Genomic DNA, 56,816 nt, shown 5'->3' on the forward strand with positions numbered 1-56,816 from the left:
AGGTACGTGGAATTCTGCACCGATTTTATGAGCCATTGAGTGACATACACCTAAGAAAGCATTGGCAAATGCAATCCCGGCAATGGTTGCTGCATTGTGCACTTTTTCACGAGCAATCGGATCATTCGCCCCATTGGCATAGCTTGACGGCAGATACTCTTTCAACATCTTCAGCGCTTGTAAAGCCTGACCATCTGAGTATTCGTTAGCCAGAACAGAGACATAAGCTTCCAATGCGTGAGTTACAGCATCATAGCCACCAAACGCAGTAAGAGACTTAGGCATGTTCATCACCAGATTCGCATCAACGATTGCCATATTTGGTGTCAGTTCGTAGTCAGCAAGTGGGTATTTAGCACCAGTATTATCATCTGTTACAACCGCAAACGGTGTCACTTCAGAGCCAGTACCAGATGTTGTTGTGATACATACCAATTCAGCTTTTTGACCCATTTTCGGGAATTTGTAGATACGTTTACGGATATCCATAAAGCGCATCGCCAACTCTGCAAAATGAGTTTCCGGATGCTCATACATAACCCACATGATTTTCGCAGCATCCATTGGAGAACCGCCACCCAGCGCCAAAATCACATCGGGTTGATAGCTCGCCATTTGTGCGGCACCTTTTTCTACAACAGATAGTGTCGGATCAGCTTCAACATCAAAGAACGTCTGAACTTCCATGCCTTGAGCTTTCAATAAGCTTACAACATCGTCAGCATAACCATTGTTGAATAAGAAACGGTCTGTCACCAAGAATGCACGTTTTTTACCTTCAAGGTCGCCCAGTGCGATAGGCAGGCTACCACGACGGAAGTAGATAGACTTAGGTAATTTATGCCACAACATGTTTTCAGCTCGCTTAGCAACAATTTTCTTGTTCATCAAATGTTTAGGACCGACGTTTTCTGAGATAGAGTTACCACCCCAAGAGCCACAACCCAGTGTTAAAGAAGGTGCCACATTAAAGTTGTACAGGTCACCGATACCACCATGCGTTGTTGGAATGTTTACCAGAATACGAGCAGTTTTTAACCGGTCACCGAAGTAACGGATACGATCTTTATTCACATCCTGATTGGTATACAAACCAGATGTATGACCGATACCACCGATTTCTACCATTTTCACCGCTTGGTCTACCGCATTTTCAAAAGAACTTGCACGGAACATACCTAACGTTGGCGATAATTTTTCATGAGCAAACTCATCATCGTAAGACACTTCACCGATACCTTCACCGACAAGAATCTTCGTGTCAGCCGGAACACTCACGCCAGCCATTTCGGCAATGGCAGTTGCCGGTTGACCAACGATTTTAGCATTCAGCGCACCATCAATGAGCAGCACTTTACGGACTTTATCTGCATCAGACTTGCTCAACACATGAGCTTTGTGCGTGGCAAAACGCTCTTTAACTTCGTCATAAACTTCATCCATAACAATGACGGCTTGCTCAGAAGCACACACAACACCATTATCAAACGTTTTTGACATCAGAACAGAAGCGACAGCACGTTTGATATCAGCAGTTTCATCAATAACAACAGGCACGTTACCGGCGCCGACACCGATTGCTGGTTTACCAGAAGAGTAAGCAGCCTTAACCATGCCCGGACCGCCCGTTGCAAGAATCAGTGCAATCCCTTCGTGCTTCATCAGTGCATTCGATAGCTCAACAGACGGTTGATCAATCCAGCCGATGATGTCTTTCGGTGCACCCGCAGCAACCGCTGCATCCAGTACAAGTTTTGCGGCATCATTGGTTGAGTTCTTCGCACGAGGGTGAGGAGAAAAGATAATACCGTTACGAGTTTTCAGAGAAATCAGAGATTTAAAGATCGCTGTAGAAGTCGGGTTCGTTGTTGGGACGATACCGCAGATAATGCCGACAGGCTCTGCAATCGTCATTGTTCCCATGTTTTCGTCTTCTTCTAACACACCGCAGGTTTTTTCATCTTTGTATTTGTTATAGATGTACTCGGATGCAAAGTGGTTTTTGATCACTTTGTCTTCAACAATCCCCATACCAGACTCAGCCACGGCTTGTTGTGCCAGAGGGATACGAGCTTGGTTTGCTGCCAGTGATGCTGCACGGAAAATTTTGTCGACTTTCTCCTGAGAGTAAGTTGCAAATTCTGCTTGAGCAGCTTGCACACGCGCAACAAGAGCATTTAGTTCCGCCATATTTGTTACAGGCATAGTGAATCTCCTAAAATTAAAAAAATGTTAAAAACTTTTTATTAAGACTGTCATCCGGTCTAAACGGCCAAAATCCAGATTTTTCTCAGAAACACGCTTAGTAAATAGCTTTCATCTCTGAGTATAATCTTTCAGTATTTGAAAACATTGACCCAGATCAGTTCCAAAAAACAATTCTTTTACTTGTTGAAATATTGCCCAAAAACCACATAACCTTATGAAATTAAATATAAAATAAATAAAGAGACCGGTTCCATAAAGAAATCTCATCGAAGTATAAAATAAAAAAACTACAATTTTATGTAATAAATTTTCATGGCAAAACAACACAGAAAGACCTAATCCGTTGTTTTCGTGCTACTGGTAATTATATAGGTCATGCTTGAGAACACCATTTTTAAACTCCTTTTTTTACAATATCCCTACATATGAGACACAAAACAGCCCGTAGATCCAAACACTTGTTCTGATGATATCCAATACACAAGGTTCTATTTCAATGTTCTCTCATCATACCTGTGCAATAACAATTGAATAGATGACATCTCATTCATATCACGGGATAATCATTGAGCGGATGTCAAGACGAACGATGTCACATGTTGCAGGATTTTTAACGGACGGGTGGCGGATGAATCTGCCGTCAAAGCGGCTATAACGTATTAAATACGTGACCACCATTCATGAGCCACACTTAAAACAAGACTTATAACGCAGATTTATCAACGGGAAAGCGATGACTGAACCCTCAATAAGAACAAATCTTTATGTCATTATTTTCGGGACACATACCCGGGCAGGAAAAGTGTTTGACCTCTGTCTGATTGCAATAATAGTGAGCTCCCTATTGGTTTTAATTCTGGAGTCCATTCCGGAAGTTAATGCCCAATGGCACCAACAGCTCCATTACTTTGAGTACGGTTTCACCTTCCTATTTACGGTGGAATATATTGTCCGGCTCTACTGTTCTCCTCACCCCAAAGCCTATGCGAAAAGTTTTTACGGGATTATCGATTTACTCGCAATTCTACCCACATATCTCTCGCTACTCTTTCCTACTGTTTCATTTATGGCAGTTATCCGACTGATCCGAGTAATGAGGATTTTCAGAATTCTCAAGCTGGTTCGTTATCTACAAGATTCCAATATCCTGATGCGTTCGCTCCTCATGGCTCGTCGGAAGATTTTCATCTTCTTTAGTTCTGTTTCCATCCTAGTCACGATTTTCGGGGTGCTGATTTATGTCATTGAGGGACCGGAACATGGATTCTCAAGTATTCCGAAATGTATCTACTGGGCGATCGTCACCATTACCACGGTCGGGTATGGTGATCTGGTGCCTCAAACACCGCTTGGTCAAGGGCTCGCCTCGCTCACGATGTTATTGGGTTACTCAATTATTGCAGTCCCGACAGGCATTATTACAGCGGAGCTGAGTAAAGAGATGAACATGCATCGCCAATTGGTCAAATGCCCGAACTGCTCTCAAACCGGGCATGATAATGATGCGCTGTTCTGTAAACACTGCGGCAGCCAGCTAGCCGATCCGGATAAACGCATCGTCTCCGGCAAGCCCTCATCACACGGATAAAAAAAGAGTGCACGCTGTGCACTCTTTTTACCAATATAACCACAAGTTTTACCAATACAACCACAAGGCGTCATGTTGTGATGATTGACGTCTTTATTTTTCGTTCAGAATGATTCGTAAAGTCCGACGCAATGGTTCTGCTGCGCCCCACAATAGTTGGTCACCAACAGTAAATGCATTGAGGAATTCATCCCCCATCGACATTTTACGTAAACGTCCCACAGGAACAGATAACGTCCCTGTCACTTTAGTCGGTGTCAGTTCCTGAACGGTGATATCCCGATCATTGGGAACCACTTTCACCCATTCATTGTGAGAGGCGATAATTTCCTCGATTTCATCCATTGGCACATTCTGCTTTAATTTAATCGTCAGGGCCTGAGAATGACAACGCATGGCACCGATACGCACGCAAGTGCCATCAATCGGGATCGGAGAACCTTGCAGATCGAGAATCTTGTTCGCTTCAGCACCAGCTTTCCATTCTTCTTTACTTTGTCCGTTATCACGTTTCACATCAATCCATGGAATCAATGAGCCAGCCAACGGAGCACCAAAGTTATCGCTCGGGAAAGAGCTTGAACGCATCGTTTCGACAACTTTGCGGTCAATATCAAGAATAGAACTGGCCGGATTAGCCAGCTCAGAACTGACACGATCATTAATGACACCCATCTGTGAAATCAGCTCACGCATATTCTGAGCTCCGGCACCGGATGCAGCCTGATACGTCATGGCACTCATCCACTCCACCAGACCTTTCTCAAACAGTCCGCCTAAGCCCATCAGCATGAGACTCACAGTGCAGTTTCCGCCGACGTAGGTTTTGGTTCCTGCATGAATGGCTTGTTGAATATGCTTCAGGTTGACCGGATCAAGTGTAATCACAGAGTCATCAGCCATCCGTAATGTTGATGCAGCATCAATCCAGTAACCCTTCCAACCGGCATTTCTGAGCTGCGGATAAACTTTCTCGGTGTATCCTCCGCCTTGACATGTAATGACGGCATCCAACTGTTTTAAGCTTTCAACATCATAAGCATCTTGCAGTAACCCAGCATCTTTCCCATAATCAGGGGCCGCGATACCCACTTGTGAAGTGCTGTAAAATACAGGTTCGATATGATTAAAATCACCTTCTTCAACCATCCGCTGCATCAGTACAGAACCGACCATACCACGCCACCCGACTAAACCTACTCTCATTGCACAAACTCTCCATGTGTTTTTGATTCAAATCTAATCCACCATCTATAAGCGGTTCAGAATAAAATCTCAAGCTCAATTTAGTATTTCCCATAAGTTTTTCGACTTGATAATCGAAATTCACCCCATTAAATTCGCATATAAAAATCAATGATATCCTTCAGATAAAAACAAAAGGCTCCCAGATGAAAGAGCCTTGATCTTTCTTTTTGCAAGCTCTTCTCTTTACAAGAGAGTCCGTTGCGCAAGAAAGTCGATTAACGCCTTGTCAGTTGGTCACGCAAATTAGGCGGAGTCCCCTTGATGGTCAGAGTATCTGACTCCGGATCATAGAAAACGCGCTCACCAAGTAACAAACTATCGAAGCTCAGATTTAACCCACCACCGGAGCCAACATATTTTGTCAGTTTGCGAACTGTAGAGCGATCTGCTGGAAAACTCTCTTCCAACTCATAGCCGTGACTGTGGGTGTAATCCCATAAAGTCGTCCCGTTGGTATCATCCGGCAACTCTTGCGATAAATCCTTCAACTGAACTTCATCGCCCGATTTAATCTGTTCATTACAGTAGTCATAGACCTGCTTTTTGTAAGTAATTGTTTCATCTTTTTCAAACTGAGCATCACTACAAAAATCTTCCACGGCCTGCATCAATACTAAATTTTGCTGTTTTGAATCCAGCCCGACATCGGCCTGAAGAAAATCGAGAAAAAAGTCGGCAACTTTGCGGCCAACCCGCCCTTTAATATAAGTCAGATAACGATTGGAATCCGGGTCTGACTGGTAAAGCGAGAGATCGATACGGGCAGCGATATCCATTTGTCGGATATCCAGATAATCCGTCGCACTGATATCCAACCCTTCGGTGATCTTCAGGCTCTGGTTCATTGGTAAGAGGCCAATAAAGAGGTATTGTGTCGCCAGTGACTGATACTCAGCCATCACCAAAATCCCTTCGTCAGCAAAAGGATACTTGATCAGTTCGTCTTTGAGTTTTCTGGCACTGGACTGTGAGAAATCATAAAAACTTAAGTCCCCACTTTTGAGCCCACGCAACCAGTTTTGAAACTCACTGTCTGATTGGAAACAACCAAATCCTTTCGAAGGCTTGGCACTAAAAACTCGGTGCAATTCAGCGACCAGATTTCCCGTTGAGGCATTGTTTTCTAAAGCCTGGGAGCGATAGTTGACAACCAGTTCATCCGATTCATTTTTCAGTAACTGGTGTAGTATTACATTGGAGAGATCAAGACTCATAGCGAATTTATCATCGTTGTGGTTTCAGTTGACAGGTATAGTAGGTTATCATAAGCCGTTTTTACTATCATCGTTAGAGTCTATATGCCCATTACATCAAAATATAGTGATCAACAAATTGAAACGATCCTGACTGAAATTGCTGCCGTTTTTGATAAGCATGATGCGTCTCCGGATCTGGTTCTGATGATCGCCGGAAATATCGCAACGAACGTCTTGAATCAAAATGTTGCAGAGAGCCAGAGAAAAGCCATTGCAGAGAAATTCGCTCAAGCGTTGATATCTTCAATCGACAGTACGATTCATTAACAAAACGGATAAAACGAAAAGAACATGGTAGAGAGTGAAAACACCTACGGAGAGCGTGTATCTCGTTTAGTTGGCTGGGGACACTGGTTTGCGTTTTTTAATATCATCGCAGCCATGCTGATCGGTACACGTTATATATCCCAGTCCCCGTGGCCAGAGACATTGTTGGGACAATTTTATCTGGCTGTTTCATGGGTCGGGCATTTTGGCTTTCTCGTTTTTGCCCTTTACCTGTTAGTGTTGTTTCCGCTGACTTTTCTTGTTCCTTCACGCAAGTTATTCAGGTTTCTTGCTGTTTGTTTTGCAACTATCGGACTCACCGTCCTGCTCATCGACACGCAGTTGTATTTCAAACTCAATCTCCATTTAACGCCCGTCGTTTGGGAGGTGCTGTTTAGCGATAACTCCAAAACGACAACCAACGATCTTCAGCATCTGTTTGTCTTGTTACCGCTGATTTTTGCCATGGAGATCGGTTTATCCGAATGGGTATGGCGAAAACAGAGACGCTTATCGCATAAACACATTGGCCGACCACTGGCGACCATTTTCTTTATTAGCTTTATTACGAGCCACCTGCTCTATGTTTGGTCTGATGCCTCTTTGTATACGCCAGTCACCAGCCAAAAATCGAATTTCCCACTGTCTTATCCGATGACAGCAAAATCGTTTATGGAAAGACATGGTCTGTTTAATCGGGACGACTATCTCAAGCGTCTGCACGAAAAACAGACCCACAAATCGGTACTGGTTAACTATCCGTTAGAGCCAATCAAATTTGATCGCCGGATTAACCCACTCAATATTCTGGTCGTGAGTGTCAACAACTTACGTGCCGATATGCTCAGCAAAAAATATATGCCGATGGCGACAACTTTCGCCGAAGACAATCTAAACTTCAGTAATCATTACAGTTCCAGTAATGACATGTTTGGTATTTTCGGACTATTTTATGGCCTGCCCAGCAGCTATGCATCGAGCATAAAAGTCCAAGGCACATTGCCGGTTCTGCTCGATACTCTGGAAAATCAGAAATACAACTTTGGGCTTTTCAGTGGCAATAACTTCAGCGATCCACTCTATGCTGAGACCATATTCAGAGGATTGCCGTTAAACCACACCCCATTTACGAAAGACGCCAGCAGAGATGAACAAACGATTGATAACTGGTCAAAATGGGTTGCGAATCAATCAGGACGCTGGTTCAGCTATTTAGAACTGACGACGGTTCAGGAGTTTGATGCCCCGAAGAACTCATTCGGAAAATCCACACAAGACAAACTCAAAAATAACTATGAGTTATCGGTTGAAGCTGCGGACCATGAGATTGGACAACTGATTAAGAAAGCGTATGAGATGGGATTAATGGACTCAACCATTGTTGTCATTACATCCAACCATGGCACTGAGTTTAATGAAACCAACACCAACAGTTGGGGCTCCAATACCAACTACAGTCAGTATCAGCTGAAAGTACCGATGATTATCCACTGGCCGGGCAAAGTCGCCGCCGATTATACCCAGCGCACCAGCCACCTCGATTTTTCAGTGACACTGTTGCAAGATTTACTCGGTGTTTCTTCAAATCCGCATGACTACAGTAGCGGTCAGAACTTGTTTGACGAAAATAAAAGACGTTGGATTTTAGCAGGAGATGCCCGGGAATTAGCTCTAGTGACCAAGAATCAAACAACTGTCATTGATAAGTTTGGTAATTTCAAAGTCTTTGACAACAATTATCATCGATTGCCTGATACCAATCCAACGCTACCGGTGCTCATGCAAGGGTTAACCGAACTGAAACGTTTCTATAGCAAAGACAATTAAATCAACCTATTGCTCTTGACTCGTTTCGTTAAAGGCGTTAGATTACAAGCCATCGGACTGTAGCGCAGCTTGGTAGCGCACCGTCATGGGGTGTCGGGGGTCGGAGGTTCAAATCCTCTCAGTCCGACCATACACCTTTAGCCCGTAATTCATAGAGTTACGGGCTTTTTAATACCCTCAAAACACTCTAGAAAATCCCCTCGGTTCCAAAATGGTTCCAATACGGTTCCAAAACTCTCCTTTCTTTACCGACGAATTCCTATCTCTGCGGCTGGTACTTGAACCCAGTGAATATGTCCCGCTTTATAGATAGCGGTACTCTTAGAATCAGTGTGAGCAGCCCTAGCCTGAGGATCATAACCAGCTTGATCATAAAGGTGGATACTCAATCCCCGAATTTCATGAAATGTCGGTCGCTGATTTGCCGGCAGATGTTTTTTGACTCCGGCAGCATCACGATAATATGAAAACTGACGGCTCAGATACTTCTTATTGATCTGTGTAATGTGATCACAATAGTGACTCATCTCATTACTCTGCCGCTCCGGAATACGGTGAACAAGATATGGCGACGGTAAACCATCACTCTTGCTCTCTTCAATAATTTTTAAGAGAGACCCTGTAACTGGAATGATCACTCGGCTAGCTTCTTTCTCCTTTACTTTTTGGCGGTGAATCTTCAGATAACCATAAACGACCAACTCACCTTCTTTTTCCGGCTGATCAAATGCCTCATAATCCCGATATTTCAACCGACAAATCTCATTCACAGCGTGGGTCGTTTCCAGTGACAGATCCATCGCAACACGCAACCAGGCCGGTGCCAGATTCCAAATCGCTTGATATTCCTGCAATGTTAATCGAGTCCGTTGCTTATTTTCCTTAGGCTTTCGTTTCTTCCTTCTTGCAGGATTATCCAGCATCACCGATTCATCTACGGCATAATCGAAAACCTTTTCCATAAAGGAGATCCAACGGTTATAAACATTGTTGGATTTACTGACCGCAAATTCATCTAAAACCAGATTGACTTCATCAATCCCGATAGAAATACCTCTGTGATTCCCTAAAAGCGATTTGAGTTTTTTCACCTTGTTTTCAAAATCAGCAAATGTTCCTGGTGTGGGTTTCTCTTCTTGCTGATAGCGAGTCATGATCTGATTTAAAAACTGAGAAAAAGGTAATACAGCCTTACGATTCTGAGCCGATATGTTCGAGGTATTAATCGGGTGAGAAAGTTCCGGATCAACCCGGTAGGTCGCATTGTACCGACGGGCCAGAGCAATTGCTTTGGATTTATCCCGCCCTAAAGACTTCCATGAATCATCTACGCGTCGGAATACATATCCTTTATTACCTTTAAAATAGAGACCTTCCGGAAGGTCTCTGTATTTCTTACTTCTTGGTCTCGGCACGGTCACCTCTTCACAACTTAGTGCTGTAGCAAGTCATCCAGCATAGAATCACCAGTAGCCTGCTTTTCTCTTTCAACATCTACATAATAAGTGCGACCTATTCGTTTACCTGGCAACGTACCTAAATCAATTTCTCTACGGCATGTACGTACATCAGGAGCCTGGCCTTCAGAAAACCGAGTCTCGCGCCATTTACTCAGCTTTATCAACATAATAATACCCCGTACTGCTCATAAAATCAGCAGCATTAAAAATGAAGATGGTTGCTGCCCGTGAGTTGCCGCTCACGAACAGCCTTTCGTTGGAGCCGAAAGCATAGTTTTACCGTCTTACCGACGACCTATGCAGCATTACCCTGAGATAAAAACGAATGTCCGACACGCTGAGCCCACTGAGCATCGGCGGTCAGTCTGGCAATCTGCCGTTCAATCACGAAAATTTGTATCGGGTCTTCGCATTTATCTTTCTTCATTTCCAGCTCTGTCACAGCTCTTGTCAAAGATGAGATCATGCGAGAAAAATAAGAACCGTTTTCTAGCGCTAAATGAACAATAGCTTCATCTCGTACCTGAGGAATATTCGGTGCTGAATCGGCTACCGCCTGAAGCTCGGACTCTCCGGATGGCGTTAATTGGTACACTTTCTTATCCGGTTTCCCTGACTGAGGAACAACTTCACATGTTACATAACCAGAGGAATCCAGTTTTCCTAACTCTCGGTATACTTGTTGATGACTTGCCGGCCAATACTTTTCTTTTACCAATTTGCATAAATCATAGCCAGACATTCGCTGTTCCTTTAGTTGGCTCATTAACAAAATGGGTAAATTTGATAGTTTCATCATGGTTCCTTAGTTCATTCGTTTAGATTTACTTGCTTCGAACATTGCGACTTCAAGTTCAGCAATCATCCGGCCAGTTTCTTTCAACTCATCCGGAAGATTATTGACGTCACGTTTATTCATCCTCAGATTGACCGATTTAGAGACACATACCAGATTGTCGATGTCACAATTGCGGTTATCACCGTCTTTAAAACGGATGATGTGGCCACGAGGAATCACACCATTGTGTTGTTCCCAGACAACATGATGCTTAGGCCGATATCTCGTACTTGCCCCTGTATATGGGTTGGGCTCATTGACTTTGATCAGGATGTGTCCATCTTTAGCACAAAATCGTTCATGTCCGATCGGCTTCAGGTTCTTAGGTACTTGTCCTTTCTGAAACGATCCTGAGTTTGATGTTGTGGCTCCTTTTATTCCCGTATTCCACGGTTTTGAACCTTTTTCAAAATGACCGGTTCGACCGGAGAAAAAACCATATCGTTTACAGGTGCCCGCAATTGCTTTCTCACCAATATCGGTACCAAAACGGTGATTAAACAATACTGTCAACTCCCGGCGTGCTCTCTGACAGTTTTCACTTAGAAACAGCTTTTCCTCCTCTGTATAAATGTGAGTCTTTCCTTTAGGCATCTCTTTTATCCTCCATCATAGGAACATCATATTTACCAGCATATTCAGCTTTAAACTTCGCACCATCCAAAACCAATGAAGCATTGCTAACAATCTGATTTGAAACTGACGAGATAGCCTTACTTCTTTCGATCTCCCTCTTTAATTCTTCATTGCTTAATGATTCATCACTTAAACGTTCCAATTGAGCGAAAAGGTGATTATTCAGATCAACTAACTGGTTTTTCATTACATAATCCTTATTGGTTAGTTTCTTTTTCTCTCACATCCTCCGGAACCGTTGGAAACAGGCCAAACTCGCGCAGGTTCTCAACTCCCAGAGCAACAAAATTAGCAACTCGCTTACCATTGATCGTCTTCTCATACCCATCTTTCATGACGACATTGGCCCCCTTCAGTTGTTTTTTCAGAACACGATCAGACTTCACCGGCAAACTATCGAATTTCGCTTTCAACGCTGGGCTTTGACTAATGTGTTGCATGATGTGACTTGTACGTATCAGCAAACACAGCTCGCCATCAATCCATTCAAAAGCGTACGGGTGGCGAAAATGTCCGGCATCCATCTCGCCCAGAATCAATTCAAGGATCCACACCCACGGCTCACGTTCGGCACTGGTTTCACTGATATGAAGATTCATCTCAGCAACCAGATCATTAATAAAATGCCCGTAGTTCGTTGCGACACCGGTAAACTCGCACAACAGTTTCCATGCCAGTAACAGACAGGCGTAGTTATCCCGCATCCGGTTGGCTCCGTTATCATCAGGCTTGGCCATACAATGCTTATTGAGGTATTGAATACATTCCCGGTATGCCCGCTTGATCTGCGGACGAGAAAAATTAGTCAGATAATGAATCCAGTTTTTGACCGGGAAACGAGGTAACTCATCAGGGATCAACTCACCTTTACGACCGGTTAAATCTGAGCGAACCAATTTACCGAGTAACGACTGAACCGGCACATCCTCACCGGCCAACAGCACCGGAGCAACACTGAGAAATTCCGTCATATCCGTGCCACGCCGTGTAATTGTATACTGGTAGCTTTCCTGAAGCTGGGCGACTGCTTTATCAATGATTCCTTGCCCTTGAGCACTCAGCTCTTCCCAACCGACCGGGTGAGAAGTATGAGAAATCGATGTCAGTAAGCGAAACTCTGTTTTCAGGCTCTGTCCGGAGAACATGGTAAAAGCGATCGTTCTTTCCAATGCTTTAATCAGTGTGGATTTACCGGAGCCTTTATCAGACTGGAGCGTATAGTGTGGCCACAATCCGAGAAATGTCTTCAGATGTGTACCAAGCCCCCAGACCAAAAGCATCAATGCCGCATTCTGTTTAAAAGTGGCATGATATGCCTCAATCACCCGAGTCCCTTGTTCCGGAGTCCCGGAAGGGAACTGTAAATTATGATACGGACACTGCTGTACCGGGTCGGTGAAATAACAATCCGGCCCTTCATTCAGAATCGCCTGACCGTTATGCCAGGCTAACCCGACGAAGTTCACCGCATTGCGTTCACCGATATGTGTCGCCCGCTCCAGAATCGAAATCATTCTGGAAAATCTGCCCGGGTTAAAAATGCCGCCGCCAACCCGACGCCAGACATCAATGTTATAAAGCTGCTCTCGTTTGAGAACAAAACGGGTCAGTTCATAAGGGGAATCCGGAGTCTGAAGTGTTGCTGAATAGACCTTAGTTGGTTGAAGATCTGCTTCTCCGGTCATTGCCGACTGAGCTGAAGAAATCGTCACTTTGGATAAACCGGCAATCCGGAAGCTACACACATCCTGCGGGATCTTCTGCTCTCCTTCTTCCTCATTCGTGACAATCTTCAGATAACTGGTGAAGTCCGGTTTGACCCGGTAGAGCCAATACAAATACTGATCATGTTCCGGTAAAGGAAGACGTTTGAACTGACTGTTTTCAAATTCACCTTCCTGGCCGAATACCAACCAGGGTTCGTGATGCAACAACATATATTTAGTCAAGTCCGGGCCATGTTTCTTCAGATAGTCATTCACATCGTTGAGGTCATCCCATTTACCATTGGCCTGATTAACCAGAAAACAGGGAATATTCAAGGCGGTACACCGCTCATGAACAATCCAGGATGCTTCCGGCCCCGGGCGATGGCCTTTTCTCGGCCCTTTTTCAATCGGAGCGTCGTTATCAAAACAACAAATCACTTTTTTCCCACGGAGAAAGCGCCAGTCGATATCCTCAACAGCCAGCCCACGGGTTGCAATCGCGGTTGTCGTTCCTTTTCCCGTACCATTCGGATCAAAAGCAGTGATCGCAGAAAAGGTATTGATAGCGGACTCGACGACAATCACCGTTTTGGCTCGCCTCAGAGCCAGAGGGTCCGGTACATACGGATAGCCTCGCTTCTCTCCCTGAGCCTTAGTTTTCAAATCCCCATTCAAAGCCGGATCAAAGAAACGGTAATCAATGCCGACAACTTCTCCGGAGAATAAACACCGGGTCGGGAAACTGACAGCCGGACCACCATAGCCCAGATCACCCGGGGACTTTTCCGGATTGGTCCAGTCACTGAAACCAAATGCTCCACGCTTTTGCAGATAATCGATCACCGCTTCAGGAATACCACGCTGATCAATCAGATAGGCCCGAGCATCGTTGGCAACTGCAAACTGCTTATCGGCCAACCATTCCAACTGTGTTTTGTGCTGAATCGGCAACGGGGCCACTTCATCACGAGGTAAATCATATTCATCATGTAAGAACTTCATCGCTTCGCTGGCATCATCGGCACGGCCACAGTAAAGCACCAAGTCAATGCAGCTTCCCCGTTCTCCGGTCGCGTGGTCTTTCCACATCATGTAACCGGCTTGCTCAGCATGAAAGACGCTAACACTCGGATGCGTGTCTTTGCGATTCGGCGCTCTATAATTACCATCCGGATCCGGTCGCTCCATTCCCAGGCGGTGAGCCAAGTCATGTAAATCAATTATCTCTTTGAGTTTTTCTGCGGACGCCATACAGCGAGCCTCCAATATCTTTGAGATCAACCCCGATACCTACCGGGCCAAATAACGCTTCTAATCGAGATTTAAACTGCCGGAGTTCATCTGATTTCAGCAAATCAGCGATTTCCGGGTAATTGGTCCGGATATGAGCCCAGACCAACTTTTTCTTTTCTGCCGGCAGTTCGCTTAAAATGACAAACGGCTCTTGTTTTCGAGTGATGCACAGCTCGGAATACCAGGGCGGATTGCCTTTATCCGATTCTGGCTTCATCGCGTACTCCCCAGATGAATCAGTGCGACCCGCTTGTTAGGCCGGATTTGATAGCAGGTCCATACGGAATGCTCATTCAGTATGTTCAGGAACGGCTGCACATACTCTGTCGGTACACCACCGTTAACCTTCCACAACAGAATGATGCCCGGCGTCACTTCCAGACGCAGCGCAACAAATTCGATCACCTGTTGCTCACTCGCCTTGTTATTGAACAAGTGAAGATTGATATTTCTGAGTGCGGCTTTCAGTGCCTTACGCCGCAACATACTCAATGTTTGTGCCATCAAATCAGCCATAACGTCCTCCGGTTGAAAACACCGCAACCCGACGGTCTTTATCCATGATCAGCGATCCTGCACCGAGCATGCGGATAATCACTTTCGCCCCTTGCGATTCACTGCCTAAAACTAATGTCATTTCATCTAATGCCCCGGGAATGCTGATACATTCCCCACGCTGCAACTGCTCGGCAGGTTTATGCCCGATTAACGAAAACATGTGCTGGCCTCCCGCATGGATGCAATCAAGGCTTCCCGATCCGGTCGGGTATAGACAGACGTCGTGCTGATATTGGTATGACCGAGTACCGCCTGTACCCGGCGCAATGCCTCCGCGGGGGTCGTTGTCCGTTCCAGATAACGTTTCGCCCAGGTATGACGCAACCAGTGCGGTGTCCCTTCCGGCACTTCGGCCAGCCGGCACCATTTCGTAAAGCGATCCTGAAAACTGCGCCGGCTCATTCCCTGACGGTTACGGCTGAGAAATAAAGGCCGCTCCATTCTGGGAAGATCCCACTCCCAGCCCTGACTCATTTTCTGGTGTAACTTCAACAGTTGCCTCAAAGCCGATTCCGCTGATTTGTTTAACGCGATCGGATGACGTTTCTGATTTTTCGCATTGGCACAGTCATAAACCAAATAGCCCTCGGCCAGACTTTGCTCAGCATCTCCGACCGTCAGCCCCGTCATCGGCAGATCCAATCTTTTCGCCTTCACTGCATCCGGCCCGGCCAGAATACCGAGACGAATCGCAGTTTCTCGCATCAGCAGCATCCAGTAATAATCCCGCTTGGCGTAATCGCCGTATGTTTCTCTGACGGTTTTGAACAGGCGTTTTTCTTCCTGCTCTGAAAAGTAATGAAGGAATAATTCTGACATGGCATACCTCCCCGGCTTCGCCTGAATCTAATCGGTGACCAGTGCCCGAAGGCGTTGCAATAACTCAAGCGCCGCCGCAAACGACTCCTGAAATTCGCGTTCGATACGCTCCAGCTCGTTGCGTTCAATATCACCATCGGCAAGCGCTTCAGATATCGCACGGCACACATCACCGATCTCGGAATGCCAGTTGCTGTAGCAATTGAGTAGTTCAACATCCGAGATCGTGTGATAATTACCGAGGAAATAGATGGAGTAGTTCAGCTCGCTGGCCATCGAGCGGAGGATCTGCACATCACCGGTGAGTTGCATCACCTTCAGCGCATCAATCAGGCCAAATTTGTGACCGGTTTGGTGGGGGTTGATTTCGTTGTTCAGTACACCGGGCCGTTTATCGAGGTATTGCTCCAGACCGGCGGTACCGAAGGATTTTATGGTTTGAGAACAGGCGTGTATGACTTGCGCAAAGCAAGACGCCTGATCAATAGTCGTGATCATGTGACCTCCTGAAAATGGATACGTTTTCTTTTTTCAGAGGTCTGAGCTACAATCTACCGCAAGGATGAAATGGTGTTGGAGCCGTGAGCATAGAGGTTACCGCCTCGCTCATCATCTCAGTGGCAGACTGTTTCTCAGCCTCCGCCCGCTTACATGGATTGCCGTCCGGTAAGCGGTTTTTCTTTAAGCCGCCTCATCATCAATCGGCGGCAAACCAAGCTCCTCCTCTTTTTCCTGAACCGCTTTCTGTAAAAGAATTCGGGTCATTTGTGCCAGTTTGCGTTGATCTAACGTTGCTAAACGCTCGATTCTGATCCTTAAATCTAAATCGCGTACAGTAACTTGTTCATAAATTTTACTCTTCATACTTACGTCTCGGTTTTATAAGCGGTAACATACACACTCATGATGTATTTTATGTAAAATCTCAGAATTACTATCATTAACATCATAATACCGAATAGTAAAGTAGGTTTACTGAATTTGCAATGGCAATAGAGTAGGTTTTATAAGATGAATTTTGACGAGCGTCTCATTTTTCTGATCAAAGAGCGAAAAAAAACACCTTGGGGGAAATCTCTTGGCTTTACATCTCCAAGTATCACAGCCATGTTTAACGGCCATATACCCGGCCCAGAATTCCTTAGTGCAATTCATCGAGCAGAAAACGTCAATCTAAACTGGTTACTGACCGGACAAGGCCAGCCGTATGTAGTGAGCTATTATCAAAGCGCCGAAGCACTTAACGATATAGTGCAGACCATGCTCGACGATGAAGACTGGATGGTTTATGTCTGCGCTTATCAAAAGCAGGCAACACTGGTGCTTTGCCAGCCCGGAGCATACGAATTTAAAGGGAAGATGGTTGACTATACCATCACCGAGGTTCTGGTTGGCCCGGGTAGTGAGCAATTGGCCGATATCCTGCGTAAACATAACGAGCGTGTACCGGTGTTTGTACCACTACTCACTGAACTGGAAAGAGAACAAATTACTTGTGGGCAAGTTGGCACCTATAAAATGTTCCATTCAATCGAACCACTACTTACCCCACTTGCTGATCCGGATATCTCTGAACTGGAGTTCGGCAGCACCACACCAGATGAAACCCCGGTCAGTCTACCGTTAATGCGTGCTGTTGTTCGTCTGGTTGAATCCAGCGAACAGGAAGCTGGACTCAGCAATCCACTCACAACAGACCAAAAATCCCGGATTATTACTGCCGTGTATCGTCAGGCGGTTCGCTTAAACGTTTCCCCTGATGAACTGACTTCGGATGATGTCGAAACTGCGTTTGATGTTCTGAGAGATTAACCGATCCGATAGCAATTTCTGCCAAGTGTTTCAATGCCAGAGCCAGCACATGCTGCTCTGGTGTTCTGACGTCATTATTTCCAGCCACTATTATATCCATATGTTTAATCACTACTTTCTTATTTTTTCTCCATCATAAGTTTTTTTTATCTGAAAAATAGCTCATCTGGTTACATATAGCGGATCTGTATACGACTTCTCATTTCTTGAATACATATCGTATATTTTTCAGTTTCTATTAATAAAAATATTAATATTAAAAGATGAAGAATGTTCGACTGAAACAGGCAAGGATGGCCGTGGGAATGTCTCGTGAAGATGTGGCTGCAACAATGCATAAGTCACCCCATACAATTACATCCTGGGAAACATCTGATCGTCAGCCCCGGACGATGCGGGAAATTGAGCGCTTATGTCAGTTACTGAATATTACGGTTATCTGGTATCTCGCGGGGAAAGGCCCAAAGCATCCTATCTCATCAACGACCGAACAAGAACTGCTCAGTCTCTTTTCCGGGCTGAACGCGGAACAACAACATGCGGTTTTACAGATGATGCGGGTGATGGGATGAGAATAAAAACAATAAAGTCTGATCATTGTGAATGTCTATTCAACCGCTAGAGAGTTGTTGTCCATCTTCGTTTCAGTCTGTCTTAGTTGAAACGATTCTGCCCCAAAATCATCAATCTTTAGATTACTCACCACTTGCTCTTGTTAGTTCTTGACCTACTATTGTTAATAGCACTCTATGAATTGAGTTGTGTAATCAAGATGATACAGACCTGATCTGTAATTTGCTGGGCTCAGAATGAAAGAAGTCTGTGAGAACAGTGTGTTACGCCCCTGATGTCTGTATTTTCTTTAAAAATTATAAAGATAGGGTCTGCTGAAGAGATACTGTTAAGAGCAAGGAGTACATTACAAATAATGGAAAATCTCTCCAATCGATGGGCTGGCCGAATATATGGTACCAATACGGGCAATGTGTTTCTTGACCTAAACCAAGAAGCTGAGAATATTTCTGGCCGCTTGAGAATAATGGATTCTGTCTTCGGGGTTTCCATTTATGCATACTCCGGAACAGTTGATGATCAGATTATTCTGCATTGCAAACCAGAAAGTGCAGATGACGGGACTCAACACGGGGATGTGACCGTTAAAGGAAAACTGACGCCACAAGGCAGCATTAAAGGAGAATGGGAATCAACGATAGGCACGGCTGGGACCTTCGAAATTTATCCTCATGATATAAATGCTACTGACCCCGCTGAAGACGCAAGGGGGGGTAACCCAGAGCAAATACACAATAAAACTATTCAATTAGGCTCAGTCAGGCTATTCAAAGATGACATTTTGCAGCTTGTCAGCTTCATAAAAAAAGATTTCTCAACAGGTCGAGTTATAGTCACATACACTCAGCGTGGAAGTGAATTAACGAAATATGCAGATGATTTTTTCAATCAGCTTGATGGTATTGATCAGCTAAATTACATTAAGTTTGTCATCCAAGAGCCGGAAGCATATGGAATAAACAGGGTTATCGTTATTGAATTGGTCGCAAACGGAACCAGTGAAATCAGGGTTTCAGGCATTAATGAATCTTGGGTGTTAGGTAAAGCAGAATCCATTTACCAAACGATAAAGCCAAAACAGAACTCCCTTGTCACCACATACCGAAAGTACGGTCTTAACTTAAACAGTGTAATATTCGTAGCCATGCTCATCGTTCTTCCAGAAATAGTAGACTGGAAGAACCGTGGAATATTTGTCATTGTGGTCTTCGCACTACTTAACTTTCTTTTATTTATCCATAACATGTTTATTCCTAATACGGCTATCTACCTTGAGCAAGCTAAGCCAAGTTTCTTGAAGCGAGCATGGCCAAGTATTTTATCTTGGTTTATCGCTGCTAGCAGCTCAGTCGCGGCTGCATACCTATTCTCTATTCTCAAGAATGGAGGCTCTTAACAAGTTGCAGCACTTCAGCCGCTTTGCGGCTCGGATCTCCAAAAACTTCGCTTTTTCCGGCCGGTGTGCAAAGCGTTAAGCCTTGAACACCGTGAACCCTTTTAATGCATAGGAGCATATCATGTTTAAACCGACAATTGATGACGTACGTCAGGTATTAAAGGAAATAGAGGGGATTGAGCGCCCTGATGCTGATAACGAAGGAGACCCTTTGAACTCACCTTCAGTCTACAACTACTTGTCTGATGAAAACCAAGGGAAGGTGGATCGTGCAGAGGAAGTTCTTAAGGATTATGTCAGGAATCCTGAAGGTGGACCCAATAACAGAGCGATTACAGAGTTAAACAAAAGCGGATTTACCGCGCACTTTAACCAAGATCAAGATGATCCATATCGGTATGTCGGTAGCGTGAGTACCAGAGACTGGAAGGTAGATGTTAGCGATCCGTCTTCTGGAGAAGATGACTAGTCACAATAGAGCGTCAGGAAATTGCGGCTTAACAAGCGCGGTCAAGCAGACAAATTTCCGCTTACTGCGAACGTCAACTAAGCTAACTACTGTTGTTTATATCAGGTTTACATAAACTTCAGATTGAAAATATTGTTCTACAAGCTGGCCATAGACTCTTCAGTCTCCGCTCCTTCCCAAATGGGGGATGATCTCCCCCTTCGGTACCACAAATCCACCGCTTAACGTGTGGCCGCCGTCACCGATAGTTTCAGTCACGCTGTCACACATCCATTCCGTATTGAATTCCTCCCGGTAATGACCGCTGAGTGTGATATTACGTTCAGCCTGAATCCCGGCGATAAACGGCATATTCTCTAATGAGAGTTTGTAATCTTTGCGCTGTTCATTATAAAGCTTGGCTTTTGCGGCGGCAGTAGCAGAGTTCGCATCCGGAAAGATCTGACTCATCTTCCGTGTTTTCCCGCCTTTCTCCCCGACTCTGACCACCTGTTTTTGTCCCTGCTCCACCTGCTGCCAGAACGCTTCGACTGCATGAAAGTTCCCAGCCCCTTCCAGAGTAATGGTCGCTGTAACTTCATCAGTCAATGCAACAGGAATCGCCGGGAGAGTTGTTCCGGAGACGGTTTGATTGTCTCCCCGCGGGAAAAACACCAGACGTTTTCGGATCACCTTCATCGTTGCACCCTGTTCTTTTGCCAGTTCCGTCACTAAGTCGGCATCGCTCTGGCCGGCCTGAATATAGTGCTCAATCGCAACAGTGCCGTATTGTTCGGAAATTGCGGGGGTCAGTCCGTTCCGCTCGGCAACCGTTTCAAGCAATGTCTTCAGATTGGTCTGGCTCCAGGTGAAATCCCGTTGGCTTTTAAAACTTCCACCTAAGTTTCCGGCGTCTCCGGAGAGGGTGATTGTCTTCTCCGGACAAGACAGCGCCACCGAATTTACCGTGTATAGCCCCCGGAATGACAGGAATTGTTCATCTGTGCCGGTATAGATCTCTATCGTCGCTTGCTGTCGTGGAAAGTTAAGCTTTCCGTCATCGGCCAGCACCAGTTCAAAGTGATCACTCTCAATGCCGGCTTTATCGGTAATCGTCAGATTTTGAAAAAATGGCCGAATCGTCGCGGTCATATCTTTCCCGTTAACCAGAATCTGAAAACAGCCTAATCCCATAAGCTGATCTCCGGTGCTTTGGCAACAGGTTCCAACGGCGGCAGATAGATTTCGATACCGGCTTTCAGCGGGTGCGGCAGTGCAGAAAGTCCCCGGTTGGCTTTCAATACTGCCTCATATGCTCCGGGTATACCGTCATAATACTGATACGTAATTGCGTCAATTTGATCGCCGTCTTTGGTTACATAAATTGTCATCGCTATGCCTTATCGGGGTATTCAGTGATCTCAAGCGTGAATTCAATTTTTCTGGCGACCCCTTTGGTAAACAGCTTACTTTTGTCTACATCGAGCCGCCGAACGGTCCATAGCCCCCAGTCTTTCCCCAGTCCATCAATTAAACGAAGCGGCTTACCTTTGTCACCTTCCGCTTTCATGGTTTCGGTCTGTTCCAGTCCGCCCCGGTAATGGGGAAAGATCACCCCCTGAAACCGTAAAGTGGAAAGCTCGGCTCCGATATACTCCGACCGTGGCTTTCTCCCGGCCAGATGATGATCAACCCAACGCCAGGCATGGCTTTCACTAATGGTTTGCAGTGCTGCGGTGCTGATGCTGAAACGGTAATCACCAAGCGCCATCATCACATCCTTCATCGTTCGGTCTCCTAACTATCAGCAAAGCCGACATTGCGGGGGCTTCTGCTGAATTTCTCCATCTGCTTAGCCACACGCATCACCATTTTTTCCAGCTTATTGATTTGCTCATCGTTGACATTGCCCTGAACATGAAAAACAGGCGCAAAGGTGATCTGTGAACGGTTCTGCTGACTGCTCTGGTGATTCTGAACCCGGTTAGTCAGGTTGGTCATCTCATACTGCTGGCTTTGTGTCACCGTACTGAATGACTGATTCACGGTCCGTTGCTGATTCTGCACCTGATGGTTGATTGTGTCGCCCGGTTGTGAGCGTCGTCGCGACTGATCAGGCTTCGGGTCGGTTTGATAGACAGCCGAGTGATCCGACTGATCGACAGTATGCTGATTCACCGTCTGAGTCCGATAGTGATTGCTTGTCTGTTGAATTTTATCTCCCGGAGTTGACTTCAGCATTCCTCCGACCCATCGGCCAATCGACTCGCCACCAAGACCACCGATCAAACCACCGATCGCAGTACCGATTCCCGGTAGAATCCAAGATCCAATAGCTGCTCCAGCCAGTGCGCCGCCCAATCCGCCAGCGGTACCGCCGACCGCTTTGGATTTCTGCTCACGGCTTAATGAATCGTCCATCAGCGTCGAACCTATATCGACGGCTCCCATCAATGCACCGACATAGGGAATCCGGCGGGTCAGTCCTTTCAGTAAACCGGGACGCTGGCCAAGCTGAAGTAAACGCTTCAACCGACCTGACTCACCCCTCAAAGAACCGCCACGGCGAGTACGGAAACGACGGCGCTTCCGGCCTCGCTTCCGACCATTCTCCGAAGATGAATCACCACCACCGAATCCACTGCCCGGCATGTTTGTGACATACACTTTGGCCACATCATTTGAAGCAAGCCGTGATTCCGGTGTGGTTCTCTTGTCTTTTCCCCTGAAGAACCCGGCAATACTCTTGCCGGTTTTCCAGACTTTACGTCCTGCCCATGCAACACCCAATGCACCGGCAACAGCCGTCGCCCCCGTCAGTGCTTTGCTGAGCGTGTCCGGATCAATATCATTAATCAAATCTGCCAGCGCTGCGATCGGTTCTGCCAGTTTTTTGTCAGCGAAACTCATCCAGGCTGTTTTCAGACTGGTCATCGCAGCATTCGCCGTCTTCGCGGCCCGGGCAGAATCCTGCAACACTGCCGTTCCGTCTCCGGAGATAGACAAAAACTGATCTAACTTTTTGCCATCTTCACCGGCAAGCACTTTCAGGGTTCTCATGGCTTCATCACCGAAAAGCTGACTGTATTGGGTAATGTCACCGTTCGTCGCTGCCATAATCTCCTTCAGGATGACAGGAATAGAGCGAAATTTCTTTTCTCCACGTTCTAAAGCTTCTTCATCAAAAACCTGAATACCCAATTTTTCAATCTTTGAGTAATTGGCGGTGATATCTTCAAGAACCGATTCCATGGAGCTGGCCGCTTCCGCCGCGGAGCCGGATCCCATCCGGGACATTTGCAACAGAGCCCCCATTTCCTGAACGGCCTTCGGCCCGGTCCTTCCCATCGCGGCATATGCGGCAGCAACCGAGGCACCTTCCGATGCCAGATTCTGCAAGGTGAATGCACCGGCTTTACCCTGCACAACCAGTGTATCGATCGCAGACAGGACATCTTTGCTATTCTTCAATCCGAATTTCTGCGACATATCGGCAAACATTTCTCCGACGTCGGCCCCTTCCGCACCGGTGGCCTGCATCACCCGGCCGATATTGGTCATGTTTTCCTGAGCGAATTTCAGATCCCCGGTTTTTTCAACGATTTTCTCGACTGCGGCAAGCATCTCTCCCTGATCAACTCGAATATCCGATTGCTGGGCAGTGGCAAACATTTCAGCACGAAGTGCAGCCATCTCTTCTTTGGATTTTCCTGCCTGTATACCTAATCGTTCATAACGTTCTTCCAGCCCCATGACGGCATGAGCGGAGCCGACACCGGCGGCACCACTGGCTAAAGCCGTCCACTTGTTGCCGACCTGATCCAGACCGTCCGCCATTTTGTTGATACTTTTCCGCATCAGATGACTCTTGCGTGCCGCGTCACCAATCTTCTGCGTAAAGGACTGAACGTTCTTTCCTGCGGCCATGATACGCCGACCCAGCGTCGTCACAGAACGACCGGTCCCTCGGCTTTCTCGCCCCAAGGAACGGGTTTCACGGCCTAGTCGCCGGGTACCACGGCCCAGCCGTTTGTTTTGCTGTTCCAACTGGTGAAAAGCCCGGGGAACCGTTCGATCCACCCGGGCTGAAACACCAATTCCGACAGATGCGTTTTTATCTGCCATCTCAATCCTCTTCCGGCTCTTTCCGGCTCAATACTTCACACTCGCTCAGCCAGTCGCATAGCTCAGCAATGGTTAACTCTCTGAGTTCTCCGAGAGGGATTCCCCCACAGAAACGGGAAATAGCAAGGCAGATTTGACGGCAAACTGAGGGATCGGCAGCAAAAAACAGTCATACGCCTTTTGCAATTGCACATAATCATAAAATGCCAACCGACCGATAAACTCTCGGGTTGTATTGGTCAGAGCAGCAAAGAGATGAGCTTCGTGCTCACTTTCATCGGTCACCAACTCCCCACCGATTGCTGTACGTCCCATTTTCTGCGCGTGAATCACATCATTCGTCGTCGGGGGGCGCATCTCAACCGTGGTTATGGGTGAACTATCCAGTTCGGTGGCAACCTGTAATGAAATCTTCAGGGGTTTATACATGGTGGTCACTCCTATTATGCGATCCCTAACGCTTTGTTAATCTCCGCCCGAAGGTCGGTCCCTCCGACACGTTCAATCCCGGAGATCAGGTCGATCTTCAGAATTTCCTCGCCATTGTTTTCAATGGTGTATTCTGTCCAGGTAATCTTGCAGGTCGTTTCCGCCAGCTTTTTCCGCTCAATCTCGCCCAGTTCAAGCCCGATGACCCGCCCCAGAACTTTGACGACAAACTTATCGACACTGGATGTCCCCTTCATTGCTGAACGAAAGACAAACTGCTTTTCCTGTCCGTTAGCCAGACCAAACATTTTGATGGTCTCGATATTCGGTTCAGCCAGCGTCACTTCCAGATCTTCGGCCTGAACCGCTGCCATATCGATTTTGATGGTTCCGGCCATCCCGCCGGCAATGTATTCCTCAACCTCCCGGGTTAACGGAGGCAATTTGATTTTCGGCGTCAGGCCAATCATGCCGACACCATCCTGATACCAGGCAAAGTCGGCCAATACTTTAGGAGGTCTGCGAATCATAACGGTCCCTTACTCAAAAATGACATCTGCGTAATCGTTGACAAAATGACTGGTGACATGGATCGCTTGGGCGATTCCGGGCGGGGTAAAGTCGTAATCCAGATAGAAATTCCCGGCAATAATCGAATCAGACGGGTTAAGATCCTCATCGGCCCAAACGCTTGCACCGTACAAATGGCCTTTACGGATTTCCCCATTCAGGCCGTTCTGCACCGAATCCACCACATCTTCAACAAAGGTTGCCAGAATCTTCCGGTCTCTGGCCCATTTCAGGCCGGAGGTGATCATGTCCAGAATCATGTCGTTGACCCGGACATGAGCGTTGAACTGCCACTTTGGATCATCCGAACAACTCAGGTTTCCCCATGAGCGATAACCCTCATCCAGAATGACGGTCGTGATTTGATTTTCGTTGAGCAGCGAAGCCATGCAGTTGGTATCACCATCGGCATAGTCGATCGGGAATTCAGTCCCGATGGTTCCATTGATTTTCAGGTTAGAAAGTGAGGCGCTGTAACCGTAATTGGCATCCTGATCCTTCTGAATCTCCAATCCAAGCATGAATGCAGACATCGGCACCAATCGGCCTTCGGCATTTTTCATTCTTGGCCAGAACAATTCTAAACGCTTGTCACCCCAAAGCTGACGGTATGCGACGGCTTCTTCATAGGTTGTCCCCGGGCATTCGCCAAACACTTTACAACGCAAACGGGTTGCAATAGGCAGTAGCTTCGTCAGAACGGATTGATGACTCAGAAATCCGGGAACACCAAGCAAGCGAGGGCGTTTACCAGTCATCGAACGTACATCAAGGATCGCTTCAATCCCTGATTTCAATCCGGTTTGAGGATCGACGCCACCGATAATATTGGCGGCAGTCTCGGCATCGGTAGCCCCTTCCTCAACCCGAATCACACAAATAGAGCAGCGCTGTTGATCAAAAATCGCTTCCATTGCATCGGGGAGCGTTCCCCGATGATTTCCGGCCATATCAAGTTTCGCGATTTTATAAGGGTTCCCCGCGACTAAGACCGGTTTGTTGAGCGGGAAAACAGTAGAATCAGCATCCGGAGCCGTACCGACAACCACAGCAAAGGAAGTGTCGGCCATTGTCATCGGCCGGGTACCGCTGTTGTCCGTAGAACCGAAGATACCGTGTTCAAATGCCATGGTGGTTCCTCTCTTGTCAGAAACTCACCTTCAGCGGCTTTGAGTCGTTCAGTTATAAAGTTGGTTTGTCCGGCCAGATAACACTGCCCGGATCATCATAGGTTTGTGGAATATCGCGTAAAGTCTGTCGATAGGTTGTAAACGCTGTTTTTTGAGCTTCAGTCAAAGGAGTGTCTGACATTTGTGTCCAGTCCGTCTCCGCAATTAATTTATCCCGCATACCCCGTACCTCTTCCCACTTCATTTTTAAAAGTGAAGCCGAATAGATCTCTTCCCCAAATCCTGCAAGTGAAAAAGCTTCTCTGCTTAATGGAAGGTTAAAAGCTTCACGGCCATCCGCTTCAACTTTATAGACAATAGGATACATAAATCACCTTATGAAATATTAAGTTCAATCATACTTGTTTGTATTGGGATATATTGAACGAGATCAGCATCGTGGCAATAACCAGCGACGACAAAAGGAGCAAAGCAATAGACTTCAGACCCTCTGGCGGCATCATAGACAAGATCTATATGCCAGGAACCAACGTCACGATCTACATGTTCAAGTCTGGGGCCACTTTCACCCGGCCCGTATCCTGACATAGCCCCCGAAACAACATAGACGTGACCAAATCCACCGGAGAACCGTCCGGCGACAGGATTACCCGGCAACCAGAATGACGGGTCTTCATCCGATTTAAAAATAAGGTGAATCGCATTAGGAGCCATTCCGATATTCTTTTTTAGTTTATTTGGAACCGTTGCTTTAACAATTTCCGGAGTATCAGCCCATGCAACAACCTCGGCAGTTACCGTTTTACCGTATGTACTAATCGGGAAGAGCAAGGCCCCATGTTCATCCGTCTCATGGGCAAAAGAATTACGGAATAAATTCACATAAAAACATTCGCTTCTCGCATCGGCCAGATAGTCTGAAACCTGCTGATCAACTTGTTGAATTTGATGCGCTAGTTCCTGATCAATTTCTCCCATTTTTCCAGCGACTTCCTGCGCCAAATCCTGAGCTGCTTTGGTGGATTCACTCACAGCACTAGTCAGTTCCTGAACGCTTGATTCTAAGCTCATGAATTATTCTCCATCAGTCGTAATTTTTCACTTAGCTGCATGTTCCAGTGAGCATTTTTGATCGCCGCCGTTCCTGCGGTTATCGCAGCAATCACGCTCGAAATATACTGTTCTCCCCACGCTGCCAGACTCAGATTTGCACCCGTTCCGACAACAGTGACTGACTGAGCCGGCAACGCGGCCAATACCAAATCAAAAGCAAGGAGAAGCGGGACATTTAACGAGTGATAGGCCAGCGGAACCGTATCAGACCAGATAGCCAGCGTGGTTCCGTCTTCAAGGATAAAAGCAATTTCTTTGACCCAAAATGCGATACCACCGGACAAAAGCGCTGTGAGATGGATCTGAAAATCATCAATACGCTGCCCGTCAGCTATCGCAATTCGCATTTTTTCACTGACTAAACCAAGCTCAGTTTTGCTTGGGTTCCGACCATGATCACCCAATGCTATCTGGGTGATTCTCGCGGCCATCCCATCGTTATTCTGATTGAATACAGCCGCTAAACCTTTATTGGTAATAACAGGAACCAATGCAACCGTATCACTCACGCTGCCGCCTCCATTCTTATTTTCAACAATGCCCAGACCTGTGTAAGACCGGCAACGTGCAATGATGTCGCTGAAGGCTGAGCATCAACAGTAACCGTCGCACGCTGACGCGCCAGACTGACACAATCTCCCACCATCGTGGTACCGATTGACAAATCAGTCTTCAACGGTTCCTGAATAACTGAGGCGTCACAACAGGCCAGTGCCGTCGGGTTGGTCATGACACATCCCATCGTTAATGTATTCGGTCCCAGCTTCGCTCCGACTTTCATGTCGTAGTGGCTCCGAACATTTTTAGCATTGTCGATCGCTGATCGAATCTGTTGATACATAGCGTCGGATAAGAAAGATGCCTGACCGGACGCCAAATTCTTATTTGCCCATGCAGTCACCTCAAAACGACCCGGCTTCAATGGTGGAGATGCTTCAAACCATTCGGTTAATTCGGTACTGACACCCAAAGCAGCCAGTGCAGATTCAACACCACCCCGGGTTCCTTTATACATGTGTATCGTTAACGCCTTGGCGCAAGCGCTTCGCTTAATGGATTCATCCCAATCATCATTCCAGTCATCGACACTTAATTCCCAGGCCAGATATGGCAACAAATCCAAACGACATTCCCGGGGATTGAGGAAATCTTGAATATCCCGTTCGATCAGTTGTATTTCTTCCCAGAAAATTTGTTCAAGAACGCGTTCAAGCCGACTGGCTGAAGGGGGCAACTGGCTGACAAATGATGACATACTATTCACCTTTCCTGCGAACGACGATCCCGGTGCAGAACGGTGCCTGAGATTTATTACATACAATTTTGCTCTGAGGTTCGATCAGATTGACATCAATGACCGGCTGAAAAACAGCATCACCGTCCACATCCTTGATATGTATTGCTCCGGAGAGAGCAGATAAAGACACGGTCCCGCCAAGAATATGAGTCTGACTGACAAGTTCCGTCAGACGTTTTTCAGCTTCGGCAATCGTCTGTTCTTCTCCGGGACCGGACAACATTTCTAATTCAGCTTCAATTCGATATGGGATGATCGTGGCAGGGAAAACCGTATATTTATCACTGAGCGGGCGTTTCATGGCCTGACTGACATATTCATAAACCGTACGACACAGTTCATCGGATGCAGCACCGTTGCCATTCCTGCTTAGGATATATTGATTGACAATGACCTCTTCCGGGCTATCAACACTGGTATCCAATACGTTTTCATCAGCATTCAGCGCATGGAATAGATAAGCGCCTTCAGCGCCTGCGGTGGAAAATCCTTCCGGAGCCATCTGTACCCGGCGTCGGAACTGTTCATCAGTTTCCGAATCATATTTTTCAACCGGTCTCAGAGCCCCCAACTGTTGCAAATTATTCCCCGTTGAAAATGCCACCATGTTACCTAAAGAGATATCCTGGAATTCTTGACGTGCCCGGGTGACTTCTTCGGCCATTGATGAAAACGCAAAATAAAGCGGGTCTCCGGGTTTCGGCGAATCAACTTGCTGAAGCTCAGCGTACCGATTCAACATCCGGGTTCTGACTGATACCGCATCCAACTGCTGAACGATTTCCGGAGCCGGCAACTGAGATAAATCAATCTGACTCACAGACTCAGCCCCGAGATTTCTTCAATATGACCATCAAACAGTAATTTGACTTCAATCGATAATGTCACGGCATTATCTCCCCTTATCAGCCAGGTTTTGACCAGTTGTATCTCGTCAGTAAAACCGTTAGGAGGGTGAGCAATCATATCGGCAACATCGGCGTAGATATCAATTTCCTGTGCCCGGGTTATTTTTTTATCGATGCGATAGGGAAGATTGGAGCCATAATCACGACCCAGCGGCAACGAAACACGGCGGGTCTGCATACAGCGCTTTAAACGTTGTCTCAGCTCCGTAATCCCCGTGATGATCTGACCTGTATGTTCGTCAATACCCGTTGCCATAACCTGTTACCTCATTACTGCTTCTGATTCGGAACACTGGTTTTTGGATCGCCATGGAAATGATCATGGCGATTGAATATCTCCCGGTCATCGGCCATCGAACGGACACTGTCGGAAATATTATTGGCCGCCGAAATACTAGCGCCTGAAGAGATATTCCCCGTTGTCGTTTGCTTGCCCTGATGTTCTATGTCACCAATCAGAATGATTTTGGGGGAAGCCATGCGAATTTCCGTCTCTGCGTCAAGACTAACCTTCCCTTTGACCTGACCTGAAAGCTCATGATGCTTCATGTCGTACTGAAGCCAAGTTCCATCCGGAAACTCTCGATAAAATACATCCAGTTCATCCTTCGGCTGATCAAACGACTTCTGGTTGAGACTGGCGATAATCACACCGTTTTGAGTATTAAACTGTTTTAGAACCAACACCTGTTCGCCTTTTTGTAACGGTTCCCAGTCCCTCACTTTTCCGGCATGACCGACGTTGGCCGGGATCCAGTGGGTGTATAAGTCCGGCGTAAAGCGGACTCTGTAACGTAGTGGTTTCACCTGTACATCAATGATGATGCCAATCTGAATCATGTCCGATATCAAACGAACTAACTGCATCTGAGTAAATTCATTCATCTTTCAGATCCGACACAGGGAAATAGTCATCCTGATTGGGTAAACCAATATCCGGACGCTGACTGACATGAATGGTGTCAGGAAATTCAGCGGGACCGCCAGAGAGCCAGTCAATCTCCGCCCCCAAATCAAACGGCCCGGCCACACATTCACAAATAAACCAGCCGTCAGGCACTTCTTGCTGTTGAGACGTCATCACTCTCTGAATCGAAATATTACCCACAAGAGAAGAAGTACAGAAATCACGCCACTGCTTCAGGAATGTCAGTTCCCTCTGCTCTACATCCAGCCCTTGAGCATGGTGGCCACAATACACACGACCAATCACTAACAGATTGACATGAGTCGCGTAGGCGTTTCCGATCAGAGACTCGCCGGTATAAACCAATGTCAAAACACCCGGTTCCAGTTCACTGTTCTTATACGCACTTCTATCCTGCCAGTTGCGGGTCACGCTCCGCTCCGGATACTGCTGCTGAAACATCTGGATGATATTGTTCAGAATGACATTCAAATCCTGCATTATATTCCCCGGAGCCCTGCTGTATTTAATCCATGAATGACCGATGAGTGAAGAACCTTCGCGACCTTGTCTTCCGTTTCATCTGCGGCGCGATCGTAGAAATCATTTCCGACAGTTCCCTTACGGGCAATCGAGCGCGCCATGATAAAGGCCAGATCTCGCTGACTATGTTTCGGGTTATGGGGCTGAATCCGTTTCACCCGGATCCAATCCAGAATCGACCGGACCGGAGGTACACCTTGCGGTTGTGTATCGGTAACCACCATGCCGTTATAGTTCAGATGACTGGTAACCATCTGTTGCAGTTCTCCAACGGCATGCGCACGAATGGCGTGAGTCAGAGTAGTTTCCGATTTCGGGGCTTCTTCCTTAGCTGATCGGGAAACATACGCCCCGGCAGAGCGAAGCCCCTTTTGCAGATAAGTACCCAAGACTTCAGGAGCCTTCCGCAAGACGGCATCCAAGACCGAAGTATTGAGTTCAATGGTTAACTCACGCATCTTTCACCTGCCGTTCAAACTGTGACATCAGTTGTTCATGGACGGCGGCCGGTGTACCGTTCTTCGCTTCTCCGCCGATACTGTTGCGTACCGAAACGGTTTTATTCAACTGATGCACCGCAATATATTTAACCGCTTCAGCAATACAACGTAGCAACAATAGCGCTTCATCTTCCGAAGGAACCGAAATGGCTTCATTTTCAATTACCCGGTTCGCGTAATATGTGTAGGAAACCTCCCGGCCACAACGCATCAGAACCGAATCATCGGGAAACCGAGAAATCTGAATCAACCGATTTCCGTCATCTCCTTCAACCAAAGATAGTTTCGGTAAATGACGAGGATACCCGGCAGACCAGCAAGGTTGACTTCGCTGTTGTTTGCCGTATAGAACGGTACGAATACGCATGATATGAGCGGGGGCCGGATACAGAAACTGATTGGTCATCAGAGAAAATGTCGCCACTTTCACCGCAGGACGGTAACGGCTGAAGTCAGACAGAGCTATCTGAATGATCTGCTGTTCCATATTCCGTACCAGCTCAGCACTATCCATCAGGGCTGACTTGAGTTGTTCGATCAGAGTGGTTAACTGCATATCAGCTTCCCCGAATCGCGTAACCGGCCAACGCAAAAATAAGCCCTAAAATCGCCCAGATCAGATCCCGGTTATACTGAGTCTTCACATTGGTCCCTCCCTGATTCTGTTCAATCGGAAGCACTCTTTTTTCCAAGGACTCAATCTCTTTATCATGACGAGATACCAGAGATTCAAGATTATGATGTTTGGCCTGTAACTGAACCATCTGCCGCATCAGTTCTGTCTGTTGCTGCATACATTCCCGCATTTCATTGCGAAATGCGGCAAATTCTCCCCGGGAGATACCACGATCAGAAGTGTTACTTTCCATTAACTCCCCCGGCTAACTGTTTACCTTTAATCAAGCTCCCCTGAGAACTACCCAGCCAGTAGGCGATTCCTGTACTGAACGCGCCGAGTACCGTACCGGCAATCATGATCAAAACCTGAGAATAATTTTCGGGGACATCCCCGAAAAACAACGCCGCAAACATGCCGCCAACCATGACAGCCAGAATCAGCGTTAACGCCCAGGGCATCCAGTGATCTTTATGCTGCTTACGCGCATCTTGTGTATCTGCCAGCTTCGACTGTTCATACCCCAATAAAAGAGAGGTTTCCTGAAGTTTGATTTTCCGCAATTCAACCCGTTCGTCACTTTCCATCTGCTTTATTTTCAGTAATGCCTCAGGATGAGATTTCAGCTCGGCTTCGATCGCTTCAGGGGTGTGCTCAACCCCTAATTTATCGGCTATCAATGCGCCGACGCTGCTTCCGGCCGGTCCTGCAAGTAATCCGCCGACTAACGGCGCAGCAGAGGCGATCAGTGATTTAACGTTCTCCCACATCATGACGCCTCATTATTTGCTGCTGATACCTTCAATGCAGACAATGCCTGTTCGATCACCTGAGTTTTCATCTCATTATCGCCGGCAGCCAATAATTCAATCTGAAGCTCGCTTTCGTCTTTTCCTTCCAGCGTTTTTGCATACGCTTCAGGATCAAAATTACGTTCAGCTTCACGCACCGCCAGTTCATCCTGTAGCTCTTTCATGAGTGATTTACGTTGGTCACCGACTTGTTCCAACTCAACCAATCGGGAAACTTCCGCATCATTAAACTTGGAAACATAGGGCTTAATGTCATCAATTTTTCGGTTAAGCAATTCGGCAAAGATCTCGTCCTGAATTTTTCCTGCATCATGTAGATTAGGATTTTCAAATAAAATCACCGGTAAGCGCATCGCCTGAAGCGGCTGAACGACATCTGTCCCAAAATAACGTGGGGTCGTATTGAAATTGATATAGAGCACCTGCAATAGTCGATTGGTTTCCGGTGTTGCCGGAACGAATCGAGCATCAACTTCACGGGTTTCCCCCGGCAGAATGGAACGGCCACCGATATTCACGGCCTGATCTGATTGATTGGTAAAAGCGGTTGTAATAGACATGAAAACTACCCTCAAGACTTAGCAAAAAAGCCCCGTTTCCGGGGCAAAGGGGGTCAGACTTATCGGCCTGATGCGGAATAGAACAGAACACTGGTAAAGCGGTTGCGGATAGGAACAGGACAATGAATCGCGTTGTACTCTTCCCCGTAAGCCTCTTTACCACCTTTTAGCTGCCCGTTTTCATCCCGTGCTTCCTGCATTTCACTGAGCGTGTACGGTTTGACGATGGTATAAGTCAATGCACCACGCTGTCCCATGAGGATCCGTTCATCTCCCAGATGCGTCGCCGGGGCGTTTGTCGCATAAGCCGGCAACGACTTCACCGCTTCCAGATCACCCTGAGCATTGGTTTTTGAACCATCCCGCCGCATTGAAGCAACAAACTGTTCCGCATTGGTACAGGTATCATTCAGGGTATTCGACATCAGAAGGAAATCAGGCGTAATGAAGCGATCATCTTTCATGATTGCTTTGCGACGGCCGATCGCCTGAATCAGCTTGTTGTAATGCTTCTCGGGTGTTGTTCCATTCGGTACATCACTATCTACTTTCTGAATATTCGTCGCATAGCTGTAACTCAACTTGGCGTCGGATGTCGTCACAACCTTAGGCGTACCACTCTGATCAACCAGAACAAACTTACCCAGATTGTAAGAGTTCACGACATAGTAAGTTCCCGCGGCCTGTTTACCTGAACCATCAAATGGCTTCACCTCCGTACCGCCGATCTTCAGTACAATCGGATTCTCAACCGTACCGATCGTATTGCCCTGCAAATCAAATTGCTGGTACTGAGCAACCACAGGAAACTGAGCGCTCTTGAACGTTGATGCGCCACCTTGTAACTGAGAGGCAAGATCTTCATCAACCATTTTTCCGGCAAGGAATGAATCAGCTACTCGCTGCATGGTGTTAAGCAAACGACGGGCGATCAGCTCTTTGATAATCCGGCTGGCCGTTGCAACATTTCGTCCCCATGCGTCCCAGTTAATCACAGAAGACTTGGAAAAGTGCATCAGCTCATTCGAGACTTCAAACGCAATCTTCATCGGCAACACATAGGCCAGATCCATCCGTTGGGAGTTCTTCACTTTAGGAATTGCGCCATACTCAAACACAATGCCATCCCCAAGAACGGCGGAGACATCCCGGTTTTCATACGGGATCTGTGTGGTAGCCGTCGCGCTGAAATCCGTCAGCGTCTGTACCAGTTGCAACACATTCAGATCAGACAACGCTTCCCGGATCACTTCTCGCTGAACCGATACGGGTAAATCGGTATCAGAAATAACGTTGGCACTTCCCTGCCCGGAAAGCACCATGCGTTCCGCATGGATTCTACGATGATGAAGCCGATCAAACTCGGCCAGAACTTGCTGGGCGAATACCGGTAAATCTTTCTCTTCAGAAAGACGAAGCTGCCCCAAGGCATAAGTATTCGTATGACGAAGATTCGTGTGAATTTGCTCCTGAAGCTGCAAACTCTCCCGCTGCTGATCGGGTGTCTGAGCCAAGGAACCCGCCACCGAACCGAAACCAAGTCCGGAAAGCTGGACCGATACCATTTTCTGATTACCATGAGCGATCTGATTTTCGGCCAGTTTGGTCACCTGCTCATCACTCATTTCTGTCGAAATCAGCTCGGATGTTTCTTTCAGCTCTTTCTTCACCTCATCGCTCAGCCCTTCGGCCTTGTCGATCGCATCCGTAAAAAGTTTTACTTTCTCTGCTAACTTGGTTGCCGCTTCCTGACGGGCTTTTTCCGTCGCCTCTGCCTGTTCCCCGAGAATCCGGATCACATCATCCTGACTTAAACCGCCACCATTCAGATGAATCACCGGAGTATCGGGCACACCGGATTCAGAAAGCTGTTTTGCAACACCGGAAATCTGTTCGCTCAGTGCTTTCGCCTGTGCTTCATCACTGACGCCATTCAGCGAATCGGTCAGCAGTTTGACCAAAGCTGAATGCTGTTTCTCACTCAACTTGAGCCCTTTGAGTTGTTTTTCAAACAATTCAATAATTTGTTTCCACATGGTTTGACGTTCCTCAGAGAATTTAGATGCAAGAGACTCGGAAAGATAAGTCGGACAATCGTGAAGGAATGCTTCACTGAGTTCGATTTTGTCCAGATTCTTGATACAGGGACGAGTCACCAGACCGGCTCCGAGCAAAGTCGGGCCATACTGTTGATACTGGCCGTCCGTTCCGGCCTCATTGCTGACATAGTTCGGATGAATTTCGGCGCTCAGGTACTTAAAACCATCTTTGGTGACTTTGTTGACGCCGAGTTCGTACCACGCCACCTCTGCACGTAATCGGCCCCGATCGGTAAACAGGCGTTTTACCACTGCACCCGCGCCGTCTTCCGGCTTATGTGCGATATCGATATTGATTTCCTGACCAAAAACGTTGTCATTGAAGTTCTTGATTATGGAATCGAACATCTGCTGGGTCAGTTCAAATTCGCCATACCGGGGGTCGTAGAATTTGCCGGTTCGGGTAATGGTGACAACCGAACGTTTTGTGCCGGTATCCACCCGCACTTGATCGGAAATCAGGTGAATCACACCTTCAGGATCTGTTGAGGAAAGAGCCAGCACAATGCTGGTTGAAAGGTGTGATTTACGCATATTTTTCCCTTAGCCAAAACGAAAAAAGCCCCTGAATCGTCAGGGGCTCGGTCGCCATTTATAGGCAGTCTGGAATGAGTGATTAATCGTTTGGAGGGCTACCCGATAAGTTTTAAATCTGCTTTACGGCTCTTTTTCATTGAATCGTAGTAACTTTCATGGGATCCGATATTTAGGAGATACAACTCCAGTTTGTCTTCAACCCAAGAATACCCTAATAAAACTTCCCGCTTATCCAGTTTGAATTTATGTACCCATAAGTGAGATAGATCTCCCTTTTTGCGTGTACCTATACTTGGATCATCGATAATTTTATCTATCTCATCTTCCACCACATCACATTGGGCTTCAGATAATTTACTCAACTGCTTTTCGAAACGCCTTGTTTCGTATACCTCAATCGTTTTTTCTTCTTGTGCGTCGCTCATAGCGCTTTACGCTCCCTAATTTGACTTCTTCAGAAGCCAATAGTGCGTCGCGAACAAATTCATAAGACAAATCGGGGTTATCAATCATAATCTGACCAATTTTCGCCCAATACTCGATCTGTTTCGGCACTGATCGGCTTTCTGCTTCAGCGTGGATTTTGACATGAGTGACGAACGCATCGTCCAGCCTTACGCTTGTTGCCATCTTCATTCACCTACTTTGATTGAATGTTTAATATTATTTTTAAGTGTCTGATTTTAAATGTTTAGTGTTTAATTCAGTGTTTAATTCAGTGTTTAATTCAGTGTTTAATTCAGTGTTTAATTCAGTGTTTAATTCAGTGTTTAATTCAGTGTTTAATTTAATGTTTAATTTAATGTTTAATTTAATGTTTAATTTAATATTTAATTTAATATTTAATTTAGTGTTTAATTTAGTGTTTAATTTAATCTTCGGTTTTTGGCTTTATGCATTCGTCAGGATTATATTGCGACATTTTGTTGCATTACGCAACTATTAATTACACATTATTTAAAAAAAAGCACATCATCAACATGAAGTGCTTTTAATTCAATTAGTTAAATGATACCCCAATCCACTTCTTACACCTGCACAGAGCTCTGCCCGTTCTTACATCTACACATCGTGACCTGATCATCCCCTTGTGAGTAAAAATAACATGCCCACATTCACACACGACTGCACGGTACGGTCCATTTAGTAGTGCATTGAGAGCGGCGTCAAGCGACGAGTCAGGTTGTTGATGTACTTGCGAGAGACTACTCATTAGTGAACCTCCAGACTGACTAAAGAAGCGTCAAGTTTTTCACCTAAGGTCTGAAAGAGAAAAAACAGTTGTTCAGCGGTTAAGGTTTCAACTGTACCTTCGCCAGCACCCGCCATAGCAGATAAACCACCGACCATCTGGCGCGCTTCGTAAACAAGGGTGTGAGAATCTTTTGCGAAGTGTTTTTGTTTTGCAGACATAATGATGTCTCCTCTTTAATAGCAATTACAGCTACTAATCTGAGACGCCAATCTTTCGGGTGGTAGCCACGAACGAGGTTGGCGTAACCAGCTAAAGAGGTACTGGCGCGATCAAAATCGCCCCCGCTCGGGTCACCATAGAATACTGCTTTTTGAGGTATACACGAACGCCGCCCATAAAAAAGATGCTGGACGCATCTTTATGGGCTCTCTTTACTTTGCTGAACGCCAATTCAGATGCGCATTTTCTAAAAGTCAAGAGTATGCATATAATGGATTAACCCGAACACATTGGAGTAAATATGAAAATTTTAAGTTACATACTTTCTATCATCACTTTCTTTGTTGCATCGTCATGTTTTGCTAATAGCGATAAACAGCAGATTATCCAGAAACTAAAAGCATTGCAGGAACAAGGTATAACGCAATCAGAGACCTACCAGTATTCTGATATAGAACAATTAAAGCAGTGTACTGGTGCTGCGAATCCATTCAGGAAAGAGGCCAAAGAATTACAACAAGTTATTATGAGCTCAAATGACGTAATTTTCAGGGTGCCAGCTTATCAGGCCGCTGACTTAGCTTTCAGTTGTGTTTACTGTTCAGATAATGCTGTCGAAAGCTGCAAGAAAATGACTAAGTATCTAGAACGCGCTCAGAAATCTGTGGCTATACAATAAAAAAACAGGAGAGCTAAATTATTATGGCCGAAAACGTTATATCAGTCCCTAGAGTCGTTGACTCACAGCTAATCAAAATTTTCATTGACGAGATACTTGCTAAACATACACCTTTAGAACCAAGCGAAAAAAATAAGACGCAATTATCAACATGTGTAAAGGTATGGGTAGGAAACACATCGTTTGAAATAGAGAAAAATGATAATTCCATTGACGACTTCATAGTTAAATTAAAAACATATGATAAATATACGACGAGTATAAGAAAAATATCATATGAAATAATGGAGAGACACCAGAACCCCGCTTTCAATAGAAGTGCTTCTTTCTTATATGAAAGGTCAGCCAACTCATTTATTGACTCATTCAAATGTAATTATGACCCGGATGTTAACACTGATGGACATCAGTTAGAATTCAAAATTAATCAACTTCTGCTTCAGTATTCGGAACCAGTTTTTAATAATGAAAATAATTTAGAAATTGCGTCAGCTCACCATGAAGTATTAACACGATTGGAAGGGATGAGTGCCGAACTGATCACCAAACAATATGACCAAGTACAAAAACTCGAACAAGATAAGCAGACTTTTCTAGACGAAAGAACCAAAGAACATACTGACAAAATTCAGGCTTTGGATGACGAATATTCCGAAAGATTAAAAACTCTCGAAGACTCCTACCAACAACGAAAAGCTGAGTTAGATGAACGTCAGAAACAAATCGATGATGCAGATAACACAACAGCCCGGAGAAAAACAACCATTCGGATGCTTGAAGAAGTTCAGGAAAAAGCAAAGAAATTCGACTTTTCCGAAAATGTTAGTTCCCGTTCCAAAGCTGCGATGTGGTGGGCCGTAGCATTAGTTGTTATTGCTGTCATTGTTACTATTGAATCGGCATTGAGCTTGCAAATTAAACAAGACTCATGGTTTTTATATGCCAGAATAACATTCAGTTCTACACTACTGATTTCTTCCGTAGTCTATCTTATCCGTTGGTACAACTCATGGGCGAACAGGATTGCTCAACAAGAACTCGATAATCAAAAGTTTATTAGGGATCTAAACCGTGCTCACTTAGCCGTTGAAATGGCTTTGGAATGGAATGAGAAAAAAGATGGCGCAATTCCTGCGCGATTACTGGATTCGCTAACCGATGGATTATTTAAATCAAAGGACTCTACCCCCCCAGAATTATTACATCCGGCAGAACAAATTGCTGCCGCTTTGGTAAAAAGTTCAGAGCGAATTACACTACCATTTGCAGGCGGGAGTCTGGATGTATCAGGACGTAAGCTGAGCAAAGCAAAACCGATAAAATCAGACAATGACAAAAATGGAGAATGAAAGCCCAGCACATCTGATGTTTATCGACACAAAGAAATTTTTAAGCCTGAATAACATCAGGCTTTCTTTAGCACCGGAACCTTCACCCACCGTTTACACCGGCAAAGAGCCATCCCTTCAACCAGCTTGACACAGCGCGAACGAATCACGCCTTCACTATCACAAATCCGGTGGCCACAAATACAGACGACTTCGCTCACGGCCTGAGATGAATTCGATTCTGAATGTTGGTAAGCAGTATTCATTTTCATATCACTAGTTCCTGATAAACGGCTCGATCACCATGTATTGACTGACGTAGGGATTATATCGAAATTTACGTGGAAAAAATGGGCAAGTTGATTACCACGATTCGGTATCAATCCCTCTTTTCACAAACCGGGCTTCAAGATGCTTCCAAGGGGTTGCAATCATCGACTCTTTCAGATGATCCTTGCGTAAAGCCACAACCTTTTTATGATGCCCGAGCACCGCCTTCTGTGCGTCGTAATTCTGTTTTCTCAACCAACTGATACAACTGGCGTCTCCCATCCGGTCTTCATCGGTTATCTCATCGGCAAAAACCACCTGCTCATAACTCAGGGTATTCGGGTGAGCTGGCCACGGGCTTTTTCCTTTCGGATAAACACCTTTCCCTAAACCGTATAAATTGACTCTGGCGTGCATATCGCAGATATCCGGGCGTGGATGATTAGGACTGAGTTTAAATTTCGTCCCGACAACAAATTCATCTTCAAACGCTACGTTCTGGAAAGCCATGCCATGAGCCCGGTTGATTTCCGTCCGCATCACTCTCTTGATTTGCCAGTAGGGTGCGCCTTCATCCTGCATCAGATTTTTCGCAACGGTTCGCTTCAACCTACCGGATGAACTCTGTCGAATTTGATCAGCCAGGTGTGCCGGGACTGGCTGAGTCAGTTTCTGAAAGTCCTGTGCAGCTTCAGAAGCAGATTGCCCCATGATCACGGCCCGCTCAATTGAACCGGTGATGACCTCTTTGGCATGACGGTTCACCCGCCACAACCGTTCACTGAGTTGTAAACCATCGTTCTGAGTCATGGTTCGCACAGCAAGCAATGCATCATCAATCGCTGTCGAGATCTGCTCGGCGGCAATACTGGTCGAGAAAGTATGCGCACCATTCTGAGCCGCCGTAACGAGATAATTGTCCACCGCGTGGGACTGACTTTCACTCAGTTGTTGCAAGATGGATTGCACCTGATACGTCAATTGATTCAGTTGGGTCAGACGTACTCGTCCCAGTTCATCGGCAGAATGCTCAATCAACTGCTGGATCTCCGTTAGTGCCGAAGTGTAAAGTTGCCCTAACTCAGACATCGCCTGAGCATCCAGTTCATTAGTTGCCCGTTCAGCGGCGTTCATGGCCCGTCGGATCACCGCTTTTACTTGTGTCCGTTGATTTTCTGCCATCCCATTCACCCATGACTGATTGATGTGGCACTTTCACCTTTAGGCTGATTCCCCGGAGTAATGCTGACATTCGGCTGTTTCGGGTTCGTTTCTGTATATTCAGGATACGGGTCATGTTCACTGGCCTCCTGCTCCCTCATACTTTCTGCCCGTTGAACATCGACTCCGGCAGATTCCCAAGCCAATTTTCTCGGCAACCCAAGCGCCTGATATTTCAGTGCTAAATCTGCCCGCTGGTTTTTGCTGTCGGTCATCCGTTCTGCGAACTGGATCTGAAGCTGAAACGCATCCGGATTCATCCCAACCAATAGCAATTGAAGCCGGAATCCATCCTGATAGGCATAAGCTAATGTGTCCTGAATTGCATCAATCTCTTCGTAATAATCCTGTTTCAGATCTTCCAGAACATCACGAGCCAGCCCGTCAACATATCCGAATAGTCCCTTCGGCCCCGGCGCTCCGGAGAAAAACGCATCGACTAACAAAGAAATATCTGCGATTTGATCCATGTTGGCATCACCACCAACCGCAGTCACCGTCAGCTTATTGCCGTAAAAGTCCGTAGCAATTTCCCCCGATTCCCCTTCAACTCTTTCCCGGTATTCATCCAATGCATTTTTATCTGCGCCATCCAAGGAGTGAGCCAGTTTCTGTGGGGCCCGGGTTCGGCGGCGAATGACTAGATCTTCTTCCGTCATCGTTAATTTCTGCCAGATTGAGCGCGAAGCATCCATATAAGGACGCCCCATACAACCCATATCATCGAAATTATCCGGGTCAAGTCGTGAAACAGTCAGTTGCCACAATGGGAAGGTACACAGTTCCTGCCAGGTAATCGGGTCAACCTGACGAAATGCTTTCTTCGGATTCTTAAACCGGCCACTCTGATCAACGATGGGAATAATCGTTTCCGTCGGCATCCGGATAGCACTGACGATCTGCTGTGATTCGTTAATAACCCATTGCAGCGGTAAATTCCCTTCTCTCGCGACACCTCGGGCATCACTCATCAGTTTGGCCCGGTTATCCAGTTGCAAGCGGGTCACAAATTGCTGCCATTGCTTGGTGACCCGTTTGTTTTCTTTGCCAATCCAGTGCAGTTTCAGCCCGCCTTTCGTCGCGTCTCTGGCAATCCGCCGGTGAATTTTCTTCACCCTCGGGTCAACCTTATCCATGTACCGAATCGTGACGATCGCAGCCCTGAGGTTCGGATCACACTGCATCTGGTCATACAGATACTGAACCGAGCGTTCCGGGTCAGCAATGTGGCCTTTCTCGCTGGAATATGCGCCTTCCTGATTCCCTGACGTGTTCGGCGCGGAAGTCAATGGCTTGTTTCTAATCGCCGCCCAGACGCGAGACATTATGTTCATGTGAAGTTCCTGAATAGATGAAGGTTACTCGGTACTCCGAGAAGCTGCTCACGAGTTTTGTGATGAATGGTGATAATACTCGGCACCGGTGCAGCACCTTGCGTCACCAATGCCCAGTGCGAGGCCAGATGCGCATCAAACAGATCATCACCGATAATTTTCTTGACCATCTGATAACTGCTGTAACTGCCGGATTTTACCGGGCTTGGTTTGATATTTTTTAACTGACGAGGCAAGTTTGCATAATCTTCGATTTCCGGATCATTTTCCCGATCATCTACATAGGGCAATACCATTTGCCGATTGTGATAAGCACTGCGAAGAGATTGCGCCATTTGGTGCTTGGCCATCCCTTCAAAACGTAGGGGAGAAAACGCCCATTCCGGCCATGTACTTGCGGTACTCTCACCACCGCCGATTGTACGGCGGTCGATCTGCGTCAACCCTTCAGCAAAAAGATCATCATTGACCTGCGTTAATAACCCGATACCAAACGCATCACCAATCGCGTAGTCAGGACGGAAATAACGCCAGAAACCGACTAAGTCTTTGCGGATAACAGATTCGTCTGTGCCTGGGTGCCAGGTCTTTGCAAAAATGACAATTGAGAAATTACCGACTTGCTCCTCAACAACCAATGCAGAACGGGAAGAAGCCAGATTCTCACCATGGCCGGTATGGTCATAACCGAATGAAATCATCCCGCGTTTTTTATACACGGTGAACGGCTCAGGGGATGCAGGATCAAGACCGATTCTGGCTCCGACCTGAATAGCATTGCGGATATACTTTTCCCAGATCAGGTTCTTGGCTGCGATGTTGATACATAACAGCTGTCGGATATACTCATCTTCCGGAAGCTGCTTACGCATCGACATCATAAATTCTTCATTCAGGATCCCCAGCTCAATTCCCAGATAACAATCGACCGTCGGCAAACAGGCATATTCCCCCGAATCAATCAGGCCACTGAGCGTATCTGCGCCTTTAAATACGCCGGTAATACGAATCTGTGGTTTATTGATTGCGGTTTTACTGGCTCCCAAACGTCGGTTTGAACCCATCATCAGCAGAAAGCGCCCATACAACCGATCAGCGTCGAGATCATCTACCTCTTCCAGAGACGCCCATGTCAGATCGCCCCCGTCAACATTTGCCATAATCCCGTAAGCTCTGGCTTTGGAACGGTTGGCAAACTCATAGTATGTATCGGCAATCTGCCGACGCCCGGATTTATACGCAATGTAACCACTAAGAATGTCAGACCGACGAATCGCATCCAGATGATAACCAAGATTCACCAGTGACTGAGCTTCACGAGGTGCAACAATCCCGCCTTCCTGATCACCGTGAATCGCATTCCATTCGAGAAAATACATCTCTTTGACGGCGGTTTTCCCCGTTCGCCGACAACTGAAATCTATCGTGTTCTGATGGACGTCCATCTCTTCCATCTTCAGTAGCTGCACCGGATCAAGCTCAACATTGTGAACATGTTTATGCCACATGCCATGATTTCCGGCGTAACGCTGGATCTCTTTCTCTGCAAGGCTCTGAACTTCAATCCTCTGTTTTGCGCTCAGACGTTCAGCCATTCTGATCTATCTCGATGTAGTCAGCGTCATCAGCACCATGTTCCTGATGATGCTCAAGCAAAATAGAATCACTTCTCACCCGTTGCTGAGAGCGGGAAATCATTTCTCTCAGGCCACCCATCTGCTCAGTCATCTTCCGCTGATATTCCAGCGCGGATTCCCGTTCTTCCTCTTGTTCAATCGTCCGCCCCATTTCAATTCCCTGGTCAACCTGTACTTTAGGTGTCATGTTCAGGTCGGCCATCGACATATTGTTTTTACTCAGCATTTCAAGCATCGGTTTCAACAGAGGATGTGCTTTCACTTCTTCAATCACTTGCTTCACTCCGGATGAATCTGTGTATTGGCCGATATGGAATCCGCCTTCTTTATCGAAGTCATAAACTGGATTTCTTAATGCTACACCGTCTGCAATAACGGTCTGCATCATGTCCTGAAAAATAGCGGCCATGTTTGCCTGATTAATCGCATGTAGTTCAGTGAGTTTTGCCGGGTCATTCGATTGAAAAGCAATTAAATGCTGCATCATCAGTTCAGTTCGCTTGATACAGGCTGGTTGCGTCGCACAATAGGTATGGTCAACATCACAAGTTGAACATTGCGGATATTTGCCGGGGCGAGACGGGAAAAACAGAGCGGTTTTTGCATTCGCTCCATGCTTAAGCGCATTAAAGCGGCTGACGGAACGATCACTGATTTCGATTAAATTGGCAGCAGAGCGGGCCTTACCTTCCGGAGTTCTTGGACCTGTTGACGCAAGCACGGCACAGAACTGTCCAACTTCCCAGGGTGCTTGCTGAACTTCTGAGTGGCATCCTTCACATGTAGCAAAATACCGAAACGGATGCGCTCTTTTGGGCTCATCTTCAATCCGGGTCGGAATACTCTTAAATGTATATTCGCAGGATGGACACTTGAATGTGACCAGTTCCCGAGGGCTATAGTCTTTCTTCATGGTGTAATTACAGATGAATTACTTCCTGTTGGGAGGGTGACCGAACCTTTTTAAGCCGACGCTGCATGGCGTTTAACCGACTCTGAGAACGGGTGCTATTCGTCCATAGCGTTAACTGATGTGATACTTTCTTCACTTCCATCCCTGCATTGAACAGAGAGTAAGCCAGAATCTTGCGTAAGTGATTATTGAAAATCTGATAGACCGGAACATATACCCTGAGAAATTTTCGACTCGGATAATAAGCCGCCTTATATAAACGTCTCCAGATATATCGGTATTCTTCCGCGGAAACGACAACATATATTTCAAACAATGCCATGCTCAAACGCTGTCCATCAAGCCAGTGTTCGAACTCATCAGCAGACATTTGATGATGTCGTTTTGTATAGGTAGGAATAGAGATTCGAAGACTACGTTCTAACCGGACAGATTCCAGTCGCCGCCATATATCCAAGAATTTTAACGCTCCGACATGATTTAATATATCACGCCAGTGCTCTGGCAGATGAAGACACCGAAGGGCTGATTCTATTTCAGAATCGCTTAATGAAAGTTCTAATTTACTGTAGTTATTCAGGTACCCACCTCCCCCTATAGACGTGGGTAAATTCATATGCCGAGCCCCCACCCCTGTGGCAGAGATATCATGATCATGAAGTACAAGCAGATATTTTTGAATTGAGTTGCACATTTCCTGAACCTCCGTGAAAACTAACATGAGTAAACACAAAGGCTCGGACACCTCAATCAATTGATGAACTGCACAATCTGTTAGTATGTGCAGTTAGTGACAAACATCACACAGACGGTTTTGGTCGTTTCGAAAGCGAGTTCTCAAAGCTCCCAGAATCGTCTGGCAATGCCCATTATAACTGAGTTTATAAATAAAGTTAAAGACAGGTTATATAGGTTCTCGGACTTTGGGAAAGAGGAAGAAGTAGATGATTCAGTAGATGTATACAACAAAGATCACTAATAATTTATCAAACTCAAACAGATGAAATACACAATGTTATTTCATAAGTAATTTACTTATCTCTTCAGAACTAATATTTGTTGTGGTGTTGTGAGAGAGTAATAAAGTCTCATACCAAGTATTAAAGTAAATATAACTTAAAAGTTAGAGTAAAGTTAGAAAACCCTTATAGTAAAAGGGCTAATCGATGATGCTCTAACTTTTTTGAAAGTTACTCTAAAAAAACTTAAAACCGCATAGTTTATCTGACTAAATAGAACTATTTTTTTAGAGTTTTTCTAAATAAATTTACTCTAACATTTCTGTATTGGTCATTGCTTAATCATTGCGAATGTCCATATGGTTAGAATAAATTTTTAATTCGTTTAGTTAGTGTTTCAACATTTAATCTACTGTAGATGCTATTACATATTTCTCTTAAAAATTCCTTTTCAGAGATACCTTCATCTCCAATTGAAGAAACCATTTTCTGCCAAAGTTTCTTTCCTTTTCTTTCAATACCACTCTCTTGATATTCTGAAATAACCTGATCAAGAGATGTCTTTCTGTAAAATCGATCATTCAACTCTCTAAAAAAACTAGCATCAACATTGCCAATAAGATGTTCATGCAGGTATTTTTCTAAGCTAGGAATTGGTAAAAATGTCACATTCAACCTCTGCAAAGCAGGATCTTTTCTTTTTTCTATATCAAAACTATCTGTTACATCTCCATCTAAAACAGAGATGACTTTTGTGGAGTGGCTTGTAAGGTTGGACTCTAGAATCTCTTTATGCAAGCGCACTGTATTTCTCCAGTCACCACAAGGCAAAATATGAATTAATTTACCTTCATAAAGTCGTTGACTAGTAATTACTTTATCTATTACAAACTTAGCGAGTTCGTCTTCAGGTAATATCAAAATATCGTAACCATCTTGATTGTAAAGGAATCTAGTTGCATAAGCGGGGTAACAAGGATTAATAACTTCAATATCCTTATTAGGTAAGCTTTGTAGGTAATAAATGTTATTAGGTTTGATCGATCTTAATAATTCAGTTGAATGTGAAGAAAAGTAAACAGAAAGGTTGAACTCATGAGATAGCTTATCTAAAAGTGTAACTAATCGACTAATAGCAACTGGATGTAATGCTAATTCCACCTCATCAATTAATATTAACGAAATGTATTTGCTTCCTTTTCTCTTTTGTTGAAATATTTTATTGTTAAGAAAATGAAGTAGACTTAACAATAAATTCTCTCCACTACTCAACCAAAACTGACTCAATCGCCTATCATCATAGTCCATAAAATATGGTACGGAATCAAACCCCAATTCCGAAGCTAGTTTTTTATTTTTTATTTTTTTTATCGTTGGATAAAATTTCTTTCCATGTAAAACATAATTAAAATTATCATTTATAAATGTGTCGGCATCGATAAGATCATCTTCTCCCACTTTTTCTGACAGTTCAAGAACATTAGAATCTGTAAATCGAGTGCCATGAATTATACTTCCTTCGATAAAACCATCAATGCGTATATATTTATTTTTCTTTCCTTCTAGTAGCCATTTATCTTGCTTTCTAGTCCATAAATCTGTTTTTCCTTCATAAGAATATTCGACTGTACTGTCTGCGTTGGCATGACTAAATATTGTCCAAAGAACACTAGGCCTAAAAGGTTCTGCTAATAATGCCATAATAGTACTTTTGCCTATTCCATTAGAACCAGCTATTACGTGTAGACCTTGTTTTACAGGAATTTCTAATGAGAAATTTTTAATATTTTTTAAGCTTTTAATGCTTACTTTTAAATTAGACATCTAAAGGTCTCCAATTATTGTAACAAAGAGCAACGGTATCTTTTTTACGGGATTTTATATGTAAATAATACTTTAACAGATAAATCATATGGTTATCTATCATAAAAGTAGGTCAACGCATGACAAAAAAGTGTATCCTTAAACTTGGCTTGGAACACAAAAGAGTAATTCGTTTTGGCTTTTTCGTTTCGCGCTCAGCTATCATAAGTTGAATGCAACCATTATGATTTGAGTGGTATAACATTTTCTTGATTTGTTTTGGTTTTATAACGGTGTAGCTCCCATATAAGTTGAGCTATAGCATTAGTCGAGGCCTCAAGTTCTATCTTTTGAGCAGCATTTTCCGATTTTAACTTTTCGATTTGCTCTTTTGCTTTCGTTAGTTGAGCTTTTTCTTGTTTTGACTTAAGTGTATTTGTTGAGGCTTTTGATTCGCTGGAGAGCGTTGCCTTTGCTTTTTCAGCTAAGATAACTTCCTATTGAATAAAAATTTTTGCTGAGTATCAAACTTACGCAAGTAGTAGCCAAAATAGCGTAGCTTCATCAGTGTTCCCTTTGTGCAGTGGTATATAAGTGTCTGGTTTACTTTACCTTATAGTAGTCGATATTTGAATGATATTAGCCAAGTTTCATTTGGTTTTATGATGGGGCGAACAAACTCTAGTAATCTCCCTTACCACATACGTATGTGGCAAGAACTCCCTACTATCCCAAGATGGCTTAACCGTATAGCTCTTCATATCCTTGGTAAATCACTAACTACCCCGTCACCTTCAATTTTAATCCTAAGTCGCTAAACAGAAATAAGGAAAAGACTGAGCTTTTCGACTTCATTCGCCATACTTCAGATAATACAAATAGCCAGAGTACTCTATGGGTCGTAACTCGGAAATGTCCGTGCGACCTGAAGTCGTATGAAGCGTTGTTCACCACGATAAGAGTGAACCATCTGTATCACCAGATGACCCTAGGATCCTGAATAAAGCAGCGGATCCGACAATGTAACGAAACTCAGCCGCTGGGCTGCGTGGGAACGGAATCGTGAGAGGATGTTCCTCCTGAGAACCACAATTCGGGTGAGTGCTAGGGAGTCAATATGATAAATGTAATGTGAATCCATGTAAGGTGCGTTATACGATGAAGCAGCGGAAGTGGTTAATACGCTGTAGCCAAAATGGCAACGAGAGTCGGAAAGAGGTTGGACATTACTCTTTCGTGATCAGCGTACTCTTCGTACTATAGTGGGCATCTAAGTTGACATTTTACGCAACATACGGAACAGGGTAAGCCTGTATATCTCCCTATGGGAAAGCAGCCTGTGAGGGTTGCCGATAGGTATGCAGGTAAAGGAGGTTAGAGGAAGCGAATGCCGCTTTGTAATGAAGTGGATACAGATTGATATCTGGCGCGAAAGCGAGCTGACTTCTAACTGGTCTCCCGTTGCGAAAGAATTTGAAGAACTTTATTAAAGAAGGAAAGCAAATGATGATTTCGAATGAAATTAGTGCGTCTTCTTACATCGGACCTTGGTCTATCAATTACTGTATGACTATTGGCGAGGTATTAAAGCCTCAAGTGCGTATCGCAAAGGTAATTAAAACGAGGGCTAGCTAGTGCTGCGATCAATTCTTGGTCTCTTACTAGTTCTGTACCGATTTAATAACTGGGTGCTTAACGGTGCCTTCGTGGAGGCTTGAGCCGTATGCAGTGAAAGTTGCACGTACGGTTCTGAGGAGGGTGGCACCTGGTAACAGGTGCCGTCTATCCGACAAAAACGAGTTTGTCCGACCGTCAGTTCCTCGCTCATAGCTGTCTGTCCGATGAAGTCCAACCCTATTCATCGAAACTGTAAGATCAGATATGAGCTACTACAAGCATTAGAGGTTCAGGCGGTTCTGGCACAAGTGGATGCAGGGACACTCGATATCAAAGAATAATTCCAAATACATCTGCTTCATGTACCATCGTAACGTCGGTGGCCCCGGATAACACTAACCCCGCATAACGATTAAACTGAACCCGATCACCCGGTTCAAGTTCCTGAACCAACGGACCGACAGCAATCACGGTTCCCTGGTTTGCTGGCGTATCAGGCATCCATAAACCATTCAATTCAGTCGGTTCAGCATCCCGCACGATCACGACCCAGTCATGCAGCGGCTTCAATCTCACAATAACTTCCCTCTCTTCATTTCCTGCAACAGCGCAGAGACAGGCGTCTCTATCTTGCCCAGCGGATTCCCCAAATCGAGGATGTTCGTCATCTTACGCATTGAAATATGAGTATAAATTTCAGAGGTTTTCGGGTCGGCATGGCCCATCAGCGCCTGGATCTGCAGCGTGGAAGAATCAGACTCGGCCAGCTCTGTACCGAACAGATGGCGAAGGGCATGAGCATGTGCCTGATCTTGCGGAACACCGGCCGCTATCGCGTAACGTTTTATCATTTTGTCCACGGTTCGGGGCGATATTCGGCGCAGTTCGCCACGATGTTCCCATACCGACACATAACGATTTCTCAGATTCACAAACAGCACCTGATCACCATTTTCCAATAAGCGATCGATACTTGGTAATTCGGGATGGCCCAGATAAGCTTGCAGCAATAGCATCGCTTCAAGCGGAACCGGAACTAGCCTTTCGCGCTCACCTTTCTCAAGAATCCGAATAGCCAGACGATCAGAGCCTTCGTAGTGATACCAAATCAGTTGGGATTCATTGAGACGACATACCCCATCGATACGAAAGCCGCACCCAATCAACAATGCCAGGATTGCACTATCCCGAATACCAGAGAAAGTGCCTAAATCAGGCTGCAATAGCAGAGCTTCGGCACTTTTCAAATTCATAAACCGAGGCAGACGCCGTCCGATCTTCGGATACACCAATTCATTTGCCGGGTTTCTGGCAACAATTCGGCGCTTAGCAAGGAATGAATAGAACCCTCGAACCGCAGCAACAGCGACTTTTCGGGATGCAGCAGAGTAGCCGGCACGGTGCAGCCAACCACCGGAGAACTGTTCTAAGACGCCAAGATCGACTTCAGTGAGCTGGCCATCAACAAAGTCAGAGAGTTGCTGAAGTATCTGCCGATATTTTTTCACCGTTCTGGCACTACAGTTCTCATTTTCCTGCTTCCATGTCAGAAAATGATCAATTACCGACAGACTGGTGTCGTCAGAAATAATTTTGGTCGTAGGGGCAGAAAAATCCATGGACTGATGGAACCCAGTGCTAAACGCTCGTTCATCCCAGTATCGACGCGGGTTAGCCTCATTCAGAGGGCGCGAAATAATCCATGGATCAACCTATGATCCTAAAAATAAAGGATGGAACAAAAAATGAACAGCTCATAAAACCTATGGACCCCCTTTTGCGCCCGTTTCTCTTTTCCTTGTTCTCTATCTCTCTCTTTTTATTAAAGAAGAAAAAGAAAAGAAGAGGAAGACAGCGAGGTTCCGGAAAATGTGACTTATGGAAAAAACAAGCCAATACATGGAAAAAACAGGTCAACTTATGGAAGAAATAAAATTACAAAACCAGTCATAGCAAGGGATTTGCCATTTTATCCCATGGTTCCATAAATCAGCATAAAACTCTGTAACATCCGAATTGACATCACCAGACGGGAAGCCCATCTTCTTTTTCAAGTTCATAGCCTGAACCATGGCACCCATGAACCTTTAGGGGGTGAGGGGGATAGGAGGTACAAGAAGAAAAGGGCGTGTCTTCTGATGCCGGGCGTTCTAAAGATCGGTAACACAGACACTAAACACAACATAGAACGCCCTCTCAGGGGTTTTCTAACGGGAGGAAAATGTACATAGCATGATGAAGGAGATCGCTATGTACAAAGAGATGACGTTCATTGCCGGCTGGCAGGACAAACTGGTAAAGCTGATAGACTACGAAGAAGACTGGCGCTCCCGGCCATATCTGTGCTCAGAAGGATACCCAACGATCGGCTTTGGTTTCCGGATTGGCCCAAAAGATGCGCCTTTGGCCAACTATCAATTCACACTACCGCGAGCCGTTGGAGAAGTCTGGCTTTCGTCTCTATTGAATTCAGTTGCCAGGGAACTCGAACATCATCCGGCACTCAAACCAGTGCTTACAATGTGTAACGAGCCACGGCAAGCAATTCTGTTGTCCATGGCCTACCAGATGGGTGTGAGTTCTCTGGCTCAGTTTAAAAACACGTTATTGGCAATCATGAATGAGGATTGGGATCGTGCCAGCCATGAAATGTTAGATAGCAAATGGGCCCGGCAGACACCGAATCGGGCCCAACGCCATGCTGACCAAATGTTAACCGGATCATGGTCGCCTGAATATAGGATTTCTGGAAATTGAGGTTCCAAAACTGATATATAACTCATTGTTTTTATTGAATCGAATTGAACTAAAATGATCAAGAAAAAACGAACAAAATACACAAATGCAATTATAAATCATATAGTTAAAAAATAAGAATCTGGTCATGGGGTGTCGGGGGTCGGAGGTTCAAATCCTCTCAGTCCGACCATACACCTAAAGGGAAGTTTTCTTATGAAAACTTCCCTTTTTTCATTCCGCTAAGCGTAAAAAAACCGCCCTCATTGATAAAAATCTAATCAAACTCGCATAATACTGATAAAAATCAATTTGAAGTCTTTACAAGCAAAGTAATCATCGTTATGATTTTTGCACTTCAGGAGAGATGGCTGAGTGGTTGAAAGCACCGGTCTTGAAAACCGGCGTACGTTAGTAGCGTACCTAGGGTTCAAATCCCTATCTCTCCGCCACATTCAAGCCCTTGATTTATCAAGGGCTTTTCTCGTTTTAAGACGATCAAATGTCACCTAATACAAGTAGGTGACACATATGTATTTGATTAAATTGAGCAATAACGTGTTTTATACACGTATTTCCACTCCTGTTGCACTACAGACTTCTCTTGGTTATCCAAGAGAGATCCGTCTCTCACTTCTGACTAAACACCGTAGGCTAGCTTCTAAGCGGAATTCTCAACTTTCTGGCGTAATCCACACTTTGTACGAGCAAGCTCTCACTGAGAGGATTCCTTACGCCAGTTTTAAAATGGGCCTCGATGCTAAAGTAGCAAAAGTTCGCCAGCAGTTTACTTCCAACCTTCCCAATGTAGACAACCTACAATCAAATTTCACAGTAGCTAGTATTCAGGTAAAGACGAAAGTTCAACCTGCTCCTGCTCCTGCTCCTGCTCCTGCTCCTGCTCCTGCTCCTGCTCCTGCTCCTGAAATAATTGTAAACAGCAGTATGGTTGGCAAACAAGAACTCATCACCGAGTTAAACAACTTTATTCATAGCAAACGTCTGGAACAAGTAACGCCTTTGACTCTTACGCAGTTGAATCAACGGTGTACTAATTTTTTGGACTATCTAGCCAAGCAGGACATCTGGTAGCATCTAGATGGCCAAATTTTAGTAATGTATTCCGTCATACAATGTTGTTGTCTATTCAGCTTGTAATTGCTTAGTCTGCTATTCTTTCCATTGAACAATTTTAATAATTCAATATATGGAGATATAACAATGCCTGTAACGTCAGATTCTAGAACTTATAAAAAACTTCTCGAAGATTGGTACAGACCTAATAAGTTGAGAGTAATTGCTGAAGGTGATTCCTGGTTTGCCTACCCTAGGAAATATTTACTTTTTGGGGGTGATTCAAATATAATTGATCACCTTGCTGATAATAGTAGATTATTAATCTACAACACCTCTTGTAATGGCGATGAAGCTGTAGATATGGTTTCAGGAGAGCAAAAGTTATCTTTGTTAAAAAGGCTGTCTCATAATGAATTTGATTTATTACTATTTTCTGGGGGAGGTAATGATATCGTTGGACGTTATGATTTCGGATTTTTCATTAGAGAGATGAAACCTGGTAAAACATGGGAGCAGTGCATTAACAAAGATCGTGTAGAAATGAAGCTACAGCAAATAGAAAATACGTATAGAATATTGTGTGAATTGACTCTGGATTACTCCAAAAATCCCAATATTCAAATTATTACGCATACGTATGACTTAGTACAACCAAATAAAAAAGGATTCGAGCTGTTCGATGTTATCCCATTAGGAAGATCATGGGTTTATCCTTATCTGAAGCAGAAGGGTATTACAGATGATAATGATCAGAAAAAAATAGTGACTTATCTTCTTACTCAGTTTAAAGAACGCTTACAGGCTGTTGCTGCTGAATATCCTATTCTTACTGTTGTTAACACTCAAGGTTTATTAAATGACAGTGAGTGGCTCAATGAAATTCATCCTAATTCTAGTGGCTTTGGTAAGGTTGCGGACTGTATATTTGAAAACGCAATTAAATCTCGATTGCCTCAATAACTTGTATGTCATTGTTGTTTGTTCTGTTCAGCTCCGCTCAGCGGAGCTGTTGGTTGAACCCAATGCTCCCCATTACGATTTCAACAATATGATATTTGTCACATATATTCTATATATTACTTCCTAGGCTTATAAGAATTTATTATGAGAACAAGGAGACTGAAATGGCATATCTAATTGTTTGCTGCGATGGTACATGGAACGGTGCCGATAATCGTGATAATGGGGTTTTAGCACCAACCAATATTCGACAGATATTTAACATGCTTCCAGAAAAAAATAGTCAACATACAAGATATCAACCAGGTGTGGGGACAAATGGTCTATTTGATAAATTAGTAGGTGGTGCCTTTGGCTCTGGGGTCTCTCAGGATATTATTGATTGTTATCAATGGATAGCGGATAAATATCAACAAGGGGATAGATTAATTCTCACAGGTTTTAGTCGAGGAGCATTTACTGCCCGTAGTTTAGCTGGGTTGATTTGTCGTTTTGGAATTATTGACTTACATAAGTATGAATCTAATAAATGGAAAAATTTGATTGAGACAGTATATGACGAAGGTTATAGAAAAAAAGAAGATAAAGAGTTTCTTAAGATTCATCACGACATTACATTTATTGAAGATTCTAATATTATCTTTTTCTTAGGTGTATTTGATACGGTAGGAGCGTTGGGTGTTCCTGATGATAAAACCATCGCTGACTGGTTCGACAACCCTAGTAAATATAGATTTCATGATTTACATCTAAGTGATGATGTAATGCATGCTAGGCATGCTGTCTCTATTGACGAAATGCGTGGTAGTTTTTCTCCAACATTATGGGAAGAAGATGCAGTTCATCAACATAATTCAATGAAACAACTATGGTTTCCAGGTGTACACAGTGATATCGGCGGAGGGTATCAGAATGATGGTCTATCGGATATATCTTTGAATTGGATGGTTGATGAACTTAAAGAAGTCGCTTCAGATCTAATTTGGGAAGAATCTATGTTAGCTGATGTTAAACCAAATCCATTGAGTGAAGTTCATGATTCTTATATGGGTCTCATGAAAGTGTTGGTTACAGCTCCTAGAAATATTCCAAATTTTGAAACACAAACTAATCATTTTCACCCATCAGCGATTACACGACATCAGGCTTCACCTCGTAAGCAAGGGGGATATCATTCCACTCACACTTTCTCAGGTGAGCCTGCTACATTAGATATTTATGCGAGATCACCTTGGTACTGGACAGGGATTTATTTGGAGCGTGGACATAATTATCGTTTTACTGCTAAAGGACAGTGGATTGATGGAAATATTCCAGCAGGTCCAAAAGGTTGTAATGATGGAGAATTTCATCCCCGTGAAATTATTCATATGGCAAGTGAAGTTCTAGGGCTAGCTGAAACTGCATATAAATGGTTTTTTGGTAAACCAAGAGCAAATTTTATCGCGACGAAAAGAGTTGAAAGTTCTCCTTATTTCTGTCTGATGGGGGCTATTGCTAATAGCAATAATCCGGGTACAGATGGAACTTATTGTCCGTTAAGGATATTTGAAATTGGTGAAGAAGCTACTTTGAGTGTTAAAGAGTCAGGTTATTTATACTGTTTTGCTAATGATGCATGGGGACATTATGACAATAATCATGGATATGTAACTCTCACTGTAGAGAAAATGTAGTGCTTCTTATACGCATAAGTTGTGTGATTCATAGAGATGGTTTCAATTTTCTTAGCCGAAGATCAAGCTTGTAATTCTGCTCTTGAAACCTCTCTTTCCAAAGCTGGTAGTGCTGTGATACCTCTTCAGACAAAGTCAGATAACTCTGTAACCCTGTCACTTACAACACTAAAACGAAACTATCTCAAAACATAGAATAATAAAAAGCCGATCCATGACACAACTAATAGCGCCCAAGGCAGTGGTGATACCTTTGTTTCAATCTTGGTTTCTACTAATGTCACTGACTCATCGTCTTGGCGCCTAGCCTTTGATTTCGCTTCTTGTTTTTTGGCTTTGTCGGCAGCCCTTGCTTTGACTTTTTGTTGTTTCTTGTAGAGAGCGATGCCTTTCTCAATGCCTTGAGCTATCAGTTGGGTTTCCGCTTTCTTTTGGCCAGGGAGCTGAGTCGCTCTCGCGATATCCATCGCCTCTTCCTTCGTTTTTTGCGAGGGTTCTACTGCTTGTTTCTTACGCATAACTGAATCTTTCCATATCGGACATTAACGCCTTAACAGCACAGACATCCATTCGCTATATTTGGCATATTATGGCAAATTGGGGTCACGGATATTTTATTTAATTAAACGAACAGAATACCAGTATCTATTGGCTCTCTAAAGCCCTCATGACTTCTTTCTCGTTGCAGTATGCAAACCTGCCAAAATAAAACGAACGAGAGGCATCTTTTTTAGAACTTGCTGTTCTCGATATACTTGACCATGAGAGATAAGAGCTATATGTGATGACGTCAGCATTGCTCCGAGACTCCGACCATCCGCAGCTAACCGGCAAGAGCCACGCAGATAATCTACTTACAGCAAGCACGGAGGCGACACACCATCTATGGCCGGGTGGCACCTGATGCCTCTGTTCATGGTCATGAGGGTGTCATCATTTTTATTTGGCCGAATGGCCCCCAATTCTTCAAAAGAGCGGACAGGTCGAGATAATGCTGACTTAAGCCGTGTGCCCCCGGTGATTCGTTTCTCTTCTTACTCTCGGTTGATTTCGAGCTACACTGTACTAGATAGTCACTCGTTTAGTTCTGCTTCGACGGGAGGATGGAAA

At 45.0% G+C, this 56,816-nt stretch carries 62 protein-coding genes, 2 tRNA genes and 1 pseudogene (1 of these 65 running past the window's edge); 16 read left to right on the plus strand and 49 right to left on the minus strand.

The window, feature by feature from the left end:
- Nucleotides 1-2,205 carry the 5' portion of a bifunctional acetaldehyde-CoA/alcohol dehydrogenase gene (gene adhE, locus OCU60_RS11680; protein ID WP_074373226.1) on the minus strand. It extends 504 nt beyond the left edge of the window, so only the first 2,205 of its 2,709 coding nucleotides appear in the window; it begins with the start codon at nt 2,203-2,205; its stop codon lies off the left edge, out of view.
- Nucleotides 2,206-2,941: 736 nt separating this feature from the next.
- Between adhE and OCU60_RS11685 the strand changes: the two genes are divergently transcribed.
- A complete protein-coding gene (locus tag OCU60_RS11685) occupies nt 2,942-3,796 on the plus strand; it encodes an ion transporter (RefSeq protein WP_074373225.1) in 855 nt (284 codons plus the stop codon).
- A gap of 93 nt (nt 3,797-3,889) precedes the next feature.
- Here OCU60_RS11685 and asd read toward each other — a convergent pair whose 3' ends face one another.
- Nucleotides 3,890-5,002, minus strand: coding sequence for an aspartate-semialdehyde dehydrogenase (gene asd / locus OCU60_RS11690; RefSeq protein WP_074373224.1), 1,113 nt, complete (start codon nt 5,000-5,002; stop codon nt 3,890-3,892).
- A gap of 257 nt (nt 5,003-5,259) precedes the next feature.
- Nucleotides 5,260-6,258 (minus strand): nucleoid-associated protein YejK, encoded by a 999-nt coding sequence (gene yejK, locus OCU60_RS11695; RefSeq protein WP_074373223.1) that lies wholly within the window; start codon nt 6,256-6,258, stop codon nt 5,260-5,262.
- 84 nt (nt 6,259-6,342) lie between these two features.
- Between yejK and OCU60_RS11700 the strand changes: the two genes are divergently transcribed.
- From OCU60_RS11700 to OCU60_RS11710, 3 genes are all read left to right on the plus strand, one after another.
- Nucleotides 6,343-6,567 carry a YejL family protein gene (locus OCU60_RS11700; RefSeq protein WP_021019522.1) on the plus strand — a complete coding sequence of 75 codons (225 nt, stop codon included), beginning with the start codon at nt 6,343-6,345 and terminating at the stop codon, nt 6,565-6,567.
- Between the two features lie 24 nt (nt 6,568-6,591).
- Entirely contained in the window at nt 6,592-8,394 is a 1,803-nt protein-coding gene (locus tag OCU60_RS11705; protein ID WP_074373222.1) for a DUF3413 domain-containing protein, read from the plus strand.
- A gap of 53 nt (nt 8,395-8,447) precedes the next feature.
- Nucleotides 8,448-8,524 (plus strand) — tRNA-Pro (locus tag OCU60_RS11710).
- A 115-nt stretch (nt 8,525-8,639) separates the two neighbouring features.
- Here OCU60_RS11710 and OCU60_RS11715 read toward each other — a convergent pair.
- The 11 genes from OCU60_RS11715 to OCU60_RS11765 all read right to left on the minus strand — a co-directional run bounded on the left by OCU60_RS11715 (nt 8,640) and on the right by OCU60_RS11765 (nt 16,571).
- Entirely contained in the window at nt 8,640-9,809 is a 1,170-nt protein-coding gene (locus OCU60_RS11715; protein WP_074373221.1) for a site-specific integrase, read from the minus strand.
- 340 nt (nt 9,810-10,149) lie between these two features.
- A complete protein-coding gene (locus OCU60_RS11720) occupies nt 10,150-10,653 on the minus strand; it encodes a PadR family transcriptional regulator (protein WP_083602659.1) in 504 nt (167 codons plus the stop codon).
- Between the two features lie 6 nt (nt 10,654-10,659).
- Nucleotides 10,660-11,286: an HNH endonuclease signature motif containing protein gene (locus OCU60_RS11725; protein ID WP_074373218.1), complete on the minus strand. Its 627-nt coding sequence runs from the start codon at nt 11,284-11,286 to the stop codon at nt 10,660-10,662.
- The gene (locus OCU60_RS11730) at nt 11,279-11,515 is read right to left on the minus strand and encodes a hypothetical protein (protein ID WP_074373217.1); all 237 of its coding nucleotides are present in this window, start codon (nt 11,513-11,515) and stop codon (nt 11,279-11,281) included. Before OCU60_RS11730 ends, OCU60_RS11725 begins: the two co-directional genes overlap by 8 nt.
- 10 nt (nt 11,516-11,525) lie before the next feature.
- Nucleotides 11,526-14,288 (minus strand): toprim domain-containing protein, encoded by a 2,763-nt coding sequence (locus OCU60_RS11735; protein ID WP_074373216.1) that lies wholly within the window; start codon nt 14,286-14,288, stop codon nt 11,526-11,528.
- Nucleotides 14,254-14,547 (minus strand): hypothetical protein, encoded by a 294-nt coding sequence (locus OCU60_RS11740; RefSeq protein ID WP_235862179.1) that lies wholly within the window; start codon nt 14,545-14,547, stop codon nt 14,254-14,256. The genes OCU60_RS11735 and OCU60_RS11740 overlap by 35 nt, the downstream gene beginning before the upstream one ends.
- Nucleotides 14,544-14,846: a hypothetical protein gene (locus OCU60_RS11745; RefSeq protein WP_074373215.1), complete on the minus strand. Its 303-nt coding sequence runs from the start codon at nt 14,844-14,846 to the stop codon at nt 14,544-14,546. The genes OCU60_RS11740 and OCU60_RS11745 overlap by 4 nt, the downstream gene beginning before the upstream one ends.
- The gene (locus OCU60_RS11750; RefSeq protein ID WP_074373214.1) at nt 14,839-15,048 is read right to left on the minus strand and encodes a hypothetical protein; all 210 of its coding nucleotides are present in this window, start codon (nt 15,046-15,048) and stop codon (nt 14,839-14,841) included. Before OCU60_RS11750 ends, OCU60_RS11745 begins: the two co-directional genes overlap by 8 nt.
- Nucleotides 15,036-15,707, minus strand: a complete 672-nt coding sequence (locus tag OCU60_RS11755) for a tyrosine-type recombinase/integrase (RefSeq protein WP_074373213.1) — start codon at nt 15,705-15,707, stop codon at nt 15,036-15,038. Before OCU60_RS11755 ends, OCU60_RS11750 begins: the two co-directional genes overlap by 13 nt.
- 27 nt (nt 15,708-15,734) lie before the next feature.
- Nucleotides 15,735-16,205: a phage regulatory CII family protein gene (locus OCU60_RS11760; protein WP_074373212.1), complete on the minus strand. Its 471-nt coding sequence runs from the start codon at nt 16,203-16,205 to the stop codon at nt 15,735-15,737.
- A 183-nt stretch (nt 16,206-16,388) separates the two neighbouring features.
- The gene (locus OCU60_RS11765; protein ID WP_074373211.1) at nt 16,389-16,571 is read right to left on the minus strand and encodes a hypothetical protein; all 183 of its coding nucleotides are present in this window, start codon (nt 16,569-16,571) and stop codon (nt 16,389-16,391) included.
- A gap of 147 nt (nt 16,572-16,718) precedes the next feature.
- On the opposite strand from OCU60_RS11765, the gene OCU60_RS11770 reads away from it, so the two are divergent.
- From OCU60_RS11770 to OCU60_RS11785, 4 genes are all read left to right on the plus strand, one after another.
- Nucleotides 16,719-17,519 carry a transcriptional regulator gene (locus OCU60_RS11770; RefSeq protein WP_074373210.1) on the plus strand — a complete coding sequence of 267 codons (801 nt, stop codon included), beginning with the start codon at nt 16,719-16,721 and terminating at the stop codon, nt 17,517-17,519.
- A 263-nt stretch (nt 17,520-17,782) separates the two neighbouring features.
- Complete coding sequence (locus OCU60_RS11775) at nt 17,783-18,091, plus strand: helix-turn-helix domain-containing protein (protein ID WP_083602658.1); 309 nt, start codon at nt 17,783-17,785, stop codon at nt 18,089-18,091.
- A 356-nt stretch (nt 18,092-18,447) separates the two neighbouring features.
- Entirely contained in the window at nt 18,448-19,488 is a 1,041-nt protein-coding gene (locus OCU60_RS11780; RefSeq protein ID WP_139302119.1) for a hypothetical protein, read from the plus strand.
- 121 nt (nt 19,489-19,609) lie between these two features.
- Complete coding sequence (locus OCU60_RS11785) at nt 19,610-19,957, plus strand: hypothetical protein (protein WP_074373207.1); 348 nt, start codon at nt 19,610-19,612, stop codon at nt 19,955-19,957.
- Nucleotides 19,958-20,116: 159 nt separating this feature from the next.
- On the opposite strand, the gene OCU60_RS11790 is transcribed toward OCU60_RS11785, so the two are convergent.
- The 24 genes from OCU60_RS11790 to OCU60_RS11905 all read right to left on the minus strand — a co-directional run bounded on the left by OCU60_RS11790 (nt 20,117) and on the right by OCU60_RS11905 (nt 37,495).
- A complete protein-coding gene (locus OCU60_RS11790; RefSeq protein ID WP_074373206.1) occupies nt 20,117-21,130 on the minus strand; it encodes a phage late control D family protein in 1,014 nt (337 codons plus the stop codon).
- On the minus strand, nt 21,121-21,327 hold the full coding sequence (locus tag OCU60_RS11795) for a tail protein X (protein WP_074373205.1): 207 nt from the start codon (nt 21,325-21,327) through the stop codon (nt 21,121-21,123). The genes OCU60_RS11790 and OCU60_RS11795 overlap by 10 nt, the downstream gene beginning before the upstream one ends.
- A gap of 2 nt (nt 21,328-21,329) precedes the next feature.
- The gene (locus tag OCU60_RS11800; RefSeq protein ID WP_074373204.1) at nt 21,330-21,722 is read right to left on the minus strand and encodes a phage tail protein; all 393 of its coding nucleotides are present in this window, start codon (nt 21,720-21,722) and stop codon (nt 21,330-21,332) included.
- An 11-nt stretch (nt 21,723-21,733) separates the two neighbouring features.
- Nucleotides 21,734-24,061: a phage tail tape measure protein gene (locus OCU60_RS11805; protein ID WP_074373203.1), complete on the minus strand. Its 2,328-nt coding sequence runs from the start codon at nt 24,059-24,061 to the stop codon at nt 21,734-21,736.
- 72 nt (nt 24,062-24,133) lie between these two features.
- Nucleotides 24,134-24,490 (minus strand): phage tail assembly protein, encoded by a 357-nt coding sequence (locus OCU60_RS11810; RefSeq protein WP_074373202.1) that lies wholly within the window; start codon nt 24,488-24,490, stop codon nt 24,134-24,136.
- A gap of 14 nt (nt 24,491-24,504) precedes the next feature.
- Nucleotides 24,505-25,020 carry a phage major tail tube protein gene (locus OCU60_RS11815; RefSeq protein ID WP_074373201.1) on the minus strand — a complete coding sequence of 172 codons (516 nt, stop codon included), beginning with the start codon at nt 25,018-25,020 and terminating at the stop codon, nt 24,505-24,507.
- A gap of 9 nt (nt 25,021-25,029) precedes the next feature.
- Nucleotides 25,030-26,190, minus strand: a complete 1,161-nt coding sequence (locus OCU60_RS11820; RefSeq protein ID WP_074373200.1) for a phage tail sheath C-terminal domain-containing protein — start codon at nt 26,188-26,190, stop codon at nt 25,030-25,032.
- Between the two features lie 52 nt (nt 26,191-26,242).
- Complete coding sequence (locus tag OCU60_RS11825; protein ID WP_083602657.1) at nt 26,243-26,557, minus strand: tail fiber assembly protein; 315 nt, start codon at nt 26,555-26,557, stop codon at nt 26,243-26,245.
- 8 nt (nt 26,558-26,565) lie between these two features.
- Nucleotides 26,566-27,261 (minus strand): hypothetical protein, encoded by a 696-nt coding sequence (locus tag OCU60_RS11830; protein ID WP_074373199.1) that lies wholly within the window; start codon nt 27,259-27,261, stop codon nt 26,566-26,568.
- Nucleotides 27,258-27,812, minus strand: coding sequence for a phage tail protein (locus tag OCU60_RS11835; protein ID WP_074373198.1), 555 nt, complete (start codon nt 27,810-27,812; stop codon nt 27,258-27,260). Before OCU60_RS11835 ends, OCU60_RS11830 begins: the two co-directional genes overlap by 4 nt.
- Nucleotides 27,809-28,558, minus strand: coding sequence for a phage tail protein I (locus tag OCU60_RS11840; protein ID WP_074373197.1), 750 nt, complete (start codon nt 28,556-28,558; stop codon nt 27,809-27,811). Before OCU60_RS11840 ends, OCU60_RS11835 begins: the two co-directional genes overlap by 4 nt.
- Nucleotide 28,559: 1 nt before the next feature.
- Nucleotides 28,560-29,420, minus strand: a complete 861-nt coding sequence (locus tag OCU60_RS11845; RefSeq protein ID WP_074373196.1) for a baseplate assembly protein — start codon at nt 29,418-29,420, stop codon at nt 28,560-28,562.
- The gene (locus tag OCU60_RS11850) at nt 29,417-29,764 is read right to left on the minus strand and encodes a GPW/gp25 family protein (RefSeq protein WP_074373195.1); all 348 of its coding nucleotides are present in this window, start codon (nt 29,762-29,764) and stop codon (nt 29,417-29,419) included. The genes OCU60_RS11845 and OCU60_RS11850 overlap by 4 nt, the downstream gene beginning before the upstream one ends.
- Before the next feature lie 14 nt (nt 29,765-29,778).
- Complete coding sequence (locus OCU60_RS11855) at nt 29,779-30,393, minus strand: phage baseplate assembly protein V (protein ID WP_083602656.1); 615 nt, start codon at nt 30,391-30,393, stop codon at nt 29,779-29,781.
- Nucleotides 30,386-30,916 carry a hypothetical protein gene (locus tag OCU60_RS11860; RefSeq protein WP_074373194.1) on the minus strand — a complete coding sequence of 177 codons (531 nt, stop codon included), beginning with the start codon at nt 30,914-30,916 and terminating at the stop codon, nt 30,386-30,388. Before OCU60_RS11860 ends, OCU60_RS11855 begins: the two co-directional genes overlap by 8 nt.
- Nucleotides 30,916-31,416, minus strand: coding sequence for a hypothetical protein (locus tag OCU60_RS11865; protein WP_074373193.1), 501 nt, complete (start codon nt 31,414-31,416; stop codon nt 30,916-30,918). Before OCU60_RS11865 ends, OCU60_RS11860 begins: the two co-directional genes overlap by 1 nt.
- Complete coding sequence (locus tag OCU60_RS11870; RefSeq protein ID WP_074373192.1) at nt 31,409-32,014, minus strand: hypothetical protein; 606 nt, start codon at nt 32,012-32,014, stop codon at nt 31,409-31,411. Before OCU60_RS11870 ends, OCU60_RS11865 begins: the two co-directional genes overlap by 8 nt.
- Nucleotide 32,015: 1 nt before the next feature.
- On the minus strand, nt 32,016-32,327 hold the full coding sequence (locus OCU60_RS11875) for a chromosome partitioning protein ParA (protein WP_074373191.1): 312 nt from the start codon (nt 32,325-32,327) through the stop codon (nt 32,016-32,018).
- Nucleotides 32,317-32,847, minus strand: coding sequence for a hypothetical protein (locus tag OCU60_RS11880; RefSeq protein ID WP_370738680.1), 531 nt, complete (start codon nt 32,845-32,847; stop codon nt 32,317-32,319). The genes OCU60_RS11875 and OCU60_RS11880 overlap by 11 nt, the downstream gene beginning before the upstream one ends.
- On the minus strand, nt 32,844-33,446 hold the full coding sequence (locus OCU60_RS11885; RefSeq protein WP_074373190.1) for an ABC transporter ATPase: 603 nt from the start codon (nt 33,444-33,446) through the stop codon (nt 32,844-32,846). Before OCU60_RS11885 ends, OCU60_RS11880 begins: the two co-directional genes overlap by 4 nt.
- A 59-nt stretch (nt 33,447-33,505) precedes the next feature.
- Nucleotides 33,506-36,079: a hypothetical protein gene (locus tag OCU60_RS11890; protein WP_074373189.1), complete on the minus strand. Its 2,574-nt coding sequence runs from the start codon at nt 36,077-36,079 to the stop codon at nt 33,506-33,508.
- A gap of 98 nt (nt 36,080-36,177) precedes the next feature.
- Nucleotides 36,178-36,507 (minus strand): type II toxin-antitoxin system RelE/ParE family toxin, encoded by a 330-nt coding sequence (locus OCU60_RS11895; RefSeq protein WP_074373188.1) that lies wholly within the window; start codon nt 36,505-36,507, stop codon nt 36,178-36,180.
- The gene (locus tag OCU60_RS11900; protein WP_074373187.1) at nt 36,476-36,712 is read right to left on the minus strand and encodes a TA system antitoxin ParD family protein; all 237 of its coding nucleotides are present in this window, start codon (nt 36,710-36,712) and stop codon (nt 36,476-36,478) included. Before OCU60_RS11900 ends, OCU60_RS11895 begins: the two co-directional genes overlap by 32 nt.
- A gap of 582 nt (nt 36,713-37,294) precedes the next feature.
- On the minus strand, nt 37,295-37,495 hold the full coding sequence (locus tag OCU60_RS11905) for a hypothetical protein (RefSeq protein WP_074373185.1): 201 nt from the start codon (nt 37,493-37,495) through the stop codon (nt 37,295-37,297).
- A gap of 302 nt (nt 37,496-37,797) precedes the next feature.
- Here OCU60_RS11905 and OCU60_RS11910 point away from each other — a divergent pair, with 302 nt between their 5' ends.
- Complete coding sequence (locus OCU60_RS11910; protein ID WP_074373184.1) at nt 37,798-38,175, plus strand: hypothetical protein; 378 nt, start codon at nt 37,798-37,800, stop codon at nt 38,173-38,175.
- A gap of 23 nt (nt 38,176-38,198) precedes the next feature.
- Nucleotides 38,199-39,524, plus strand: a complete 1,326-nt coding sequence (locus OCU60_RS11915; protein ID WP_074373183.1) for a hypothetical protein — start codon at nt 38,199-38,201, stop codon at nt 39,522-39,524.
- A 56-nt stretch (nt 39,525-39,580) separates the two neighbouring features.
- Here OCU60_RS11915 and OCU60_RS11920 read toward each other — a convergent pair whose 3' ends face one another.
- The 9 genes from OCU60_RS11920 to OCU60_RS11960 all read right to left on the minus strand — a co-directional run bounded on the left by OCU60_RS11920 (nt 39,581) and on the right by OCU60_RS11960 (nt 50,876).
- Nucleotides 39,581-39,775 (minus strand): hypothetical protein, encoded by a 195-nt coding sequence (locus OCU60_RS11920; protein ID WP_235862178.1) that lies wholly within the window; start codon nt 39,773-39,775, stop codon nt 39,581-39,583.
- A gap of 91 nt (nt 39,776-39,866) precedes the next feature.
- A complete protein-coding gene (locus OCU60_RS11925; protein WP_074373182.1) occupies nt 39,867-40,955 on the minus strand; it encodes a hypothetical protein in 1,089 nt (362 codons plus the stop codon).
- Nucleotides 40,956-40,960: 5 nt separating this feature from the next.
- On the minus strand, nt 40,961-42,328 hold the full coding sequence (locus OCU60_RS11930) for a hypothetical protein (protein ID WP_074373181.1): 1,368 nt from the start codon (nt 42,326-42,328) through the stop codon (nt 40,961-40,963).
- On the minus strand, nt 42,325-43,923 hold the full coding sequence (locus OCU60_RS11935; RefSeq protein WP_074373180.1) for a hypothetical protein: 1,599 nt from the start codon (nt 43,921-43,923) through the stop codon (nt 42,325-42,327). The genes OCU60_RS11930 and OCU60_RS11935 overlap by 4 nt, the downstream gene beginning before the upstream one ends.
- Complete coding sequence (locus tag OCU60_RS11940) at nt 43,916-44,878, minus strand: hypothetical protein (RefSeq protein WP_074373179.1); 963 nt, start codon at nt 44,876-44,878, stop codon at nt 43,916-43,918. The genes OCU60_RS11935 and OCU60_RS11940 overlap by 8 nt, the downstream gene beginning before the upstream one ends.
- Before the next feature lie 7 nt (nt 44,879-44,885).
- Complete coding sequence (locus OCU60_RS11945; RefSeq protein WP_074373178.1) at nt 44,886-45,572, minus strand: hypothetical protein; 687 nt, start codon at nt 45,570-45,572, stop codon at nt 44,886-44,888.
- Nucleotides 45,573-46,200: 628 nt separating this feature from the next.
- Entirely contained in the window at nt 46,201-47,661 is a 1,461-nt protein-coding gene (locus OCU60_RS11950) for an AAA family ATPase (RefSeq protein ID WP_074373177.1), read from the minus strand.
- A 1,926-nt stretch (nt 47,662-49,587) separates the two neighbouring features.
- The gene (locus OCU60_RS11955) at nt 49,588-49,833 is read right to left on the minus strand and encodes a hypothetical protein (protein WP_074373175.1); all 246 of its coding nucleotides are present in this window, start codon (nt 49,831-49,833) and stop codon (nt 49,588-49,590) included.
- Nucleotides 49,830-50,876: a tyrosine-type recombinase/integrase gene (locus OCU60_RS11960; RefSeq protein WP_074373174.1), complete on the minus strand. Its 1,047-nt coding sequence runs from the start codon at nt 50,874-50,876 to the stop codon at nt 49,830-49,832. Before OCU60_RS11960 ends, OCU60_RS11955 begins: the two co-directional genes overlap by 4 nt.
- Nucleotides 50,877-50,971: 95 nt before the next feature.
- Between OCU60_RS11960 and OCU60_RS11965 the strand changes: the two genes are divergently transcribed.
- The 6 genes from OCU60_RS11965 (at nt 50,972) to OCU60_RS11990 (ending at nt 55,706) form a co-directional block, all read left to right on the plus strand.
- Entirely contained in the window at nt 50,972-51,190 is a 219-nt protein-coding gene (locus OCU60_RS11965) for a hypothetical protein (protein ID WP_074373173.1), read from the plus strand.
- A 317-nt stretch (nt 51,191-51,507) separates the two neighbouring features.
- Entirely contained in the window at nt 51,508-52,014 is a 507-nt protein-coding gene (locus OCU60_RS11970; RefSeq protein WP_205410494.1) for a glycoside hydrolase family protein, read from the plus strand.
- Between the two features lie 340 nt (nt 52,015-52,354).
- Nucleotides 52,355-52,445: transfer RNA gene (locus OCU60_RS11975), tRNA-Ser, on the plus strand.
- A 79-nt stretch (nt 52,446-52,524) separates the two neighbouring features.
- Entirely contained in the window at nt 52,525-53,085 is a 561-nt protein-coding gene (locus tag OCU60_RS11980) for a DUF6538 domain-containing protein (RefSeq protein WP_235862177.1), read from the plus strand.
- A 129-nt stretch (nt 53,086-53,214) separates the two neighbouring features.
- A complete protein-coding gene (locus tag OCU60_RS11985; protein WP_074373172.1) occupies nt 53,215-54,030 on the plus strand; it encodes a peptidase C14 in 816 nt (271 codons plus the stop codon).
- A 164-nt stretch (nt 54,031-54,194) separates the two neighbouring features.
- The gene (locus OCU60_RS11990) at nt 54,195-55,706 is read left to right on the plus strand and encodes a DUF2235 domain-containing protein (RefSeq protein WP_074373171.1); all 1,512 of its coding nucleotides are present in this window, start codon (nt 54,195-54,197) and stop codon (nt 55,704-55,706) included.
- A 28-nt stretch (nt 55,707-55,734) separates the two neighbouring features.
- On the opposite strand, the pseudogene OCU60_RS11995 reads toward OCU60_RS11990, so the two are convergent.
- A pseudogene (locus tag OCU60_RS11995) lies at nt 55,735-55,842 on the minus strand (IS481 family transposase); the annotation flags it as partial.
- Nucleotides 55,843-55,885: 43 nt separating this feature from the next.
- Nucleotides 55,886-56,224, minus strand: a complete 339-nt coding sequence (locus OCU60_RS12000) for a DUF2956 family protein (protein ID WP_074373170.1) — start codon at nt 56,222-56,224, stop codon at nt 55,886-55,888.
- Between the last annotated feature and the right edge of the window lie 592 nt (nt 56,225-56,816).

Source organism: Vibrio spartinae, assembly GCF_024347135.1.
Classification (GTDB): domain Bacteria; phylum Pseudomonadota; class Gammaproteobacteria; order Enterobacterales; family Vibrionaceae; genus Vibrio; species Vibrio spartinae.

Excerpts from the sequence above, each read along its gene's own strand:
- OCU60_RS11685 (WP_074373225.1), top strand. The coding sequence starts at position 2,942 with ATGACTGAACCCTCAATAAGAACAAATCTTTATGTCATTATTTTCGGG.
- asd (WP_074373224.1), bottom strand. The coding sequence starts at position 5,002 with ATGAGAGTAGGTTTAGTCGGGTGGCGTGGTATGGTCGGTTCTGTACTG.
- yejK (WP_074373223.1), bottom strand. The coding sequence starts at position 6,258 with ATGAGTCTTGATCTCTCCAATGTAATACTACACCAGTTACTGAAAAAT.
- OCU60_RS11700 (WP_021019522.1), top strand. The coding sequence starts at position 6,343 with ATGCCCATTACATCAAAATATAGTGATCAACAAATTGAAACGATCCTG.
- OCU60_RS11705 (WP_074373222.1), top strand. The coding sequence starts at position 6,592 with ATGGTAGAGAGTGAAAACACCTACGGAGAGCGTGTATCTCGTTTAGTT.
- OCU60_RS11720 (WP_083602659.1), bottom strand. The coding sequence starts at position 10,653 with ATGATGAAACTATCAAATTTACCCATTTTGTTAATGAGCCAACTAAAG.
- OCU60_RS11725 (WP_074373218.1), bottom strand. The coding sequence starts at position 11,286 with ATGCCTAAAGGAAAGACTCACATTTATACAGAGGAGGAAAAGCTGTTT.
- OCU60_RS11730 (WP_074373217.1), bottom strand. The coding sequence starts at position 11,515 with ATGAAAAACCAGTTAGTTGATCTGAATAATCACCTTTTCGCTCAATTG.
- OCU60_RS11735 (WP_074373216.1), bottom strand. The coding sequence starts at position 14,288 with ATGGCGTCCGCAGAAAAACTCAAAGAGATAATTGATTTACATGACTTG.
- OCU60_RS11740 (WP_235862179.1), bottom strand. The coding sequence starts at position 14,547 with ATGAAGCCAGAATCGGATAAAGGCAATCCGCCCTGGTATTCCGAGCTG.
- OCU60_RS11745 (WP_074373215.1), bottom strand. The coding sequence starts at position 14,846 with ATGGCTGATTTGATGGCACAAACATTGAGTATGTTGCGGCGTAAGGCA.
- OCU60_RS11750 (WP_074373214.1), bottom strand. The coding sequence starts at position 15,048 with ATGTTTTCGTTAATCGGGCATAAACCTGCCGAGCAGTTGCAGCGTGGG.
- OCU60_RS11755 (WP_074373213.1), bottom strand. The coding sequence starts at position 15,707 with ATGTCAGAATTATTCCTTCATTACTTTTCAGAGCAGGAAGAAAAACGC.
- OCU60_RS11760 (WP_074373212.1), bottom strand. The coding sequence starts at position 16,205 with ATGATCACGACTATTGATCAGGCGTCTTGCTTTGCGCAAGTCATACAC.
- OCU60_RS11765 (WP_074373211.1), bottom strand. The coding sequence starts at position 16,571 with ATGAAGAGTAAAATTTATGAACAAGTTACTGTACGCGATTTAGATTTA.
- OCU60_RS11770 (WP_074373210.1), top strand. The coding sequence starts at position 16,719 with ATGAATTTTGACGAGCGTCTCATTTTTCTGATCAAAGAGCGAAAAAAA.
- OCU60_RS11775 (WP_083602658.1), top strand. The coding sequence starts at position 17,783 with ATGAAGAATGTTCGACTGAAACAGGCAAGGATGGCCGTGGGAATGTCT.
- OCU60_RS11780 (WP_139302119.1), top strand. The coding sequence starts at position 18,448 with ATGGAAAATCTCTCCAATCGATGGGCTGGCCGAATATATGGTACCAAT.
- OCU60_RS11785 (WP_074373207.1), top strand. The coding sequence starts at position 19,610 with ATGTTTAAACCGACAATTGATGACGTACGTCAGGTATTAAAGGAAATA.
- OCU60_RS11790 (WP_074373206.1), bottom strand. The coding sequence starts at position 21,130 with ATGGGATTAGGCTGTTTTCAGATTCTGGTTAACGGGAAAGATATGACC.
- OCU60_RS11795 (WP_074373205.1), bottom strand. The coding sequence starts at position 21,327 with ATGACAATTTATGTAACCAAAGACGGCGATCAAATTGACGCAATTACG.
- OCU60_RS11800 (WP_074373204.1), bottom strand. The coding sequence starts at position 21,722 with ATGAAGGATGTGATGATGGCGCTTGGTGATTACCGTTTCAGCATCAGC.
- OCU60_RS11805 (WP_074373203.1), bottom strand. The coding sequence starts at position 24,061 with ATGGCAGATAAAAACGCATCTGTCGGAATTGGTGTTTCAGCCCGGGTG.
- OCU60_RS11810 (WP_074373202.1), bottom strand. The coding sequence starts at position 24,490 with ATGTATAAACCCCTGAAGATTTCATTACAGGTTGCCACCGAACTGGAT.
- OCU60_RS11815 (WP_074373201.1), bottom strand. The coding sequence starts at position 25,020 with ATGATTCGCAGACCTCCTAAAGTATTGGCCGACTTTGCCTGGTATCAG.
- OCU60_RS11820 (WP_074373200.1), bottom strand. The coding sequence starts at position 26,190 with ATGGCATTTGAACACGGTATCTTCGGTTCTACGGACAACAGCGGTACC.
- OCU60_RS11825 (WP_083602657.1), bottom strand. The coding sequence starts at position 26,557 with ATGTATCCTATTGTCTATAAAGTTGAAGCGGATGGCCGTGAAGCTTTT.
- OCU60_RS11830 (WP_074373199.1), bottom strand. The coding sequence starts at position 27,261 with ATGAGCTTAGAATCAAGCGTTCAGGAACTGACTAGTGCTGTGAGTGAA.
- OCU60_RS11840 (WP_074373197.1), bottom strand. The coding sequence starts at position 28,558 with ATGTCATCATTTGTCAGCCAGTTGCCCCCTTCAGCCAGTCGGCTTGAA.
- OCU60_RS11850 (WP_074373195.1), bottom strand. The coding sequence starts at position 29,764 with ATGGCAACGGGTATTGACGAACATACAGGTCAGATCATCACGGGGATT.
- OCU60_RS11855 (WP_083602656.1), bottom strand. The coding sequence starts at position 30,393 with ATGAATGAATTTACTCAGATGCAGTTAGTTCGTTTGATATCGGACATG.
- OCU60_RS11860 (WP_074373194.1), bottom strand. The coding sequence starts at position 30,916 with ATGCAGGATTTGAATGTCATTCTGAACAATATCATCCAGATGTTTCAG.
- OCU60_RS11865 (WP_074373193.1), bottom strand. The coding sequence starts at position 31,416 with ATGCGTGAGTTAACCATTGAACTCAATACTTCGGTCTTGGATGCCGTC.
- OCU60_RS11870 (WP_074373192.1), bottom strand. The coding sequence starts at position 32,014 with ATGCAGTTAACCACTCTGATCGAACAACTCAAGTCAGCCCTGATGGAT.
- OCU60_RS11875 (WP_074373191.1), bottom strand. The coding sequence starts at position 32,327 with ATGGAAAGTAACACTTCTGATCGTGGTATCTCCCGGGGAGAATTTGCC.
- OCU60_RS11880 (WP_370738680.1), bottom strand. The coding sequence starts at position 32,847 with ATGATGTGGGAGAACGTTAAATCACTGATCGCCTCTGCTGCGCCGTTA.
- OCU60_RS11885 (WP_074373190.1), bottom strand. The coding sequence starts at position 33,446 with ATGTCTATTACAACCGCTTTTACCAATCAATCAGATCAGGCCGTGAAT.
- OCU60_RS11890 (WP_074373189.1), bottom strand. The coding sequence starts at position 36,079 with ATGCGTAAATCACACCTTTCAACCAGCATTGTGCTGGCTCTTTCCTCA.
- OCU60_RS11895 (WP_074373188.1), bottom strand. The coding sequence starts at position 36,507 with ATGAGCGACGCACAAGAAGAAAAAACGATTGAGGTATACGAAACAAGG.
- OCU60_RS11900 (WP_074373187.1), bottom strand. The coding sequence starts at position 36,712 with ATGGCAACAAGCGTAAGGCTGGACGATGCGTTCGTCACTCATGTCAAA.
- OCU60_RS11905 (WP_074373185.1), bottom strand. The coding sequence starts at position 37,495 with ATGTCTGCAAAACAAAAACACTTCGCAAAAGATTCTCACACCCTTGTT.
- OCU60_RS11910 (WP_074373184.1), top strand. The coding sequence starts at position 37,798 with ATGAAAATTTTAAGTTACATACTTTCTATCATCACTTTCTTTGTTGCA.
- OCU60_RS11915 (WP_074373183.1), top strand. The coding sequence starts at position 38,199 with ATGGCCGAAAACGTTATATCAGTCCCTAGAGTCGTTGACTCACAGCTA.
- OCU60_RS11920 (WP_235862178.1), bottom strand. The coding sequence starts at position 39,775 with ATGAAAATGAATACTGCTTACCAACATTCAGAATCGAATTCATCTCAG.
- OCU60_RS11925 (WP_074373182.1), bottom strand. The coding sequence starts at position 40,955 with ATGGCAGAAAATCAACGGACACAAGTAAAAGCGGTGATCCGACGGGCC.
- OCU60_RS11930 (WP_074373181.1), bottom strand. The coding sequence starts at position 42,328 with ATGAACATAATGTCTCGCGTCTGGGCGGCGATTAGAAACAAGCCATTG.
- OCU60_RS11935 (WP_074373180.1), bottom strand. The coding sequence starts at position 43,923 with ATGGCTGAACGTCTGAGCGCAAAACAGAGGATTGAAGTTCAGAGCCTT.
- OCU60_RS11940 (WP_074373179.1), bottom strand. The coding sequence starts at position 44,878 with ATGAAGAAAGACTATAGCCCTCGGGAACTGGTCACATTCAAGTGTCCA.
- OCU60_RS11945 (WP_074373178.1), bottom strand. The coding sequence starts at position 45,572 with ATGTGCAACTCAATTCAAAAATATCTGCTTGTACTTCATGATCATGAT.
- OCU60_RS11950 (WP_074373177.1), bottom strand. The coding sequence starts at position 47,661 with ATGTCTAATTTAAAAGTAAGCATTAAAAGCTTAAAAAATATTAAAAAT.
- OCU60_RS11960 (WP_074373174.1), bottom strand. The coding sequence starts at position 50,876 with ATGGATTTTTCTGCCCCTACGACCAAAATTATTTCTGACGACACCAGT.
- OCU60_RS11965 (WP_074373173.1), top strand. The coding sequence starts at position 50,972 with ATGATCCTAAAAATAAAGGATGGAACAAAAAATGAACAGCTCATAAAA.
- OCU60_RS11970 (WP_205410494.1), top strand. The coding sequence starts at position 51,508 with ATGTACAAAGAGATGACGTTCATTGCCGGCTGGCAGGACAAACTGGTA.
- OCU60_RS11980 (WP_235862177.1), top strand. The coding sequence starts at position 52,525 with ATGTATTTGATTAAATTGAGCAATAACGTGTTTTATACACGTATTTCC.
- OCU60_RS11985 (WP_074373172.1), top strand. The coding sequence starts at position 53,215 with ATGCCTGTAACGTCAGATTCTAGAACTTATAAAAAACTTCTCGAAGAT.
- OCU60_RS11990 (WP_074373171.1), top strand. The coding sequence starts at position 54,195 with ATGGCATATCTAATTGTTTGCTGCGATGGTACATGGAACGGTGCCGAT.
- OCU60_RS12000 (WP_074373170.1), bottom strand. The coding sequence starts at position 56,224 with ATGCGTAAGAAACAAGCAGTAGAACCCTCGCAAAAAACGAAGGAAGAG.